Annotated in this window: 58 protein-coding genes, 1 tRNA gene and 1 riboswitch (1 of these 60 only partly in view); of the genes, 24 read left to right on the top strand and 35 right to left on the bottom strand. The window is 68.2% G+C overall.

All coding sequences use genetic code 11. From position 1 onward, the window contains the following. Nucleotides 1-282, top strand: partial view of an Rv0361 family membrane protein gene (locus AWC30_RS04605; protein WP_085109029.1) — the end only. Its footprint begins 483 nt before the window's first position; the window shows 282 of its 765 coding nt (coding positions 484-765); its start codon lies beyond the left edge, outside the window; it ends in the stop codon at nt 280-282. Between the two features lie 282 nt (nt 283-564). Here the strand turns inward: AWC30_RS04605 and fbaA are convergent, their stop codons facing one another. Further along, on the bottom strand, nt 565-1,599 hold the full coding sequence (gene fbaA, locus AWC30_RS04600; RefSeq protein ID WP_085109028.1) for a class II fructose-bisphosphate aldolase: 1,035 nt from the start codon (nt 1,597-1,599) through the stop codon (nt 565-567). Nucleotides 1,600-1,721: 122 nt separating this feature from the next. Between fbaA and AWC30_RS04595 the strand changes: the two genes are divergently transcribed. Beyond that, complete coding sequence (locus tag AWC30_RS04595) at nt 1,722-2,420, top strand: DedA family protein (protein WP_085109027.1); 699 nt, start codon at nt 1,722-1,724, stop codon at nt 2,418-2,420. 4 nt (nt 2,421-2,424) lie between these two features. Here AWC30_RS04595 and AWC30_RS04590 read toward each other — a convergent pair whose 3' ends face one another. The 10 genes from AWC30_RS04590 to AWC30_RS04545 form a co-directional block, all read right to left on the bottom strand. Beyond that, complete coding sequence (locus tag AWC30_RS04590; RefSeq protein ID WP_085109026.1) at nt 2,425-3,546, bottom strand: glycoside hydrolase family 76 protein; 1,122 nt, start codon at nt 3,544-3,546, stop codon at nt 2,425-2,427. A 16-nt stretch (nt 3,547-3,562) separates the two neighbouring features. Further along, complete coding sequence (locus AWC30_RS04585) at nt 3,563-4,207, bottom strand: TrmH family RNA methyltransferase (RefSeq protein WP_085109025.1); 645 nt, start codon at nt 4,205-4,207, stop codon at nt 3,563-3,565. Further along, nucleotides 4,200-5,093 (bottom strand): hypothetical protein, encoded by an 894-nt coding sequence (locus tag AWC30_RS04580; protein ID WP_085109024.1) that lies wholly within the window; start codon nt 5,091-5,093, stop codon nt 4,200-4,202. The genes AWC30_RS04585 and AWC30_RS04580 overlap by 8 nt, the downstream gene beginning before the upstream one ends. A gap of 20 nt (nt 5,094-5,113) precedes the next feature. Next, a complete protein-coding gene (gene pyrE, locus AWC30_RS04575) occupies nt 5,114-5,668 on the bottom strand; it encodes an orotate phosphoribosyltransferase (RefSeq protein WP_085109023.1) in 555 nt (184 codons plus the stop codon). Then, nucleotides 5,655-6,425 (bottom strand): SDR family NAD(P)-dependent oxidoreductase, encoded by a 771-nt coding sequence (locus AWC30_RS04570; protein WP_085109022.1) that lies wholly within the window; start codon nt 6,423-6,425, stop codon nt 5,655-5,657. Before AWC30_RS04570 ends, pyrE begins: the two co-directional genes overlap by 14 nt. Then, nucleotides 6,425-7,231: a trehalose monomycolate transport factor TtfA gene (ttfA, locus tag AWC30_RS04565; RefSeq protein WP_085109021.1), complete on the bottom strand. Its 807-nt coding sequence runs from the start codon at nt 7,229-7,231 to the stop codon at nt 6,425-6,427. Before ttfA ends, AWC30_RS04570 begins: the two co-directional genes overlap by 1 nt. Nucleotides 7,232-7,383: 152 nt before the next feature. Continuing rightward, nucleotides 7,384-9,930: an ATP-dependent chaperone ClpB gene (gene clpB / locus AWC30_RS04560; protein WP_085109020.1), complete on the bottom strand. Its 2,547-nt coding sequence runs from the start codon at nt 9,928-9,930 to the stop codon at nt 7,384-7,386. A 190-nt stretch (nt 9,931-10,120) separates the two neighbouring features. After that, a complete protein-coding gene (locus AWC30_RS04555) occupies nt 10,121-10,957 on the bottom strand; it encodes a short-chain dehydrogenase/reductase (protein WP_085109019.1) in 837 nt (278 codons plus the stop codon). Beyond that, complete coding sequence (locus AWC30_RS04550; RefSeq protein ID WP_085109018.1) at nt 10,954-12,456, bottom strand: flavin-containing monooxygenase; 1,503 nt, start codon at nt 12,454-12,456, stop codon at nt 10,954-10,956. Before AWC30_RS04550 ends, AWC30_RS04555 begins: the two co-directional genes overlap by 4 nt. Beyond that, nucleotides 12,453-13,199 (bottom strand): nuclear transport factor 2 family protein, encoded by a 747-nt coding sequence (locus tag AWC30_RS04545; protein WP_085109017.1) that lies wholly within the window; start codon nt 13,197-13,199, stop codon nt 12,453-12,455. The genes AWC30_RS04550 and AWC30_RS04545 overlap by 4 nt, the downstream gene beginning before the upstream one ends. A 118-nt stretch (nt 13,200-13,317) precedes the next feature. Here AWC30_RS04545 and AWC30_RS04540 point away from each other — a divergent pair, with 118 nt between their 5' ends. The 3 genes from AWC30_RS04540 to AWC30_RS04530 all read left to right on the top strand — a co-directional run bounded on the left by AWC30_RS04540 (nt 13,318) and on the right by AWC30_RS04530 (nt 16,230). Further along, nucleotides 13,318-13,956 (top strand): TetR/AcrR family transcriptional regulator, encoded by a 639-nt coding sequence (locus AWC30_RS04540; RefSeq protein WP_085109016.1) that lies wholly within the window; start codon nt 13,318-13,320, stop codon nt 13,954-13,956. Between the two features lie 131 nt (nt 13,957-14,087). After that, the gene (locus AWC30_RS04535; protein WP_085109015.1) at nt 14,088-15,251 is read left to right on the top strand and encodes an FAD-binding oxidoreductase; all 1,164 of its coding nucleotides are present in this window, start codon (nt 14,088-14,090) and stop codon (nt 15,249-15,251) included. A 58-nt stretch (nt 15,252-15,309) separates the two neighbouring features. Continuing rightward, a complete protein-coding gene (locus AWC30_RS04530) occupies nt 15,310-16,230 on the top strand; it encodes an aldose 1-epimerase (RefSeq protein ID WP_085109014.1) in 921 nt (306 codons plus the stop codon). A 102-nt stretch (nt 16,231-16,332) separates the two neighbouring features. On the opposite strand, the gene AWC30_RS04525 is transcribed toward AWC30_RS04530, so the two are convergent. From AWC30_RS04525 to dnaK, 4 genes are read right to left on the bottom strand one after another with little or no spacing between them, the layout of a single operon-like run. Next, on the bottom strand, nt 16,333-16,722 hold the full coding sequence (locus AWC30_RS04525) for a heat shock protein transcriptional repressor HspR (protein ID WP_085109013.1): 390 nt from the start codon (nt 16,720-16,722) through the stop codon (nt 16,333-16,335). After that, nucleotides 16,701-17,885 (bottom strand): molecular chaperone DnaJ, encoded by a 1,185-nt coding sequence (gene dnaJ / locus AWC30_RS04520; protein WP_085109012.1) that lies wholly within the window; start codon nt 17,883-17,885, stop codon nt 16,701-16,703. Before dnaJ ends, AWC30_RS04525 begins: the two co-directional genes overlap by 22 nt. A 43-nt stretch (nt 17,886-17,928) precedes the next feature. Beyond that, a complete protein-coding gene (grpE, locus tag AWC30_RS04515) occupies nt 17,929-18,540 on the bottom strand; it encodes a nucleotide exchange factor GrpE (RefSeq protein WP_085109011.1) in 612 nt (203 codons plus the stop codon). Then, a complete protein-coding gene (dnaK, locus tag AWC30_RS04510) occupies nt 18,537-20,396 on the bottom strand; it encodes a molecular chaperone DnaK (protein WP_085109010.1) in 1,860 nt (619 codons plus the stop codon). The genes grpE and dnaK overlap by 4 nt, the downstream gene beginning before the upstream one ends. Before the next feature lie 335 nt (nt 20,397-20,731). Further along, nucleotides 20,732-20,902: riboswitch (M-box (ykoK) riboswitch) on the top strand. 284 nt (nt 20,903-21,186) lie between these two features. Here dnaK and AWC30_RS04505 point away from each other — a divergent pair. Then, nucleotides 21,187-22,362, top strand: a complete 1,176-nt coding sequence (locus AWC30_RS04505) for a PPE family protein (protein WP_109561924.1) — start codon at nt 21,187-21,189, stop codon at nt 22,360-22,362. A 300-nt stretch (nt 22,363-22,662) separates the two neighbouring features. Continuing rightward, entirely contained in the window at nt 22,663-22,863 is a 201-nt protein-coding gene (locus AWC30_RS17990; protein ID WP_234807938.1) for a PNPOx family protein, read from the top strand. A gap of 35 nt (nt 22,864-22,898) precedes the next feature. On the opposite strand, the gene AWC30_RS04495 is transcribed toward AWC30_RS17990, so the two are convergent. From AWC30_RS04495 to AWC30_RS04470, 6 genes are all read right to left on the bottom strand, one after another. Then, nucleotides 22,899-23,351: a DUF1942 domain-containing protein gene (locus tag AWC30_RS04495; RefSeq protein WP_085109009.1), complete on the bottom strand. Its 453-nt coding sequence runs from the start codon at nt 23,349-23,351 to the stop codon at nt 22,899-22,901. A 350-nt stretch (nt 23,352-23,701) separates the two neighbouring features. Next, nucleotides 23,702-23,992, bottom strand: coding sequence for a hypothetical protein (locus AWC30_RS04490; RefSeq protein WP_234807937.1), 291 nt, complete (start codon nt 23,990-23,992; stop codon nt 23,702-23,704). A gap of 95 nt (nt 23,993-24,087) precedes the next feature. Continuing rightward, nucleotides 24,088-24,501: a DUF4345 domain-containing protein gene (locus tag AWC30_RS04485; protein ID WP_085109008.1), complete on the bottom strand. Its 414-nt coding sequence runs from the start codon at nt 24,499-24,501 to the stop codon at nt 24,088-24,090. A gap of 170 nt (nt 24,502-24,671) precedes the next feature. Further along, on the bottom strand, nt 24,672-25,115 hold the full coding sequence (locus tag AWC30_RS04480; RefSeq protein ID WP_085109007.1) for a nitroreductase/quinone reductase family protein: 444 nt from the start codon (nt 25,113-25,115) through the stop codon (nt 24,672-24,674). A 10-nt stretch (nt 25,116-25,125) separates the two neighbouring features. Beyond that, entirely contained in the window at nt 25,126-26,142 is a 1,017-nt protein-coding gene (locus AWC30_RS04475; protein ID WP_085109006.1) for a beta-ketoacyl-ACP synthase III, read from the bottom strand. A 59-nt stretch (nt 26,143-26,201) separates the two neighbouring features. Beyond that, a complete protein-coding gene (locus AWC30_RS04470; RefSeq protein ID WP_085109005.1) occupies nt 26,202-26,894 on the bottom strand; it encodes a cupin domain-containing protein in 693 nt (230 codons plus the stop codon). 161 nt (nt 26,895-27,055) lie between these two features. Here AWC30_RS04470 and AWC30_RS04465 point away from each other — a divergent pair, with 161 nt between their 5' ends. From AWC30_RS04465 to AWC30_RS04425, 9 genes are all read left to right on the top strand, one after another. Next, nucleotides 27,056-28,501 carry an amino acid permease gene (locus tag AWC30_RS04465; RefSeq protein ID WP_234807936.1) on the top strand — a complete coding sequence of 482 codons (1,446 nt, stop codon included), beginning with the start codon at nt 27,056-27,058 and terminating at the stop codon, nt 28,499-28,501. Then, entirely contained in the window at nt 28,498-28,689 is a 192-nt protein-coding gene (locus AWC30_RS04460; RefSeq protein WP_085109004.1) for a hypothetical protein, read from the top strand. The genes AWC30_RS04465 and AWC30_RS04460 overlap by 4 nt, the downstream gene beginning before the upstream one ends. Before the next feature lie 113 nt (nt 28,690-28,802). After that, nucleotides 28,803-29,336 carry a hypothetical protein gene (locus AWC30_RS04455; RefSeq protein ID WP_085109160.1) on the top strand — a complete coding sequence of 178 codons (534 nt, stop codon included), beginning with the start codon at nt 28,803-28,805 and terminating at the stop codon, nt 29,334-29,336. A 36-nt stretch (nt 29,337-29,372) separates the two neighbouring features. Continuing rightward, nucleotides 29,373-30,302 (top strand): LLM class F420-dependent oxidoreductase, encoded by a 930-nt coding sequence (locus AWC30_RS04450; protein ID WP_085109003.1) that lies wholly within the window; start codon nt 29,373-29,375, stop codon nt 30,300-30,302. Nucleotides 30,303-30,362: 60 nt separating this feature from the next. Then, the gene (locus tag AWC30_RS17720) at nt 30,363-30,860 is read left to right on the top strand and encodes an oligopeptide transporter substrate-binding protein (protein ID WP_165756425.1); all 498 of its coding nucleotides are present in this window, start codon (nt 30,363-30,365) and stop codon (nt 30,858-30,860) included. 44 nt (nt 30,861-30,904) lie between these two features. Next, nucleotides 30,905-31,345, top strand: coding sequence for a hypothetical protein (locus AWC30_RS04440; protein WP_085109002.1), 441 nt, complete (start codon nt 30,905-30,907; stop codon nt 31,343-31,345). A gap of 90 nt (nt 31,346-31,435) precedes the next feature. Beyond that, a complete protein-coding gene (locus AWC30_RS04435) occupies nt 31,436-33,259 on the top strand; it encodes an Hsp70 family protein (protein WP_109561922.1) in 1,824 nt (607 codons plus the stop codon). A gap of 309 nt (nt 33,260-33,568) precedes the next feature. Further along, nucleotides 33,569-36,571, top strand: coding sequence for a (Fe-S)-binding protein (locus AWC30_RS04430; protein ID WP_275993426.1), 3,003 nt, complete (start codon nt 33,569-33,571; stop codon nt 36,569-36,571). A 65-nt stretch (nt 36,572-36,636) separates the two neighbouring features. Further along, a complete protein-coding gene (locus tag AWC30_RS04425; protein WP_085109000.1) occupies nt 36,637-37,926 on the top strand; it encodes a pyridoxal phosphate-dependent aminotransferase in 1,290 nt (429 codons plus the stop codon). Here AWC30_RS04425 and AWC30_RS04420 read toward each other — a convergent pair. After that, the gene (locus AWC30_RS04420; RefSeq protein ID WP_085108999.1) at nt 37,914-38,363 is read right to left on the bottom strand and encodes a DUF1707 SHOCT-like domain-containing protein; all 450 of its coding nucleotides are present in this window, start codon (nt 38,361-38,363) and stop codon (nt 37,914-37,916) included. The two genes, AWC30_RS04425 and AWC30_RS04420, sit on opposite strands and share 13 nt — an antisense overlap. Before the next feature lie 45 nt (nt 38,364-38,408). Beyond that, on the bottom strand, nt 38,409-39,851 hold the full coding sequence (locus tag AWC30_RS04415) for a carotenoid oxygenase family protein (protein ID WP_085108998.1): 1,443 nt from the start codon (nt 39,849-39,851) through the stop codon (nt 38,409-38,411). 69 nt (nt 39,852-39,920) lie between these two features. On the opposite strand from AWC30_RS04415, the gene AWC30_RS04410 reads away from it, so the two are divergent. Beyond that, nucleotides 39,921-40,580 (top strand): TetR/AcrR family transcriptional regulator, encoded by a 660-nt coding sequence (locus AWC30_RS04410; protein WP_234807935.1) that lies wholly within the window; start codon nt 39,921-39,923, stop codon nt 40,578-40,580. On the opposite strand, the gene rfbA is transcribed toward AWC30_RS04410, so the two are convergent. The 5 genes from rfbA to dcd form a co-directional block, all read right to left on the bottom strand. Further along, on the bottom strand, nt 40,564-41,451 hold the full coding sequence (gene rfbA, locus AWC30_RS04405) for a glucose-1-phosphate thymidylyltransferase RfbA (protein WP_085108996.1): 888 nt from the start codon (nt 41,449-41,451) through the stop codon (nt 40,564-40,566). The two genes, AWC30_RS04410 and rfbA, sit on opposite strands and share 17 nt — an antisense overlap. A gap of 18 nt (nt 41,452-41,469) precedes the next feature. After that, the gene (locus tag AWC30_RS04400; RefSeq protein WP_085108995.1) at nt 41,470-41,832 is read right to left on the bottom strand and encodes a hypothetical protein; all 363 of its coding nucleotides are present in this window, start codon (nt 41,830-41,832) and stop codon (nt 41,470-41,472) included. 26 nt (nt 41,833-41,858) lie between these two features. Next, entirely contained in the window at nt 41,859-42,620 is a 762-nt protein-coding gene (locus AWC30_RS04395) for a maleylpyruvate isomerase family mycothiol-dependent enzyme (protein ID WP_085108994.1), read from the bottom strand. Between the two features lie 27 nt (nt 42,621-42,647). After that, nucleotides 42,648-44,132 (bottom strand): DUF7159 family protein, encoded by a 1,485-nt coding sequence (locus AWC30_RS17715; RefSeq protein ID WP_085108993.1) that lies wholly within the window; start codon nt 44,130-44,132, stop codon nt 42,648-42,650. Between the two features lie 336 nt (nt 44,133-44,468). Next, on the bottom strand, nt 44,469-45,065 hold the full coding sequence (gene dcd / locus AWC30_RS04385; protein WP_085108992.1) for a dCTP deaminase: 597 nt from the start codon (nt 45,063-45,065) through the stop codon (nt 44,469-44,471). A gap of 89 nt (nt 45,066-45,154) precedes the next feature. Here dcd and AWC30_RS04380 point away from each other — a divergent pair. The 3 genes from AWC30_RS04380 (at nt 45,155) to AWC30_RS04370 (ending at nt 46,206) form a co-directional block, all read left to right on the top strand. Beyond that, nucleotides 45,155-45,228: transfer RNA gene (locus AWC30_RS04380), tRNA-Gly, on the top strand. A 71-nt stretch (nt 45,229-45,299) separates the two neighbouring features. Further along, nucleotides 45,300-45,776, top strand: a complete 477-nt coding sequence (locus AWC30_RS04375) for a DUF3887 domain-containing protein (protein WP_085108991.1) — start codon at nt 45,300-45,302, stop codon at nt 45,774-45,776. A gap of 31 nt (nt 45,777-45,807) precedes the next feature. Continuing rightward, nucleotides 45,808-46,206, top strand: coding sequence for a DUF2628 domain-containing protein (locus AWC30_RS04370; RefSeq protein ID WP_085108990.1), 399 nt, complete (start codon nt 45,808-45,810; stop codon nt 46,204-46,206). 3 nt (nt 46,207-46,209) lie between these two features. Here the strand turns inward: AWC30_RS04370 and AWC30_RS04365 are convergent, their stop codons facing one another. The 3 genes from AWC30_RS04365 to AWC30_RS04355 form a co-directional block, all read right to left on the bottom strand. After that, nucleotides 46,210-46,902 carry a VldE C-terminal domain-containing protein gene (locus AWC30_RS04365; protein ID WP_165756426.1) on the bottom strand — a complete coding sequence of 231 codons (693 nt, stop codon included), beginning with the start codon at nt 46,900-46,902 and terminating at the stop codon, nt 46,210-46,212. Between the two features lie 150 nt (nt 46,903-47,052). After that, nucleotides 47,053-48,990 carry an Hsp70 family protein gene (locus AWC30_RS04360; protein WP_085108988.1) on the bottom strand — a complete coding sequence of 646 codons (1,938 nt, stop codon included), beginning with the start codon at nt 48,988-48,990 and terminating at the stop codon, nt 47,053-47,055. A 124-nt stretch (nt 48,991-49,114) separates the two neighbouring features. Beyond that, entirely contained in the window at nt 49,115-50,344 is a 1,230-nt protein-coding gene (locus AWC30_RS04355; RefSeq protein WP_109561920.1) for a hypothetical protein, read from the bottom strand. Between the two features lie 39 nt (nt 50,345-50,383). Here AWC30_RS04355 and AWC30_RS04350 point away from each other — a divergent pair, with 39 nt between their 5' ends. Continuing rightward, nucleotides 50,384-51,007: a TetR/AcrR family transcriptional regulator gene (locus AWC30_RS04350; RefSeq protein ID WP_085109158.1), complete on the top strand. Its 624-nt coding sequence runs from the start codon at nt 50,384-50,386 to the stop codon at nt 51,005-51,007. 20 nt (nt 51,008-51,027) lie between these two features. After that, nucleotides 51,028-51,495: a nuclear transport factor 2 family protein gene (locus tag AWC30_RS04345; RefSeq protein ID WP_085108986.1), complete on the top strand. Its 468-nt coding sequence runs from the start codon at nt 51,028-51,030 to the stop codon at nt 51,493-51,495. Here AWC30_RS04345 and AWC30_RS04340 read toward each other — a convergent pair. The 4 genes from AWC30_RS04340 to AWC30_RS04330 all read right to left on the bottom strand — a co-directional run bounded on the left by AWC30_RS04340 (nt 51,492) and on the right by AWC30_RS04330 (nt 54,781). Then, nucleotides 51,492-51,977 (bottom strand): hypothetical protein, encoded by a 486-nt coding sequence (locus tag AWC30_RS04340; protein ID WP_085108985.1) that lies wholly within the window; start codon nt 51,975-51,977, stop codon nt 51,492-51,494. The two genes, AWC30_RS04345 and AWC30_RS04340, sit on opposite strands and share 4 nt — an antisense overlap. A gap of 113 nt (nt 51,978-52,090) precedes the next feature. Then, entirely contained in the window at nt 52,091-53,725 is a 1,635-nt protein-coding gene (locus AWC30_RS04335) for an alpha/beta hydrolase (RefSeq protein WP_085108984.1), read from the bottom strand. After that, a complete protein-coding gene (locus AWC30_RS17535; RefSeq protein ID WP_133053651.1) occupies nt 53,719-54,027 on the bottom strand; it encodes a hypothetical protein in 309 nt (102 codons plus the stop codon). Before AWC30_RS17535 ends, AWC30_RS04335 begins: the two co-directional genes overlap by 7 nt. A 94-nt stretch (nt 54,028-54,121) precedes the next feature. After that, nucleotides 54,122-54,781 (bottom strand): L,D-transpeptidase family protein, encoded by a 660-nt coding sequence (locus tag AWC30_RS04330; protein WP_085108983.1) that lies wholly within the window; start codon nt 54,779-54,781, stop codon nt 54,122-54,124. Nucleotides 54,782-54,911: 130 nt separating this feature from the next. Here AWC30_RS04330 and AWC30_RS17530 point away from each other — a divergent pair, with 130 nt between their 5' ends. Beyond that, the gene (locus AWC30_RS17530) at nt 54,912-55,472 is read left to right on the top strand and encodes a hypothetical protein (RefSeq protein WP_133053650.1); all 561 of its coding nucleotides are present in this window, start codon (nt 54,912-54,914) and stop codon (nt 55,470-55,472) included. Then, nucleotides 55,469-56,337 (top strand): hypothetical protein (locus tag AWC30_RS17525; RefSeq protein ID WP_133053649.1); only part of this gene is annotated, 869 nt, incomplete at its 3' end. The genes AWC30_RS17530 and AWC30_RS17525, both read left to right, overlap by 4 nt.

The raw sequence follows: 56,337 nt of genomic DNA, 5'->3' as shown, positions 1-56,337 counted from the left end.
AAGGGCGATCTGACCACGCTGCGCAGCATCACCTGCGGCACCACCCGCGACACCTACGTCAACTACGACGACGCCAAATGGGCGACTCTGCACGACAAGGTGAAGCGGGCACACCGCTACCCGATGGTCGGCAGCATCGACGAGGTGGTGATCAACGGCGAGCACGCCGAAGCCAACGTCACCGCCTACATGGCCTACGCGCCGACGGAACGCTCCACCCGCAGCTTCGACCTGCAGTTCCGTGACGACAAGTGGAAGATCTGCCAAGCCCCGGTGGGCTGAGTCGGCGCCCCACTTCCCCGCGCGTCGCCTCACCCCTCGCGAGCCCCGCCCGCGCCGCCCCGCCTCGCATCGCCCCGCCTCGCCTCGCCCGCGCCGCCTCGCCCCGCGAGACTGAAGCTATGCAGCGGAAGTGCGAGTGGACCCCTGCACGATTTCACTCTCGCGCATGGCGCGTCGCAGAGGTCTTGAAGAGGTCGTGGAGAACGCCACCCCACGAACACGCCGCGGCCCGCCGGCCGGATCGCCGACGGGCCGCGGGGTCGTTGCCGAGTGACCGACCGTTTACGCCGTCAGCGACTTACCCGCACAGTGCAGGTCGTTGCAGGCCTCGATGACCCGCTCGGTCATCGACGCCTCGGACTTCTTCAGGTAGCTGCGCGGGTCGTAGACCTTCTTGTTACCCACGTCGCCGTCGACCTTGAGCACGCCGTCGTAGTTGGTGAACATGTGCGTCGCGATCGGCCGGGTGAACGCGTACTGGGTGTCGGTGTCGACGTTCATCTTCACCACGCCGTAGCGCAGCGCGTCCTCGATCTCCGACTTCAGCGACCCCGACCCACCGTGGAAGACGTAGTTGAACGGCTTCGAGCCCTCGGGCAGGCCGAGCTTGGCGGCGGCCACCTTCTGCCCCTCGTCGAGGATCTCCGGGCGCAGCTTGACGTTGCCCGGTTTGTACACCCCGTGCACGTTGCCGAACGTCGCCGCGAGCAGGTACGGGCCGTGCTCGCCGACGCCGAGGGCGTCGACGGTCTTCTCGAAGTCCTCCGGGGAGGTGTAGAGCTTCTCGTTGATCTCGTGCGCGACGCCGTCTTCTTCACCGCCGACCACGCCGATCTCGATCTCCAGGATGATCTTGGCCGCGGCCGCGTCGTTGAGCAGGCCCGTCGCGATCTGCAGGTTCTCGTCGATCGGCACCGCCGAGCCGTCCCACATGTGCGACTGGAACAGCGGGTTGCGACCGGCCTTCACCCGCTCCAGGGACAGGGCGAGCAGCGGCTTGACGAAACCGTCCAACTTGTCCTTGGGGCAGTGGTCGGTGTGCAACGCCACGGTGATCGGGTACTTCTCGGCGATCACGTGGGCGAACTCGGCGAGCGCCACCGCCCCGGTCACCATGTCCTTGACCCCGAGGCCGGACCCGAACTCAGCCCCACCGGTCGAGAACTGGATGATGCCGTCGCTGCCGGCGTCGGCGAATCCCTTGATCGCGGCGTTGATGGTCTCCGACGAGGTGCAGTTGATGGCGGGGAACGCGTACGAGTTCTCCTTGGCCCGGGTCAGCATCTCGTTGTAGATCTCGGGAGTGGCGATGGGCATGAAAACGTCCTCCTGGGCGAATCGAACGGTCGTGCGGGTGCAGACTGTGTCCTCCCAGTATCCCCAAGTCCTCCCGGTATCCCCAACCCGCACTACCCGCAGGCACCGGTATGTTGTGCGTCATGAGCACCGTTGCGGTCGCGATGCCGCACATCTTGGACCCGATGTACTGGATCGGGGCGGGCGGAGTGTTCGAGCACGCGGTGCTTCCGGCGATGCTGATCATCGTCTTCATCGAGACCGGTCTGCTGTTCCCGCTGCTGCCCGGTGAGTCGCTGCTGGTCACCGGTGGCCTGCTCGCCGCAAGCCCGGACATGAACCTCGACATCCGGGTCATGGCGCCGGCCGTGGCCATCGTCGCGGTGCTCGGCGACCAGACCGGCTACTTCATCGGCCGCAAGATCGGCCCCGCGCTGTTCAGCCGGGAAGACTCCCGATTCTTCAAGAAGCACCACGTCACCGAATCGCACGCGTTCTTCGAGAAGTACGGCCCGGTGGCGATCATCCTGGCGCGGTTCGTGCCGTTCGCCCGGACGTTCGTCCCGGTGATCGCCGGGGTGTCCTACATGCGCTACCCGGTCTACCTGGGCTTCGACATCGTCGGCGGCATTCTCTGGGGCGCCGGGATGACCCTGACCGGCTACTTCCTGGGCACCCGCGTGCCCGGCATCACCGACCACCTCGAGTTGATCATCGTCGGCATCCTGTTCGTCTCACTGCTGCCCGCGATCTACTCGGTGACCCGCGCCTACCTGGCCCGCCGCCGCGCCGCAGCCGCCGGCACCGAGGCGGAGGTCACCGACCCCGCATCCACGCCCTGACGAGTCAGTCCCGCGCGGAGTGCCCCGCGGCGGTGACCGCGTAGGCCGCCTCCATCAACATCCAGCCGCCGAGCTGCACCGACAGGTCCCGCTCCGGGATCGTCGATTCGTTGACCGCGCCCTCGACCGATCGGGCGTCCTCCCCCTCGTCGCGCGGTAGGTCGGCGTTGCGGTCCCAAAACGGGCCGAAGATCGGCAGCCCGTCCGCCTGCTGGCGGTAATCCCACGCCGACTTCGCCGACGACAACACCAGCTTGGCCGCGGTGTCGCGGGCGGCGCGGTCGGCCTCGTCGTCGCCGGGCAGCGTCGTGGCCACCAGGGCCAGATAGCGGGCGGTGATCCCGCCGAACAGGCCGCCGTCGCCGCCGCCACCGCCCTTGAGGACGCCGCCGGGTGCCATCTCCGCTGCCACCGCGGCCACCAGCCGGTGCACGCGGGCGGCGTGGCGCGGCTCTCCGGTGCGCACGGCCAACTCGGTCTCCAACCCGAGGACCACGCCCTGGCAGTAGGTGTACTGCGCGCGCACCAGCGAGCCGGCCTTGATGCCGTCGAAAACCAGCCCGGTGTCCGGGTCGATCAGAGTCGCATCGATCCAATCGGCCATCTGCACCGCGCGACGCAGCCGGTCCCCGTAGCGGGCCAGGAAGATACCCGCCGGTCCGTTGGCCGGTGCGTTGAAGAACTGGTCCTGCTTGCGCCACGGGATGCCGCCGCCGTCCTCGGGAACCCACGAGTTGACGAACTGCCCGGTGAGCCGGTCCAGACTGCGGGGGTGACCGGTCCCGAGCACCCGGTCGGCCCGCTCGATGGCCAGCGCCAGCCAGGCCATGTCGTCGTAGTACTGGTTGACGACGCCGGGGTTGCGCAGCCGGTGGGCGCGGATGACGCCCTTGATCTGCACCTCGCGTTCGGGCTGCGGATCACGCAACTGCGCATCGACCAGGCAGTCCAGCAGGTGCGCCTGCCACCAGTAATGCCAAGTGTGCAGGAAGAAGCGCTGTTTGCGTGACGCCGGCCAGGCCACCACGCCCAGCCGGGTGCCCGGCAGACCCCAGAGTTTTCGCACGTTCCGTCGGATGATCGCGGTTTCGGCGCTGCCCGCGCGGTTGGCCCACTGCTGATCCATGGCCACTGATCCTGCCTTACCAGGCTCGGTCCATGTCAGCGTGCTGGGTGATCCAGGTGTGCATGGCGATCCCGGCGGCGACCGCGACGTTGATCGACCGCGTCGAGCCGAACTGGGCGATCGACACCGTCAGCGCTGCTCCGGCGGTGACCTCGGCGGACAGACCCGGGCCTTCCTGCCCGAAGACCAGCAGGGTGTTCCGCGGCAACGGCGTTCGCTCCAACCGGGCGGCCCCGGGAACGTTGTCGACGGCGACGACGGTGAGATCCGCATCGGCGGCGAACTCCAGCAGCTGCGCGGTGCTGTCGTGGTGGGCGAGCCGCTGGTAGCGGTCGGTGACCATGGCGCCACGCCGGTTCCAGCGGCGCCGACCGACGATGTGCACGGTGTGCACCGCGAAGGCGTTGGCGGCCCGCACCACACCGCCGATGTTGGCGTCCTGGCCGAAGTTCTCGATCGCGATGTGCAACGGGTGGCGACGGGTGTCGATGTCGGCGACGATCGCTTCCCGGCTCCAGTACCGGTAGGCGTCGACGACGTTGCGGGTGTCGCCGTCGCGCAGCAGTTCGGGATCGTAGCGCGGGTCAGCCGGCGGGATACCCGGCCACGGGCCGACACCGGTCGCCGGCGGCCCCCACTCGGTGGGCCCGGGTTCAGACACGATCCACCCACACCGCGGCGTGGGTGCCGATGACCGACACCGTGGCGTACAGCAGCGCCGCGGTCAGGTTGCCCTGGGTGCACAACGACACCGCGACCCGCGCCGCCCCCAGGGAGGCGTCGGGCAACACCAGCGCCGATTGGCCGTAGACGTCGCAGGCCGGGTTGGCCCATGGCCCCGGTGTCCACGGCCCGACCACCAGCATCAGCGGTCCACCGCGTTCCTGCGACTGCTGCCGGTAGCGATCGGCCGGCGCCTCGGCGACCAGCCCGAGCAGCATGTGGCCGTCGCCTTCGAATGCGGTGGGATCGCCCAGCGCGGGTGGGCCGATCGGAATGCCGTCGGCGCGCCACGCCTCCACGCTCGCGGTCGACACGTCCAGTCCGGTGTCGTCCGGTCCGGTCGGCGCCAGCCCGACCGGGAACGCCGCCGGGTAGGCGACCGTGGTCCCGGGCATCCGGTCGGCCGGCGAGTACACGTAGATCCCCCGCACCGCCGCGCGGTCCTTCATCGGCCCCAGACAGATGGTGCCGGACAGCAAGTCGCCCTGGGACTGCAGCGGCTGCGAGGTCGCGCCCACCGCTGAAGCGCAGCTACCGATCCCGTCGGCCTCCACCGGATGCGCCAGCGCACCGTAGAGCCCAAAGCGCAGATCCTCGGGGGCACCGCGGTTCTCGTCACCGTCGACCGGATGCGCCGTGACGTCGACGAGCACGTGATCGGCGCCCCATCGCAGGTCCGAAAGCGTCATGTCCCAGCCCAGCACAGTGAGTTCCTGCCCCATCCGAGCAGCCTCAGCACCGTACGGTGCTTGCACCCCATCGGTTTTCGAGCACCCGGACGCCACCATGACGACAGCGGTGAGCACCGCGATCACGGCGCGCATTCAGCCTCGCAGTTCGCTCGTCACGCCAGCCCCAGATCAGCCAGTCCCAGGACACTGCGGTACGGCACACCGTCGGCTTCGATCGCCTCGGCAGCCCCGGTGGCACGGTCGACCACCGTGACGACACCTGCCACGCGGGCACCCGCCTCACGGACCGCGCGCACCGCCGTCAACGCCGAGCCGCCCGTGGTCGAGGTGTCCTCGACCACGAGCACAGACTGCCCGTTGACGTCGGCGCCTTCGATCAGACGTTGCATGCCATGGGCTTTCACCGATTTGCGGACCACGAAGGCGTCGATGGGGCGCCCGGGTGCGTGCAGCACCGCGGTCGCGACGGGGTCGGCCCCCAGGGTCAGGCCGCCTACGGCGGCGTAGTCCCAGTCGGCGGTGAGTTCACGCACCAGCCGCCCGATCAGCGGAGCGGCGCGATGGTGCAGCGTGGCGCGGCGCAGGTCGACGTAATAGTCGGCCTCCTTGCCGGAGGACAGCGTCACCCGGCCGTGCACCACGGCCAGAGTGCGCACCAGCTCGGCCAACTCCGCCTTGTCCGCCGCGGTCAGTTCAGGTTCGGTCACGGCCCCGCCCGATCACATTGGTCAACGTCCGCACCAGTCCACGCGGCACCAGACGACCCGCGGTGGTCAGCACCTTGTACTGCAGGCCGGGCACCGAGATCACCTTGCCTGCGGCGACGTCGGCCAGGCTGGCGTCGACCACGTCGTCGACGGACAGCCACATCAAACCGGGAATCGACGCCATGTCGATGCCGGCCCGCGAGTGGAATTCGGTGCGTACGAAGCCCGGGCAGATCGCGTGCACCGAGACGCCGGTACCCGACAGCCCGCCGGCCAGCCCTTCCGAGAACGAGACGACCCACGCCTTGGACGCCGAGTAGGTCGAACCGCGTCCGGACAGCAGCCCGGCGACGCTCGCGATGTTGATCACGGTGCCGCGGCCGGCGGCGACCATCGCGGACAGCGCGGCGCGGGTCAACTGCATCACCGCGGTGACGTTGACATCGAGTTGGGCCTGGAGCAGCGCCGGGTCGGCGGTCCAGAACTCTCCCGAGGTGCCGAACCCGGCGTTGTTGACCAGCACCCGCACGCCGGCGGCGCAGCGCTCGGCGACCCGGGCGCGGTCGTCCGCTTCGGCGAGGTCGGCAGGCAGGATCTCCACCCCGGTGACCGGCCGCAGTTCGGCAGCCAGTGCCTCAAGGCGTTCGACGTCCCGGGCGACGAGCACCAGGTCGTGGCCGTCGGCCGCGAGGCGGCGCGCGTAGCCGGCTCCCAGCCCGGACGTCGGCCCGGTGATCAGGGCGACAGGGCGGCCCATCAACGCTGCAGGGGCGGGGCCTGACGGACGCTGCTGCGGTTGGAGCGGGCCGGTTCGCGATGCGACTCCGCCCGGTCCTGACGGCCCGCGACCGGCTCGCGGCGTGATTCCGCCCGGTCCTGACGACCCGTGGCCGGGGCCAACGGCCGGCTCGGTGCGGCGACGCGACGCTGGCCGGCCTGCGGCAGCGCCGCCTGGCTCTGCGGCGGCAACACCCGCAGCAGGTCGTTGAACTGCCGCACGGTGCGCAGGCCCTCGTCCCACTGGGCGCGGGTGGCCGACAGCGGCATGCTGATCAGGGTCCAGTTCGGCTCGTTCCACATGATCTCGACGCAGTCCGGCGCGGTGTGGGCGAAGGTCACCATCCGCCGGTCACAGGCCCGTCGCGCCGCGTCGAGGTTGGTGGAGTAGACCATCCGCGGCCCGATCGCACCGAGCAGCCAGGTGTCGGCCTCCCTCGGCTCCTTGAGCCCCTTGAGTCGCATGTCGATGACGACGTTGGTGCCCACCTTGCGGTGCAGTGCGATCACCGTGGCGACCTCGTCGAGGTCGAAGATGTAGACGGCTTCCCCGCGGATCTGGCCCAGCACCACGTTGCGTGCGGTGACGTCACCGACGGTCGACATGATGCCGCGCTTCCAGCGGTCGATGATGTCGGTGGCGACCGGTTCGTAGTCGAAGCCCTGCGAGCGCGCCCAGGACCTGCGGCGACGACCGCGACCGCGTTGCCGGTCGATGTCGGTGTACAGCAGCACCGCCGCACCCACGAAACAGAGCGCAGACAGCGTGAACCAAAGCGGGACCATCCCGACAATCTTACTTGCTCACCCGGGTGTTCACAGAATCCGAGCAGGTCACAACCGGGTATCGCGGCGGTGACGATGGTCACTCCGGGCACACCGAACCCGGGTGTTCGCCACTGAGACGTTCACCCGGGCCCGGTTGGTGGCCCGGCCGGTCAGCCCAGGACCAGCCCCTCCCCGTCGACCGCGACGTTGACCGGGACGGTGTCGCCGTCGTGGATCTGTCCGGCCAGCAGCATCTTGGCCAGCTCGTCGCCGATCGCGTGCTGGATGAGCCGGCGCAGCGGCCGGGCGCCGTAGACCGCGTCGAAACCGCGCTCGGCGAGCCACTGCTTGGCCGGCTGCGAGACCTCGAGGTGCAGGCGGCGCTGGGCGAGCCGCTTGCCCAGCTGGGCGAGCTGGATGTCGACGATGTGGACCAGTTCGTCGGGGTTGAGCGCCTCGAAGATCAGCACGTCGTCGAGCCGGTTGATGAACTCCGGCTTGAACGTGGCGCGCACCGCGGCCATCACCTGATCGTCGTCGCCGCCGGCCCCCAGGTTGGAGGTCAGGATCAGGATCGTGTTGCGGAAGTCGACGGTACGGCCCTGCCCATCGGTGAGACGGCCCTCGTCGAGCACCTGCAGCAGCACATCGAAGACGTCCGGGTGGGCCTTCTCCACCTCGTCGAAGAGCACCACCGTGTAGGGGCGACGGCGCACCGCCTCGGTGAGCTGGCCGCCCTGGTCGTAGCCGACGTAGCCGGGTGGCGCGCCGACCAGCCGGGCCACCGAGTGCTTCTCCCCGTACTCGCTCATGTCGATGCGGACCATGGCGCGCTCGTCATCGAAGAGGAAGTCGGCCAGCGCCTTGGCCAGCTCGGTCTTGCCGACACCGGTCGGCCCGAGGAACAGGAACGCCCCGGTGGGCCGGTTGGGGTCGGCGACCCCGGCCCGGGCACGACGCACCGCGTCGGAGACCGCGACCACCGGCTTCTTCTGGCCGACGACCCGTTTGGCCAGTTCGTCTTCCATCCGCAGCAACTTGGCGGTCTCCCCCTCCAGCAACCGGCCGGCCGGGATGCCGGTCCAGGCGCTGACCACGTCGGCGATGTCGTCGGGGCCGACCTCCTCCTTGAGCATCACGTTCTCCCGGGCCTGCGCGCTGGGCAGGGCGGCGTCGAGTTTCTTCTCCACCTCCGGGATGCGCCCGTAGCGAAGTTCAGCGGCCTTGGCCAGGTCGCCGTCACGTTCGGCGCGGTCGGATTCCCCGCGCAGCGAGTCCAGTTGCTCGGTGAGGTCGCGGACGATGTCGATGGCGTGCTTCTCGTTCTGCCATTTGGCGGTGAGCTCGGCCAGCTTCTCCTTGTGGTCGGCGAGTTCGGCGCGCAGCTTCTCCAACCGGTCCTTGGAGGCGTCGTCCTCCTCCTTGGCCAGCGCCATCTCCTCGATCTCCAGCCGGCGGACCAGCCGCTCCACCTCGTCGATCTCCACCGGGCGGGAGTCGATCTCCATCCGCAACCGCGACGCGGCTTCGTCGACGAGGTCGATGGCCTTGTCCGGGAGGAACCGGGAGGTGATGTAGCGGTCGGACAGGGTCGCGGCCGCCACCAGCGCCGAGTCGGTGATGCGGACCCCGTGGTGGACCTCATAACGGTCCTTGAGCCCGCGCAGGATCCCGATGGTGTCCTCGGCGGACGGCTCCCCGACGTACACCTGCTGGAACCGGCGTTCCAGCGCGGCATCTTTCTCGATGTACTTGCGGTACTCCTCGAGCGTGGTGGCGCCGACCAGTCGCAGCTCACCGCGGGCCAGCATCGGCTTGATCATGTTGCCCGCGTCCATCGCCCCCTCGCCGGTGGCGCCGGCACCGACGATCGTGTGCAACTCGTCGATGAACGTGATCACTTCGCCGGCGGAGTTCTTGATGTCGTCGAGCACCGCCTTGAGCCGCTCCTCGAACTCGCCGCGATACTTCGCGCCGGCCACCATCGATCCGAGGTCCAGGGCGATGACGGATTTGCCCCGCAGGCTCTCCGGGACGTCGCCGGCCACCACCCGCTGGGCCAGGCCCTCGACGATGGCGGTCTTGCCGACGCCGGGTTCACCGATGAGCACCGGGTTGTTCTTGGTGCGCCGGCTCAGCACCTGCACCACGCGGCGGATCTCGGTGTCGCGGCCGATGACCGGGTCGAGCTTGCCCTCCCGGGCGCGGGCGGTCAGGTCGGTGGAGTACTTCTCCAACGCCTGGTAGGTCGCTTCGGGGTCGGCGCTGGTGACCCGGGCGCTGCCGCGCACCTTCACGAACGCCTCACGCAGTGCGTCCGGGGTGGCGCCGCGACCGCTGAGCAGGGCGGCGATCTCGGAGTCGCCGGTGGCCAGCCCGACCATCAGGTGTTCGGTCGAGACGTACTCGTCGTCCATCTCGGTGGCCAGTTGCTGGGCGACGGTGATCGCGGCCAGCGCCTCACGGGACAGTTGTGGCTGCGCGCTGGCGCTGGTGACCTGGGGCGCCAGGTCGACGAGCCGCTGCGCTTCGGAACGGATCGGCGCCGGGTCGACGCCGACGGCCTCGAGCAGCGGCGCGGCGATGCCGTCGTTCTGGGTCAGCAGGGCCAGCAGCAGGTGCGCCGGCCGGATCTCGGGGTTTCCTGCGGTGGTCGCCGCCTGCAGCGCGGCGGTGAGCGCCGCCTGGGTTTTGGTGGTCGGGTTGAACGAGTCCACGGGTTCTCCTTCGGAGTCGAGTCGTTGAGCTGGGTAAAAGCAAAGTCACGTACTTCAACGCCGCCGAGGTTGAGTCTGTTCCGCTCAAGGCTGACAGATTTGTCGTCTGCGGGGTGGGCTACCCCAAATCTGCCCGATAACGACGGCCACGACAGCCGAACCGGGGCAATCGACCGTGCGCCGGCTCGACTCAGCTGCCGTCGAGTTGCCGGATCAGCCGGTGGATCCGCGCGCTGCGCACCAGCAGCGGGTCGGCCACCACCCCGAGGACGCCGCGGAGCACCGCAACGCCAGCCCAGGCCCGCGGACGAAACGTGTGCGAACTGCGGTTTTGCACCGCGTCGGCGACCGCCCTCGCGGCCTGCGCCGGGCTGATGCGCCGATTCAACGGCCACGGCAGCAGTGCGCCCACCTGCGCGCCCAGCGGGTGGTCGTCCAGCGTGGTGCGGGTCATCGCGGTGTGCACGATGCCGAAATAGGTGGTGCCGACGCTGACCCGGTACGGCGCGCACTCCAACCGCAGCGCGCGGGCCAGCTGCTCGACCCCGGCCTTGCTGATCATGTAGGCCGCCCCGCCGGGGCCCGGCAGGAACGCCGCTCCCGAGCTGATCACCTCGATGTGCCCGCCGACGGCGGTCACCGGTTCGAGGCCGGCCCGCACCGTGTTGTAGACGCCGCGCAGATTGACGTCGAGCACCCGGTTGAATGCCGCGTCGTCGCCGCCGCGCACCGTGGCCGGCGCCGGGGCGATGCCGGCGTTGGCGACCAGATAGTCCAGCCGGCCGAACGTGCCGACGGTCTCGGCGACGGCGTGGCGCAGTGCCGCCGGGTCGGTCACGTCGGCGACGACGGCCAGCGCCTGCGACCGGGGCAGGTCGGCCACCGCCGCACGCAGCCGGTCCTCGGCGCGGTCGAGCAGCGCCACCGACACCCCCCGCCGGCACAGTTCGGCGGCGACGGCCTGCCCGATCCCCTGGCCTGCGCCGGTGACCAGGGCGACCTTCCCGCGCATGTCGTGTGCGCTCATACTCCGACCTCCGAGCCGGCCGCGACGCGGGCGACGAAATCGTCGGCCCCTAGCCGGGCCATGCGCGCCTTGAAGCTTCGCACGAACCCGGGCCAGAAGGTGAAATTGCGCCCGTCGGGCCCCAGGTAATAGCTGGCACAGCCGCCGGTGTTCCACACCGAGCCGGCCAGCACCGAGTCGACGTCGGCGACGAAGCGCCGCTGGACATCGCTGCGGACCTCCACGCTGGCCAGGCCACGGCGGGCCATCAGGTCGAGGGCCGCCAGCAGGTAGTCGACCTGGGCTTCGATCGTGACGACCTGGGAGGTGTAGACCACCGAGTTGGGGCCGAGGATGAAAAAGAAGTTGGGGAACCCGGCGACCGTGGTCCCCAGGTGCGCGGTCATCCCCTCGCGGGTCCAGGTGTCGGCCAGGCTGCGGCCGGTGCGCCCGTGGATGCGGGCGGCACCCTCGTTGTCGACCAGGTCGAATCCGGTGGCCAGCACGATCGCGTCCAGGTCGTGGTGGCGTCCGTCGGCGATCGCGATTCCCGAGGCGGTGACACGTCGGATCGGCGTGGTTTCGACGACGGTGTTGGCAGCGGCCAACGCCGGGAAATAGGTGTTGGAGAAGGTGGGCCGTTTGCAGCCGAACGCATACCGTGGGGTCAGCTTCGCCCGCAGGGCGGGGTCGGCCACCTGCCGGCGAAGCTGCCAGCGCCCCACCGCCGCGGCGGGTTTGAGCAGCGCCGGTGCGTACACCAGGCCCGGCACCAGCGCCTCCTGGGCCAGCCCGGTCAGCTCGCGCAGCGCGCGCAGCAGGATCGGCCAGCGGGCGAACCGCTGTTGCATGCGGGCACCGACCGGGCGGTCGGGGTGCGGCATGATCCAGGTCGGGGTGCGCTGGAAAACCACCAATCGCCGCACGTCGGGTTGCAGCTGCGGGATGATCTGCACCCCCGAGGCGCCGGTGCCGATCACCGCCACCCGCCGGCCGGCCAGCTCGACGCCGTGGTCCCACCGCGCCGAATGCAGCACCGGCCCGGCGAAGTCGTCCAAGCCGTCGATGTCGGGGGTGTGCGGCTGGCTGAACGGGCCCATCGCCGCCACCAGGATCGACACCGTGTATCGCTGACCGGCGGTGGTGCGGAGCTGCCAGCGCTGATCGGTGTCACACCAGCTGGCCTCGGCGATATCGTGGCCGAACCGCAGGTGCGCGGCGATCCCGAACCGGCGCACGCAGTCCTGCAGGTAGGTCTTGATCTCGGCCTGGCGTGGATACAACCGCGACCAGCGCGGGTTGGGCGCGAACGAGAACGAGTACAGCGCCGAGGGGATGTCGCACTGCGCCCCCGGGTAGGTGTTGACGTGCCAGGTGCCGCCGACGTCGGCAAGGCGCTCGAAGACGACGAAGTCGGTGTCGCCGCGCTGTTTGAGCCGGATCGCCGCTCCCAGCCCGCCGAACCCGGCGCCGATGATGCCGACCCGGAAGTGCGGGACGGCGGCGTCGTCCCGGCTCATCCCAGCCGCAGCGCGCTGCGCACGTTGTGGACCAGCCGCGGAACGCGGGAGGCCCCCATCAGCAGCTTGAACACCAGACTGTCGTCGCCGGGCAGCACCCCGGACGACTGGGTGGCGTCGAGCAGGTCGAACAGCGTCTCCCCGAAGTACATCAACCCGTCTTTGTTGAAGTGGTAACGGTCCACCGCGGTGCACTGCACGAAGGTGCCGACCCCGTGCATGGTCGGCGCGGACTCGTCGTAGGGGTAGAAGCGCAGCGACCCGCTGAAGTGGCCGCTGCCGATGTAGCGGACGACGACACGGGCCTCCCCCTCGGGGGTCATGTCGAAGTAGATCTGCCCGGGCAGCGGGTCGTAGCGCCAGTCCGGGATGGCGTTGAGGAAGGCGAAGTTGTACCGCTCGAACTCCTCGAGCCCGACGATGATCCGTCCGAACGTGGTCGGGTCCTTGTAGCGCAGGTCGGGAGTGTAGAGCTCGTGGTTGAGCGACATGTCCCGCATCAGCCAGCTCCACCAGTATTTCTTGCCCCACTCCTCGAAGAAGGCGACGTCGATGCCGTGCTCGGCGTAGAAGGCGATCTTCTTTTCCAGGTCGACGAACCATTGTTCGGTCATCGCGTTGAGTTCGGGTTCGGTGAGCACCTTCACCTGACCGCCGGCGCGGTTACCTGGCAGGTATTCCGGCAGCGGCTGACGCAGTCGCGGCTGAACGATGGCTTCCCGGAACTTGGCTTCGTCGAACATCCCACTCCTCCACTCGCCGACCCCTATCGGAATCAGCTGATTCCCGATTCCTTTGTGATCGTGGCATGGTCGCGAACTAGAATCAAGTGATTCCTTGATTGCGGCGGGAGGGTTGCGGATGGATGCGACGACGGCGGGCCCGCCCCGCCGATGGCGCGGTCAGACCCACGGCGACCGAGCCGAGCAGCGCAGGCGCCGGCTCATGGCGGCCGGCTACGAATTGCTCGGCGACGAGGGCGCCGCCGGTGTCGCCATGCGCGCGGTGTGCCGGCGCGCCGGGCTGAGTCCGCGCTATTTCTACGAGAGCTTCCCCGACACCGACGCGCTGACGATCGCCGTCTACGACGCCTGCAACGCCGATCTCGCCACCGCGATCGCTGACGCCGCAACTGGCCGCCCCGGTACGGATACGGCGGTGGCCGCCGCGGTCGATGCCGCGGCCACCTACTTCCAGACCGATCCCCGCCGGGTCCGCATCCTGCTGCGCGAACCGTTGTCCAACCCGGTGCTGGGCGCGCACCGCGCCGACATCCTGCCCGGTCTGCTGAGCCGCCTGGTCGCGCAGGCCGGTCTTGGCGGCGCGCGGGAGCCGTCGACCGTGGCGGCCCTCGACGCGACCGCGCTGTCGGGTGCGCTGGCCGCGCTCGTGTTGGATTGGACCGACGGACGCCTCGCCGTCGGCCGCGACGAACTGGTGGGCTACGCGACCAGCCTGGTGCTCTCCGGCCTGACCCACCGTCCCGCCCCGGGCGGATGACAGTCCGTCGCCTCCGTCCGACTCCAGCGCGCAGACGCGGGCGCGGGTCGCCCGGTCCGCGCCTCATCGACCGGTTGCCGTCCCCGCTCACCGGGCCCGGGATCTGAGCCACGCAATTAGACTCGGACTCCGTGGGCTTCGATGACCGGGATGCGTTGCAGCTGCTGCGCGATGCCTTCGCCGAATCCGGCACCGACGCCCCCGTCCACCAGTTCTTCATCCGCTGGTTCGCCACCGATCCGCCGGTCCGCGACATGTTCCCACCCGAGATGGCCGGTCAGCGCGCCCTGTTCGCCCGGGCACTGCACTGGGTGTTCGGCGAACTCATCGCCCGCCGGTCCCGCGAGCCGGTGGCATTCCTGGCTCAGCTCGGCCGGGACCACCGCAAATACGGGGTGACCTCCGCTCACTACGACACGATGCGCGATGCACTGCACCACGCTCTGCGCAGCCACTACTCCGCCGGCTGGACCCCGGTTCTGGAGGCCACGACGGCACAGTCGCTCAAGCTGATCACCGGCGTGATGCGTGGGGCCGCCGAGGCCGACACGGGTCCGGCGCGATGGGAAGGCTCAGTCGTCGAGGTGCACCGCGTCTCCCGCGACCTGGTGGTGGTGCGGTTACGACTGGACCGCCCGATGTACTACCACCCGGGCCAATACGTGAAGGTCGAAGTGCCCCAGTGCCCGCGCCGGTGGCGCTACCTGTCCCCCGCGATCCCTGCCGACGACTCCGGCGGCATCGAGTTCCACATCCGTGCCGTACCGGGCGGATTGGTCAGCACCGCCGTCGTCGAGGAGACCCGCCCCGGCGACCGGTGGCGCATCTCCAGCCCGCACGGCGGCCTGCATGTCGACCGCGACGGCGGCGACGTGTTGATGGTTGCCGGCAGCACCGGGCTGGCACCGCTGCGCGCGTTGATCATGGACCTGGCCCGCTGGGCGGAGAACCCGCGGGTCCATCTGTTCTTCGGGGCGCGCTATCCCTGCGAACTCTACGACCTGCCGACGCTGTGGCAGATCGCCGCGCACAACCCGTGGCTGTCGGTCTCCCCGGTCAGCGAATACAACAGCAATCCGCCGTGGGCCTCCGACTTCCCCGACCCGACCCCGCCGCGCGGGCTGCACGTACGGCAGGCCGGGCGGCTGCCCGAGGTCGTCAGCCGTTACGGCGGGTGGGGCGACCGACAGATCCTGGTCTGCGGCGGCCCGCAGATGGTCCGCACCGCGGTCGCCGCTCTGGTCGCCAAGGGCGCACCGGCACAACGCATTCAACACGATCCACTGTCAAGCTGACCTCCCGGCCCGGTCCGAGTTCGGCGTGTCGCCGCGCGACCTGTGCCAGAATCCGACGATGGCGGCACCTTCATTTCCGGGCGACATCGAGACGGTCACGTTGCACGACCCGTCCTCGGCGCTGACGGCGACGTTCGCGCCGGGCGCGGGAATGGTGGGCGTCTCACTGGCCGATGACGGCGTGGAGTTGCTCGGACAACGCCGCGGCCTGGCCGCCTATGTCTCGCACGGTAAGACGATGGGGATTCCGATCCTGTATCCGTGGGCGAATCGCCTGGGCGGCAACAGCTACGGCGTCGACGGCGCGATCGTCAAGCTCACCCCCGGCGCGGGCGGCGTCCGCACCGACGAGCACGGCGTGCCGATCCATGGCGTCCTCGCCGCCTACCCCGGCTGGCGGGTACGCAGCCAGACCGAAACCCAACTCGCGGCGGAGGTCGACTTCGGCGCCCAGCCACGATTGCTGGCCAGCTTCCCCTACCCGCATCTGCTGACGATGGAGGTACGCCTCGCCGATCGTGCACTGACGATCACCACGACCGTCGAGGCCACCACCGCGGCGGCGGTGCCGCTCTGTTACGGCTTCCACCCCTACCTGCGACTGCCCGACGCCGCACGGGCGACATGGCGGATCGAGACCCCGCCGATGACGCGCCGGCCGGTCGACGCCTGGGGCATCCCGACCGGCGCCTCGGCCGAGCACGCCGGCGGCCCGCAGACCCTGGGCGAGCAGTTCCTCGACGACGGATTCGTGGACGTACCGGCCGGTGCGGTGTTCGCGGTCTCGGGTGGCGGGCGGCGCATAGAGGTGGTGTTCGACCAGGGCTACCCGGCGGCGCAGGTCTTCGCCCCCGGCGGCGACGACGTGATCTGCTTCGAGCCGATGGCCGCACCCACCGACGCGCTGCGGCGCGGCGGCTATCGGTCGGCCCGGCCCGGCGAACCGGACACCGCGCGATTCACCATCCGGGTGCTCTGATCGGCGCATCGGCCCCCTCGAGTGCAGAACGTGGGCGAGATCCGGGTCCGCTGAGCACCGTGGGGCTTCCTTCGCGTGACCGTTTCGGTGGTCGGCGCGCAATCAGCGGCGCGGGCGCCACACGACGACGGCGGTGCTCTTCGGGGTGAGCATCACCTCGCGACGCGGGCCGGCGCGAGCGGTCTCCAGCTCCTCGCTGAGTTCCTTGATCCGCGCCTGTAGCGCCTCGACCTGGTTGGTCAATTCGATGATGCGTTTGATCCCGGCGAGGTTGACCCCCTCGTCGTGGGAGAGCCGCTGCACCTCCCGCAACTGCTCGACATCCCGCTGCGAATACCGCCGTCCCCCACCGGAGCTACGCCGGGGAGTGACCAGGCCGAGCCGGTCGTAGGTGCGCAGCGTCTGGGCGTGCATCCCGGCGAGTTCGGCGGCCACCGAGATCAGAAACGTGTGGGCGTCCTTCCCCTTGCTCATGGCAGGTTCCCCGCCCATCCGGCACGCGGATCGAACCCGCTGGCCTTCTCTGCGGCGGCATAGGCCTCCAGCGCCTCCTTGGCCGAGCCCTCCAAGTTCGGCGGCACCGCCACCTTCACCGTGACCAGCAGATCGCCGTTGCCGCCGCCGCGCTTGGGCACGCCGCGACCACGGACCCGCAGGATCCGCCCGTCGGTGGTGCCCTGCGGCACCCGGACGTTGACGGTGCCCTCCAAGGTCGGGACCGTCAGGGTGGTGCCCAGCGCCAGTTCCGCGAAGCTGACAGGCATGGTGACGGTCAGGTCGTTGCCGTCGCGGCCGAAGACCTTGTCACTGCGCACATGCACCGTGACATACAGGTCCCCCGACGGGGCGCCACGCAGCCCGGCCTCGCCTTGGCCGGCCAACCGGATCCGCTGGCCGTCCTCAACTCCGGCCGGAATCCGCACGTTGATGGTGCGGGTGCGGGTGGCCACCCCGGTGCCCTTACAGTCCTGGCACGGGTGCTCGATGATCGAGCCGCTGCCGCGGCACTCAGTGCACGGCTCGGAGAATCCGAACGCCCCCTGGTTGCGGCTGACCGCTCCGGATCCGTTACAGGTCCGGCAGACTTTCGGACTGGTGCCCGGCCGGGCGCCGCTGCCGTGACAGGTCGTGCAGGGCGCCGGACTGGTCAGCCGCAGCGGCGTCTGCACCCCCTGGGCGGCTTCCCGGAAATCGAGCTGGATCTCGGTCTCCATGTCGTTGCCCCGGCGGGGTCGGCTGGCCCGCGGCGGCGCCGCACCCCGGCCGAACAGGCCTCCGAAGAGGTCGCCGATATTGGCCCCGCCGCTCTCACCGGCGGCGTCGAACAGGTCGTTGAGGTTGAACTCGACACCGTCGGTTCCCGCACCGCCGAAGCCGCCGAAGTTGCCACCGCCGCCGAACCGGCGCCGTCCACCCCCGGCGAAGAGCCGACGGGTCTCGTCGTACTCGCGACGCTTCTCCTTGTCGGTCAACACGTCCCGGGCTTCGCCCACGGCCTTGTACTTCTCGTCGGCCTGGGCGTTGCCCGGGTTGCGGTCGGGGTGGTTGTCGGCGAGCAGTTTGCGCGCAACCCGCTTGATCTCGTCTTCACTGGCGTCGGGTGAGACGCCGAGGACTTTGTAGAAGTCCTTCTCGACCCACTCACGTTGGACCATGTCGTCTCACCTCCCTAACCGGTCGTACGGGTCATCGTGCGCGCTACGAATCCGTTTCGTCCTCGGCCGCATCGTCCGTCTCGGCGTCCGCGTGGGCTTCCTCTCCCTTGACGGTGTCCACCACGGCGACCATCGCGTGACGCAGCACCTGTTCGCCGAGCCTGTAGCCCTTGCGCAGCACGCCGCCGATGACCGGATGATCGCCGTCGCCTTCATGTTGCACCGCTTCGTGCATCGACGGGTCGAAATCGTCGCCCTCGGCGCCGAAGTCGGCCAACCCCAGCGTGGTGAGGGTGTCGACCAGCTTGTCGGCGAACGCCTTGAGCGGTCCGGTCTCCAGATCGCCGTGGCTGCGGGCACGGTCGAGATCATCGAGGATGCCCAACAGGTCGCTGACCACCGCGCCCTTGGCCCGGTCAGCTGCCGCCTGCTGTTCGCGCAACGCCCGCTTGCGGTAGTTGGCGAAGTCGGCTTGGACGCGTTTGAGGTCGTCGGTCAGTTCGGCGACCTTCGCCGCGTCGTCGGACTGCGGCGCTTCCGGCTCCGGCCCACTGGGGGCCGGGCCGGAAGCACCCTCGCGTACCTGTCCGGTCTCGGGGTCGATCCGACGCTTGTCGGTGACGACGACCGGTTCCTCCGGGTTACCTTCGGTCACTTGGTCTCTCCGTCGTCGTCGACAACCTCGGCGTCGACCACGTCATCGGCGCCGCCGGCCGCACCGGCGTCCGCGCCACCGCCTGCGGCCTGTTCGGCCTGGGTGGCCTCGTAGATCGCCTGGCCGAGCCCCTGGGACTCCTCGCCGAGCTTCTCCATCGCCGACTTGATCGCTCCGATGTCGGTGCCCTCCAACGCCTTCTTGGCATCGGCGATGGCGCCGTCCACCTTGTTGAGGGTGTCTTCGGGAACCTTGGACCCGCCTTCGGCCTCGCGCTGTTCCTTGACGAATTTCTCCGTCTGGTAGACCAGCGATTCGGCCTGGTTGCGGACGTCGGCTTCCTCGCGGCGCTGACGGTCCTCCTCGGCGTGCGCCTCGGCGTCCTTGATCATCCGGTCGATCTCGTCCTGGGAGAGGCCGGAGCCCTCCTGGATCTTGATCGTGTTCTCCTTGCCGGTGCCCTTGTCCTTGGCGGTCACGTGAACGATGCCGTTGGCGTCGATGTCGAAGGTGACCTCGATCTGGGGCACGCCGCGCGGAGCCGGTGGGATCCCGGTGAGCTCGAACGAGCCGAGCAGCTTGTTGTGCGCGGCGATTTCGCGTTCACCCTGATAGACCTGGATCTGCACCGACGGCTGGTTGTCGTCGGCGGTGGTGAAGGTCTCGCTGCGCTTGGTCGGGATCGTGGTGTTGCGCTCGATGAGCTTGGTCATCACGCCGCCCTTGGTTTCGATCCCCAGCGACAGCGGGGTGACGTCCAGCAGCAGAACGTCTTTCACCTCGCCCTTGAGCACACCGGCCTGCAGCGCGGCGCCCACGGCGACGACCTCGTCGGGGTTGACTCCCTTGTTGGGTTCCTGACCACCGGTCATCTCCTTGACCAACTCGGTCACCGCCGGCATCCGGGTCGAGCCACCGACGAGTACGACGTGGTGAATGTCGCCGACCGCGATGCCTGCGTCCTTGATGACCTGCTGGAACGGCTTACGGGCCCGGTCGAGCAGGTCCTGGGTGATCTTCTGGAATTCGGCGCGGGTCAGCTGCTCGTCGAGGAACAGCGGGTTCTTCTCCGCGTCGACGGTGATGTAGGGCAGGTTGATCGAGGTGCTCTGTGACGAGCTGAGCTCGATCTTGGCCTTCTCCGCGGCCTCACGCAGCCGCTGCATCGCCATCTTGTCCTTGGTGAGGTCGATGCCGCTGGTGCTCTTGAACTTGTCGACGAGCCACTCGACGATCCGGTCGTCCCAGTCGTCGCCACCGAGGTGGTTGTCACCGGAGGTGGCCCGCACCTCGACGACCCCGCCGCCGATCTCCAGCAGCGACACGTCGAAGGTACCGCCGCCGAGGTCGAACACCAGGATGGTCTGTTCGCTGTCGCCCTTGTCCAAGCCGTAGGCGAGCGCCGCCGCGGTCGGCTCGTTGACGATCCGCAGCACGTTCATGCCCGCGATCTGACCGGCTTCCTTGGTGGCCTGACGCTGCGCGTCGTTGAAGTAGGCCGGGACGGTGATCACCGCGTCGGTGATGTCTTCGCCGAGGTAGGACTCCGCGTCGCGCTTGAGCTTCTGCAGCACCCGCGCGCTGATCTCCTGGGCGGTGTATTTCTTGTCGTCGATCTCCACCGACCAGTCGGTGCCCATGTGACGCTTCACCGACCGGATCGTCCGGTCGACGTTGGTCACCGCCTGGTTCTTGGCGGGCTGACCGACGAGTACCTCGCCGTTGCGCGCGAACGCGACGACCGAGGGCGTGGTCCGGGATCCCTCAGAGTTGGCGACGACCACCGGGTCGCCCCCCTCGAGGACCGAGACAACGGAGTTGGTGGTCCCGAGGTCGATTCCGACCGCACGAGCCATAGTGCTTCCTCCTGATAGACGTTCTCTTTTTCAACGTTTGCGTGGTCTGAGTGAACCACACTCAAGATTGCTACCGACGGGCCATGCCTGTCAAGTCGTTGTTGAGTCTAGTTCACTCAAGATTTCAGTCGTGTCAACGGCGGGGTACCCGGGTTTGTTCCCGACACACACCCCCGGCGCCGCAACCGGCAGCTCTTGGGCGCGAAACACCCGGCCCGACCCGCGACGCCGACCCGACGCGGCTCGGCGTGCCCGCCCGCACCACGCCGTGGTCGGCGTGCCCGAAGTTGCCGAACCGCCGACTCGATGCCACGATGGCACCGGCAGTTGTTGGCCATGCACCTCGCTAGGTGAGGCTTCTGTACGGACATAGGACACTGACCCTCAACGTCGAGAGACGCCCCGGGTCAGGACAGCTCTTCTCGGCTTAAGGGTTGAGCCCAAGTGGCTTCTGGTCGCACCAGATACGCCGTACAGTGCCAAAACTTTGACGAGAGGGGTGCGGTTCTCGGGCGTCGGCCCGTACCTCCCCGCGTGCGCAGACGATGACACCCCCGTGTGTCCCGGCCGTGAGGAGGTGAGGGCGAACGTGAGTCGCAACGGCAGTCATTATCCGACTTCGCTGATCAGTCCGCCCCGTTCCGGGCCGGGACATCCTCGTTCGTCCTGACGCGCGCACCCGCCGTCGCGAAAACCGACGGTGTGCGCCGTCGTGGCGCGATCACCCGCGGCCGTCACCCGAGGAAACCCGGCAACGGAATGGGACCCGCCATCCGTCAGGAGAGACGTCATGTTCCCCATTCCGATGCGCCTCGACTTCGGCGCACGCCCTCCGGAGATCAACGCCGCACTGGTCTACGGCGGTGACGGATCGGCGACCATGCAAGCCGCCGCTGCCGCCTGGGACGGATTGTCGGTCGGCCTACAGTCGGGCGCGACCGCCTACACCGCCGTGCTCAACCGGCTGACCACCGAGGAATGGTTGGGTCCGTCGTCCGCGGCGATGGCCACCAAGGTCGCATCGCACACCGCATGGCTGACCACTGCCGCAGCACAAGCCGAACACACCGCGGCGCAGGCCCGCTCCGCTGCCGCGGCGTTCGACGCCGCCATGGCGGTGACCACACCGCCCCCGGTGATCGCCGCGAACCGTGCCCGACTGCGCGCACTGCTTGCCAGCAATGCTCTCGGGCTGAACACGGCGGCGATCATGGCCACCGAGGCCGAGTACCTCGAGATGTGGGCCCAGTGCGCGGCGGCGCTGCACGGCTACGCGGCCGCGGCGTCAGCGGCCACCCATCTCGAACCGGTCGCCCAGCCGACCCGTAACGCCGACTCGGCCACCACGCCCGACGGCTCCGAACCGGCCGCGAAGGCGCCGGTTGCAGCGACCGCCACCGAGGGCCTGCTCGACTCGTCGACCGACACCGGCTGGCTCGGCGACCCCGGCGGCGCGGGCATCGGGCCCAACGCGAACCTGTGGAACACGTTGGCCTCCACCGACATGCTCAACCCCGCAATGGTCACCTCGATCCTGGCCAATCTGGCCACGGTCCAGGAGTTCAACGAGGCCGCACCCGGGGCGTTCGCGCCCGGCAGCTACGCGCCGGCCGCCCCGACACTCGGCACCCAGGCCTTGGTGAGCACCACCGCGCAGACCGCGGGCGGCCCCGTCGCGGCGGCCTCGACCGGCTCATCCCCGGTCACGGCCGGGATGGGCCGTGCGACGCCGGTCGGAACCCTGTCCGTGCCGGCGACTTGGACCGGCGCGGCTCCCGCCGCAACGACGAGCGCGGTGCTGCCCGGCCACAGTCCGGCCGCCAACCCCGCCGGTGGCCACGGCGCGCCCGGGGTCCCGTTGGCCGGAGCCGCCCGCACCGGCGACGCCGCAGGTCCTCGCTATGGGGTTCGGCCCACCGTGATGGCGCGTCCGCCGGCGGCCGGGTACGGCCCGGAGGTGCTGTGAGGCCCACAAATGTAGACGCGTCCGTTGAGTCTGCGTCCATAATGGCTTCAACGACCGCGTCGACGGCGTGGCCAGACGTGATCCCACGGAATGGAACAGCACAAGGTCGTCGCCGCTGGCCCGTATCGCCACCGTCGGCGACGACGACCAACCCGACGTGGTGGCCGGTCGGATTCGAATACGACGGCACCCACATCAAGATCGGCGGATATCGGCCGGCCAACACGCGCCGTCACCGCAACGTTCTCGCCGGGCACGCCAAGGTCGCGATGGTCGTCGACGATTCGTTTCGACACGGCCGTGGATTCCGCGCTACTGCGCGTCTACGGCACCGCCGAGGTGATCGAGGGCCCCGGCGAGCCCTACCTGCGGATCACACCGAAAATCTCGTGGAGTTGGAACGTCAACGGCGGGACCGGCCCGCTGAGCATGGACTCCCACGCCGCACCGGACCGAGCACGGCTGACCCGCGACGCGAGGCCGATGACCCGAGGCCGATAAGGCGCTCGAGTCATCAACCCTCGTCTTGTCGGCTGCTACCGCTGCTTCCACACGACCTGATCGGCGCCGCCCGCGTCGCGGTAGACGACGCTATCGGGGGCGGTGCCGCCCTTCACGTCGAAGTACAGCTTGCCGGTGGACTCGTTGTTCAGCGTGATCGGCCCGTTCGGAAGGCCGTCCGCCTCATCGCCCTTCATCACCGCGTACGTCGAGCTGTTGACCGCCCGCGCGTTGAAGTCGGCGATGTTGGGTGTCGGTGTGCCGCTCACCGCCTTGGCGGTCACGTCGGAGTACCACACTCCGTCGTTGTGGCCGCTGGGCTGCAAGTTGCTCACCGTGTAATCGATGGTGCCGCCGGGGCTTTGGATCTCTGCAGACTGGCCGAACGACAACACCTCGGCTTCGGCGAACGCCGGTGCCGGCGCGAGCAGTCCGGCCGCTGCCAGACCCGCCGCGGCAACCGTCGCCTTCAATGCTGGGAACATCATGTCAACTCCTTCCGCCGCGTTCCTCGGTCAGGAACGCGTAACCGGTTTGACCGGCCGTTCCCACGGCGTATCCAGATTCGCGGCGCTCAAACCTGTGGATCGTCGCGGTCGGACTTCTCCAGGTCGTCTTTGACCGTTCGGCCCGCGTAACTGGGTCCAGATATCCCGGACTTTGGCCACCTATTCCGTCTGTTCGTCGTCGCTGAGAGCCATCAGCCATCCTTTCGTCGTCGTGATCCCGCACGCCTACGCCAGCTGTTCCGGAGTCATTCCGTTCGCGACGTTCGTGTCGCACCGACCAAACGGTGGACAGCCCTGCGGCAGCGCCGGACTGTATCCACCGCCATCGGTTACTGGTGGGCGATCTGTCCCGGTAAGCGCGGGTTGCTGCCGTAGCCGGCGCCGATCATGGCGCACACCGTGTCGGTGTTGGCCAGCCAGTTCGGCCGTACGTAGGTGTAGACGATGCCGAACGTCAACCGTCCGTTGGTGAGCGCTGCGCGCATCCAGGCGTAGTTGCGGGCGAAGTTGTGGTCGCGGTAGGTGCCATCGCTGACCCGGATCGACAGCACTCGGTATGGGGACGAGTTATCCACCGGTGCTTGAAATTCCGAGATGTCCGCGAAGATCGTGTCGGTCAACGGCCCCTTCCCCTCAGGTCGATCGTGCCCGCACGTTGACGACATTGCACCTCTGAATCAGCTGCTGACTCGCTGCCGGTGGCGCACGCGGAGTGTCACAGGCCGCCGAGGCGGTCACCACCGTTCGAGGACTGCTGCTCTCCGCCCAGAACCGAATACCAGTACGTCAGAACGGCGGCCAGCAGCTCCACCGCGGTGAACGCAACGAAAACCCCGTGCGGTAGGCCGGCGACGAGCATCGAGATGATCCGCGCCACCACCAGAAGGGCCATGGTCAGGGCCAAGATCCGCAGCGCCGCCACGGGTATCCGCGGCCTGCGAGCCGACCAGACGTAGGCGATGCCGACGCTGATCAGCAACGCGCCGGCCGCCCGGGTCTCGCTGTCGACGGTCGGATTGGCAAGCCCACCACCCGGGATCGTGTCCATCGAGAACGCCATCCGGCCGACACCCAGTACGATCAGCGTCACCCCTGCCGCCCAACATAACAGCCGTAGCGCCCTCACCATCGCGTCATGTTCTCGACATCTCTGCGACCGGACCCCTTCCCAGGAAGGCGGACTCGCGGTTCACGCGTCTACCCTACGGCGCAGCGCGCTCTGACAACACCACCGAGCCGGCTCGTGATCGGTGGCGGCCAGAACGCATAGCGGATCCAGGCGGAAAACCACGCGATCGGTCAATAACGGCTGAGCGCGAAGACCGGAAAGGACGGCGCGGCGGCCGCCAGCTCACTGTCGCCGGATTCCGGGGTCAACCCGAGCACGACTCCCTTGACCTGCCAATGCCAGCGCGCCAGGTAGCGGCGCAACAACTGCGGCTTGGCTTCGTCGGCGATCTCGGTGACGGCCATCCGACGCCGGGCCCACCGGGGTCCGAGTTCCACTTCCCCGGCTGCGCGGGCATTGCGGACCCACTGGGTCTGGCCGCGCGGAGATACGAGGTAGTCCACCCCCTCGCTACTCAACACATTGACCACCACGTGTCGGGGGAGCCCGCTGCGGCGACCGCGCACCGTCAGCGCGCGGCTCCCCGCGATACTGACGCCGACCTCGGCAAGCCACCGGATCACCGTGTTGCCCACCCGGGCGACGCGACCGGGCTCCTCATAGCGATCGGGCACCGGCAATCCCCTATTCGAACGGCACCGGCGGCAGCTTGACGACCTGCGCGGCGTAACTGAGGCCGGCGCCGTACCCGAGCAGCAGCGCCAGACCACCCGGCTCGGCGGCGCCGGTGGACAACAGTTCCTCCATGGCCAACGGGACCGAAGCGGCCGAGGTGTTGCCGGTGTGGACGATGTCGTTGGCCACCACGACGCCATCGGGTAACTGCAAGCTCTTGGCGAGCAGTTCGTTGATCCGGCTGTTGGCTTGGTGCGGAACGAAGGCGTTGAGGTCTTCGGGACCGACCTTGGCCGCCTCGAGCGCTCGGACAGCCGCCTTGCTCATCTCGAACGCCGCCCACCGGAAGACCGCGGTGCCCTCCATTCGCAGAAACGGCCGGTCCCCGGTGGGATTCTCGGTGTAATCGATCCAGTCGATGTCCTGGCGCACCGCGGCGCTCTGCTCACCGTCGCTGCCCCACACGGTGGGACCGATACCGAGATCGGGGGTCTCACCGACGACGACCGCCCCCGCGCCGTCGGCGAAGATGAAGCAGTTGCCGCGATCGTGCATGTCCAGGGTCGGTGACAGCTTTTCCGAACCGATGACCAATACGGTGCGTGCACTGCCTGCGCGCACCATGTCCGCGGCCACCCCCAGGGCGTAGCCGAATCCGGCGCAGCCCACGCTGATGTCGAATCCGGGCACCCCGTGCGCTCCGACGGCCGATGCGACCATCGGGGCCGATGACGGCGTCTGCACGAAATGGGTGTTGGTCGCCACGATCACGGCGTCGATGTCGGCGCCGTTCAGCAGCGCATTGGCGATCGCGCGTCGACCGGCCTCGATCGCCATCGACGTGACCGACTCGTCGCGAGCGGCGAACCTGCGGGTCTTGATCCCGGTGCGGGTGTAGATCCACTCATCAGAGGAATCGATGTTCTCGCAGATCTCGTCGTTGGTGACCACCCGGGCGGGCCGGTACGCCCCGATGCTGAGCAGTCCGACGTTGCCGGTGCCGCTGACCGCCGCAATCCCGTTCATGGCGGGCCATCCTATGCGCTAGATAGCTAGTAAGTCTAAGAGGACGGTTGTCGAGATGGTCAGTTTCCCCCTCGTCGAGTGATCGTGATGGAGTGGTCGATCTTGCGGAACGCGGCGAACGTCTCGGCCGGCACACCGAACACCGCGGCGAGCACCTCCGGCGGCAGTTTGCTGATCGAGGCGCCGATCCCGATGTCGTCGCGGCCCTCCTCGGTGCTGGCGTTGAAGATGATCAGCGCCTTCAGGTCCGTCGAGCCCTTGTTCTCGAAGTAGTGCAGCGAGCCCTGCGGTGCGAACACCACGTCGCCGGGGCCGGCGTCGAAGCTTTCCGCGTTTCCGAGCGGGTCGAGCAGGGTCCAACTCGCGGTGCCGTCGGTGATGACGCTGATCTCCCACGCGCTGGGATGCCAGTGCGGTTCGCGGATGCCGCCCGGTTCCAGCGTCACCATCACGACACTGGCCTCCTGGCCGGTCAGGATGGGGAAGTTGCCGCGGTGTGCCTGCCGCAAGCGGCCGCCGTCGAATTCGGTGGGCGCCAACGCCGCCAGGTGGAACAGATGCGAATGGGTGTAGCCGAGTTCGGCCGGAATCCTCGGATCGCCGAACCGGGCGGCGTCATCGGCCGTGGCCGGCGGCTCGGGCCGGTCGGCCGGCCCGATCTCGGCGATGCCGCGGTCGGCGGCCACCCCGCCGAGTGCGCCGGCGCCCACCAGCCCGGCGCCACCGAGCACCCTGCGTCGACTCAGCGGCATCGCATCAGCGTAGTGAGTGGCCACCGCCCAGCGGAGGCTTTTGGACCGACCGCGCCGCGACGGGTGCCGCCTGCGGACCCTGGTGGCCTTAGGATCTAGCCGGTGCCCACGGCCCGGTCACCGCGCATGCCACCGGCCACACCCCGACATCAAGGACTGCCTTGCCCCAGCCCTCACCCGGTCCCGCCGCGGGCCGGCTCACCCGCGAGGATGCCGGCTACCACAAGGGCCTCAAGCCACGCCAACTGCAGATGATCGCGATCGGCGGGGCCATCGGCACCGGCTTGTTCCTCGGCGCCGGCGGCCGGCTCGCGTCGGCCGGGCCGAGCCTGTTTCTGATCTACGGGATCTGCGGCGCGTTCGTCTTTCTGATCCTGCGCGCGCTGGGTGAACTGGTACTGCACCGGCCGTCGTCGGGTTCGTTCGTGTCCTACGCCCGCGAGTTCTTCGGCGAGAAAGTCGCGTTCGTGGCCGGCTGGATGTATTTCCTGAACTGGGCGATGACCAGCATCGTCGACATCACCGCGATCGCCACCTACTTCCACTACTGGGGCCTGTTCCAGGTGATCCCGCAGTGGCTGCTGGCGCTGGCGGCCCTGGTCAGCGTGGTCGCGATGAATCTGATCTCGGTGAAACTCTTCGGCGAACTGGAGTTCTGGGCGGCGCTGATCAAGGTGGTGGCCCTGCTGACCTTCCTGGTGGTCGGCACCGTGTTCCTGGCCGGTCGCTACGAGATCGAGGGCCATGACACCGGGCTGGCACTGTGGCACGAGAGCGGCGGCTTCTTCCCCACCGGGTTGGTCCCCCTGGTGCTGGTGACCTCCGGGGTGGTGTTCGCCTACGCCGCGGTGGAGTTGGTCGGCACCGCCGCCGGTGAAACCGAGGAACCGGAGAAGGTGATGCCCCGTGCGATCAACTCGGTGATCGCACGCATCGCGATCTTCTACGTCGGCTCGGTGGTGCTGCTGGCGCTGCTGCTGCCCTACACCGCCTACCGAGCACACGAGAGCCCGTTCGTCACCTTCTTCTCCAAGATCGGCTTCGAGGGCGCCGGCGGGCTGATGAACCTGGTGGTGCTCACCGCCGCACTGTCCAGCCTCAACGCGGGGCTGTATTCCACCGGACGCATCCTGCGGTCGATGGCCGTCAACGGCAGCGGACCGCGGTTCACCGCGGTGATGTCGAAAAGCGGCGTCCCCTACGGCGGGATCCTGCTCACCAGCGGGATCGGGCTGTTCGGGGTGGCACTGAACGCGGTGGTGCCCGAACACGCCTTCGAGATCGTCTTGAACATCGCCGCGCTCGGGGTGCTCGCGGCCTGGGCCACGATCGTCTCCTGCCAGCTGCGCTTCCACGCCCTGACCCGCGCCGGGGTGCTGGAACGCCCGACCTTCCGGATGCCACTGGCTCCGTACAGCGGCTACGCCACCTTGGTCTTCCTGGCCGGGGTCGTGGTGCTGATGCTGTTCGACCCCGAGTACGGCGTGTGGATCCGCACCGCAGCGCTGGTCGGCATTCCGACGTTGGTCGGCGGCTGGTACCTGGTGCGCAACCGCGTCCAGGCCACCGCCGCCGAGTACGAGACCACCACGGAGACATCGGCATGAGCGACCCGAAACCCAACCGGTACGCCTACCGCCCACCGCTGTACGGCATGACGCTGGTCTTTGTGGCCCTGGCGCTGGTCGCCGTCACCAAATATCTCGACGTCGGCTGGTGGTCGGCGCTGGGCTATGCCACCGCGGCTGTCGTGTTCGTCGCCGGGTTCGCACTCGCCTTCCGCGACTTCTCCTGACGGCCCGCGCGTCACGGGCCGGCACGCGTCAGCCGCTGCGTAGTCTGGAGCCGATTCGCGGGGGATCGGAGAACAAGATCGTGACCACTACTGTGCGGCTGGTCGGCGCGGCGATGGCCATGACCGGGCTGGCACTGGCCGCCGCGTGCACCAACACCGTCGACGGCCGCCCGGTCGCCGGGCCGGGAGCCGGCCCTCCCGAACCGACGTTCCCGAAGACGACCCGCCCGACCCCGCCGCCGCGCCCCACCACCACGTCGACACCCACGCCGTCGACGAGCGCCACCACCTCCGCACCGGCCGGGGTCACCGAACTGCCCGCCGACGACAGCGGTCTGGTCTTCATCGCCACCAAGTCGGGAAAGACGCGCTGCCAGATCTCCCTGGCCAGCGTCGGATGCGAGGCCCCGTTCACCGATTCGCCGATGCGCGACGGCGGCCGCGCCAACGGTGTCCGCATCACCGCCGACGGTCAGGTGGAGTGGGTGCTGGGAAACCTGGGGGCGATACCGACGGTCACCCTCGATTACCGCCGCTACCGGGCGCAGGGCTGGGACATCGACGCGACCTTCGACGGAACCCGCTTCACCAACGCCGGCACCGGCCACGGCATGTTCGTCAGCATCGAGCGCGTCGACACCTTTTGAGCACCACCGCCACATCCAGCCCCTAGTCTGGCGCTCATGGACTTCCGGGTATTCGTCGAGCCGCAGCAGGGCGCCAGCTACACCGACCAACTGGCGGTCGCCCGAGCCGCCGAGGAGTTGAACTTCTCCGCCTTCTTCCGGTCCGATCACTACGTCGCGATGAGCGGCGAGGGGCTGCCCGGCCCCACCGACTCGTGGGTGACGTTGGGTGCATTGGCTCGCGAGACCACCACGATCCGGCTCGGCACGCTGGTCACCTCGGCGACCTTCCGTCACCCGGGCCCGCTGGCGATCTCGGTCGCCCAGGTCGACGCGATGAGCGGCGGGCGCGTCGAGTTCGGAATCGGTGCCGGCTGGTTCGAGGACGAGCACCGCGCCTATGCGATCCCGTTCCCACCGCTCGGTGAACGCTTCGCCCGTCTCACCGAGCAACTGGAGATCATCACCGGCTTGTGGACCGCCCCGGACGGCGAACTGTTCGACTACGCCGGCGGGCACTACGCGATCGCCGGTTCGCCGGCGTTGCCCAAGCCGGTGCAGCAGCCCCACCCGCCGATCATCGTCGGCGGGCTGGGTGCGCGGCGCACGCCCTTGCTGGCCGCCACCTTCGCCGACGAATTCAACGTGCCGTTCGCCTCGATCGAAACCATCGAAACCCAATACCGTCGGGTGGGTGAGGCGGTCTCCTCGATCGGCCGGGACCCGGGATCGATGACCTACTCTGCGGCGTTCGTGGTCTGCGCCGGTCGCGACGACGCCGAAGTGGCCCGCCGCGCTGCCGCCATCGGCCGCGACCTCGACGAATTGCAGTCCAACACTCCACTGGTCGGCACACCCGACCAGATCGTCGACCAGCTCGGCGCCGCGGTCGAAGTCGGCGTCCAGCGGGTGTATCTGCAGGTGCTCGACCTCGCCGACCTCGACCACCTCGAACTGTTCGCTCACGAGGTCGCGCGCCAGTTCTGAGCGGCCCGCATCCGGCAAGTCGGCCCCACGACGCGCCGGGACGACTTACTATCTGGTTCCGTGGCGCGTAACCAGACACCCGACGACCCGGGCAACGAACCGACCGAGTACTTCGGCAGCTACTCCGAGGACCCCAACGCGGAGCGGCCCACCCCCTGGTACCTCAAGCCGGCAGCGCTGATCGGGTGGGGCGTGTTGATCGCCGCCCTGATCGGGGTCATCGTGTACGGGCTCATCGTGTTGCTCCACAACGAGAGCGGCACCGCACCGGCGCCCACCACCACGACGACGACCACGACCGCGCCCCCGGTCGCGCCGCCGCCGACCACGACCGTTCCGACGACCACCACGACAACGACCACAACCACGACCACCGAACCGACCACGACCGAGACCACCACCACCGAGCCGACCACGACCGAGACCACCGAGACGACCGAGACCACCGAGACGACTCCCCCGGTGACCACCACGACCACCACGACGCCGACCGGGCCGCTGCTTCCCGCCGAACAGAATCCGCCGCCGGTCGAGGATTACCCGGACATTCCCGGCTGATTCATGCCGCCGCGGCCTGACCGGAGCCGTTAAACTCACTTCCCGTGGCAGGTTATGACGACCAGACCGTCTCCTTCGGCGATGACGCGAACCCGCGGCCGACCCCGTGGTACCGCAAACCGCCGCTGCTGGTCGGCTGGCTCATCCTGGTTCTGCTCCTCATCGCGTTGATCACCTGGGGAGTGATCACGCTGTTCAGCGGCAACACCGGACCGACGTTCCCGCAGGCCCCGTCATCGACCACCAGCGTGTCCTCGACGACCACGACGAGCAGCACCTCGCCGACCACCACGACCGCCACCACGCCGACCACCACCAGCCGGTCCGCGGAGGAGCAGACCCCGCAGGAGACCGCGGAGACCCAGGCGCCGGAAACCACCAGCACGACCCACCGGCGGCCGCACATCCCGTCGACGATCACGCTGCCCGAGATCCCGCAGTTGCCGGACCTGCCCACCGAAATCACGCTGCCCGACCTGCCCTGAACCGGGTGTTGCGCGACGCGGTGATCACCGCCGTAACGGTTATCGTTGAGGCTTCGTCGGCCAACTAGCGATATACGAGGTGCCCGCAGAATGAGCGACTCGCTGGGTCTGTCGATCGGGATGACCAACCTGGCAGCCACCCGGAGCGGGCAGTCGCCGCTGATCCGCCGCTGTGTGCTCACCTTCTTCGACCACCGGCCCCCCGAGGTCGGCGTGCCCGCCGAGAACCCGAACCTCACCGAGCCCGGCACCGTGCTGCGCGGGTTCGTACAGCGGATCGGCGACCCGGTGCCACTGGTGGCCGCCGACGGCTCCAGCCACCGTGGCGAGGTGTTGGCCGCCGAAGCACTCGACGCGCTCGCGCGCACCGCCGGATACGGCGCGCCGGTGGCGATCGCGGTACCGGCGCACTGGGACCCGCACGTCTTCGACGCGCTGCGCACCGCACTGGCGGGCACGCGGCTGGGGGCGGGCGGCGCGACGCCGACCCTGATCCCCGATGCCGCGGCCGCCCTGGCGGCGCTGGCCGACGAGCCCGGCATGCCGCGCACGGGCATCGTGTTGCTCGCCGACTTCGGCGGTACCGGGACCAGCGTCACCGTCGCCGACGCGGCCACCGGGTTCACCCCGATCGGCCGCACGGTCCGCTACGGAGGTTTCTCCGGCGACCTGGTCGACGAGGCGGTGCTCAACCATGTGCTGTCCCGGCTGCCGGACACCGGCGACTCCGCCACCGCGGCGACCAGTTCACTGGCGCGACTGCGCGAGGAATGCCGCGCCGCCAAGGAACGCCTGGCGGAGTCTGCGACGGCGACCGTGACGGCCGGCGCTCGCGGGCCCGGCGAGTCGGTCGAGGTGACCCGGGCCGGCCTGCAGAACCTCATCGCCGAACCGGCCACCGCATTCGCCGACGCTCTCGCCGAGACGCTGGCCAACAGTGGGACCGCGCCGGAGCGGCTCACCGCGATCGCCGCCGTCGGCGGCGGCGCGAACCTGCCGATGCTCGCCGACCTGCTCGGCCAGCGACTGCGGGTGCCGGTGATCACCCCCGCGCACCCCGCCGCGACCGCGGCGGCCGGCGCCCGGCTTCTCGCCGAGCGCGGCACGACGCCGGCCACCTCCACGATGCGGTCACCGGTCCCGCCCCCGGTAGGCGCAGCGCCGACCGGAGCCTGGCCGCCACCGGCCGACGCCACCACGGCGGCGCCGGTCCCGCCGGCCGACGCGACCCGCGCCGCGCCGGCGGCCCGCGACACCGGGGAAACGATGTTCACCTCGGCGCCGACGTCCGACGTCCCGGAACCGGAACTGGCGTGGTCGCAGGACGACACCGGTCCCGGCGAACCGGTTCCCTATGTCGGCGGCGAACCGGACCTCGGCTATTATCCCGACACCGGCTACTCCGCACCCCCACCCACCGCATTCGACGAGCCCTACTCCGCGCCGCTGCCGTGGTACCGCCGCCCGCCGGTTCTGTTCGCGTTGGCGGCGCTGCTGGCCGTGGTAGCCGGCGCGGGCCTGCTCTACAGCCTCACCGGTTCGGACGGCTCCGAGACCGACAAACCAGGCGTCAGCAGCCCGGTCGAGGCGCCCCCGCCGGTGACCGTGACCGTCACCGGCCCGGACGGGCAGCCGTCACTGTCGACGATCCCGCCGCCGGAGACCACCACCGAGGCCCCGACGGAGTCGACCAGCGCCGAGACCACCTCCGAGACGACCACCACCGCGCCGACCACGACCACCGAGGCGCCGACGACCACGACCACTCAGGCGACGACCACCCAACCCACCACCACACAGCCCACCACCGAGGCACCGACCACCACGCAAGCCCCGACGACCACGCAGGCACCACCAGCCACCAGTGAGGCCGCACCGACGCAGGGCGGAACCGACACCGGCGACGAAGGCTGAGCCCGCGGGCCGGGCTTCTCCCCTGAAATCGACGTCCAGACGGGGTTATAGGCCGAAAAATCGCGGTGCGGCGCCGCTGGAGTGTCGTTTTCAGGGGCGACCGCCGCCGGTCCGGCGTTTGGCGTCCCTTCCGAGACGGCCTGCGGATCGTTCGGCCAAATCCCGGGTTAGGGCAACCTGTGTGGCGATGCCATAGGACAATGATGTCACTATTGAGCAGGCAGCAAACACAAGTTACCGGCTGGTAACAACGGTTGGGTTACCGATGGGTAACTTATAGCTCTGGGAGGGCACCCGGTGGAGACGCAGATGCTGATCAGACTGGTCGTGGGCCTGGGCATGACCGCGGTGGTCGGGTTCTTCTCGGCCCGCCGCATCCTGTGGTTGTACCGACTCGTCATGGCGGGCAAGAAAACCAGCGGCCGCGACACTCAGATCCCGTCCCGGCTCTGGGCGCAGATCAGCGAGGTGGCCGGGCAGGCCAAGCTGCTGAAATGGTCGATCCCCGGCGCGGCGCACTTCTTCACCATGTGGGCGTTCTTCGTGCTGCTCACCGTCTACATCGAGGCCTACGGCCTGCTGTTCAAAGACGGCTTCGCCATCCCGATCATCGGGCACTGGGACGCGCTGGGCTTCCTGCAGGACTTCTTCATCACCGCGGTCACCATCTCGATCGTGGTGTTCATGATCATCCGCATCGTCCGCAACCCCGCGGAGCACGGCCGCTCGTCGCGCTTCTACGGCTCGCACAACGGCGGCGCGTGGCTGATCCTGTTCATGATCGGGCTGGTCGTCCTGACCTTCCTGCCGCTGCGCGGCGCGGCCGCCAACAACGGCACTCTGCCTTACGGCAACGGCGCGTTCCTGTCGCAGCTGATGGGCAAGCTGATGTCGGGGCTGAGCCACTCCGCCAACGAATGGATCGAGACGGGATCGCTGCTGGCCCACATCGCGGTGATGCTGGCCTTCCTGATCATCGTGCTGCACTCCAAGCACCTGCACATCTTCCTGGCGCCGATCAACGTCACCTTCAAGCGCCTGCCGGACGGGCTGGGCGAACTGCTCCCGATCGAGTACGACGGCAAGCCGGTCGACTTCGAGGACCCGCCGGAGGACGCGGTGTTCGGCCGCGGCAAGATCGAGGACTTCACCTGGAAGGGCATGCTCGACTTCGCCACCTGTACCGAGTGCGGCCGCTGCCAGTCGCAGTGCCCGGCCTGGAACACCGGCAAACCGCTGTCGCCGAAGCTGCTCATCATGGACCTGCGGGACCACTGGATGGCCAAGGCGCCGTACCTGTTGGGCGACAAGCCGATGCCGACCGAGCCGTTCGACCCGAACGCGCCACACGAGCAGGACCGGCACATCCCCGAGGCCGGCTTCGGTCGCGTGCTCGGTCACGGTGACGACCAGGCCACCCGCCCGCTGGTCGGCACCGAGGAGGAGTTCGGCGTCATCGACCCGGACGTGCTGTGGTCGTGCACCAACTGCGGTGCCTGCGTCGAGCAGTGCCCCGTCGACATCGAGCACATCGACCACATCCTGGACATGCGCCGCTACCAGGTGCTGATGGAGTCGGAGTTCCCCTCCGAGCTCGCGGTGCTGTTCAAGAACCTGGAGACCAAGGGCAACCCCTGGGGTCAAAACGCCAGCGAGCGCACGAGCTGGATCGACGAGGTCGAGTTCGACGTGCCGGTTTACGGCCAGGACGTCGACAGCTTCGACGGCTTCGAGTACCTGTTCTGGGTGGGTTGCGCAGGCGCCTACGAGGACCGTGCCAAGAAGACCACCAAGGCCGTTGCCGAACTGCTGGCCGCCGCGGGCGTCAAATTCCTGGTCCTGGGTACCGGGGAGACCTGCACCGGGGACCCGGCGCGGCGCTCTGGCAACGAGTTCTTGTTCCAGCAGTTGGCGACGCAGAACGTCGAAACCCTCAATGACCTGTTCGAGGGTGTCGAGACCGTCGACCGCAAGATCATCGCGAGCTGCCCGCACTGCTTCAACACGATCGGACGCGAGTACCCGCAGCTGGGTAGCAACTACACCGTGCTGCACCACAGTCAGATCCTCAACCGGCTGGTCCGGGACAAGAAGCTGGTTCCGGTCAAGCCGATCAACCAGAAGATCACCTACCACGACCCGTGTTTCCTGGGCCGGCACAACAAGGTCTACGAGCCGCCTCGCGAGGTGGTCACCTCCTCCGGTGCGGACCTGATCGAGATGCCGCGGTCGCGGGACCGGGCACTGTGCTGCGGTGCGGGTGGTGCGCGGATGTGGATGGAAGAGCACATCGGTAAGCGCGTCAACCACGAGCGGGTCGACGAGGCGATGGCCACCGGGGCCGACACGATCGCCACCGCCTGCCCGTTCTGCCGGGTGATGATCACCGACGGTGTCGATGACCGGCAGGAGGCCGCCGGCCGCGAGGGCGTGCAGGTGCGCGACATCGCTCAGCTGCTGCTCGGCTCGCTGGACCGCGACGGCCTCACCCTGCCGACCAAGGGGGCCGCCGCGGAGGCGGCCGCCGCCCGCGCCGAGGAAGCACCCAAGGCCACCGCGACGATCACCGCCGAGAAGCCGGCTGCCGAAGCCCCGGCGGCGGAGACGGCGCCGGCCGAGGCGCCTGCGGAGGCTCCGAAGGAGGCCGCTGCTCCGGTCAAGGGCCTCGGCATCGCCGGCGGCGCCAAGCGCCCGGGCGCCAAGAAGCCGGGCGCGAAGGCCGGCGCGGCGAAGGCGGAGGCGGCGCCGGCCGAGGCGGAGGCCAAAGCCGACACCGACACCGCCAAGGCCGCTCCGGTCAAGGGTCTGGGCATCGCCGGCGGCGCCAAGCGCCCCGGGGCCAAGAAGTCGGCGGCCAAGGCCGCTCCGGCGAAGGCGGAGTCAAAGCCCGAGGAGTCCAAGCCCGAGGAAGCCACTCCCGGCGAGGCAGCGGCCACCGAAGCCGAGGCCGCCAAGCCGGCCAAGCAGGCTCAGGCCGCTCCGGTCAAGGGTCTGGGGATCGCTGCCGGCGCCAAGCGTCCGGGGGCGAAGAAGGCCGCGCCGAAGGCGGAAGCGAAGCCGCAGGCCGACGACGAGAAGAAGGCCGAGTCCAAGCCGGAAGGCAAGGTCGAATCCGAGTCCGCCACGGCGGAGGCCAAGGACCAGACCGCTGGCGAGGTCAAGGGCAAGTCCGGGATCGACGAGAAGGCCGACGACAAGGCCGCCGAGAAGACCCCGGACAAGTCCGACGAGGCCGGCAAGCCGGCGGCGTCCCAGCCGGAGGCCAAGGGCCTGGGAATCGCCCGTGGCGCCCGCCCGCCGGGCAAACGCTGAACGGAAGCCCGGGGCCGTGATTGCTGAGCTTTCACGGCCCCGGCTTCTTTTCGGGCAAATTTCAAGTGGACAATCGTGGCACCATGGTTGACGTGACGACACACCAGTGGCCGGGCCAGACCGGCGTCCCCCAGCGCCCGCGCATGCTCGCGCAGTCGGCGAAGCTGCAGGACGTCCTCTACGAGATCCGCGGGCCGGTGCACGATCACGCCGCCCGCTTGGAGGCGGAGGGCCACCGGATCCTCAAGCTCAACATCGGCAACCCGGCCCCGTTCGGGTTCGAGGCGCCCGACGTGATCATGCGCGACATGATCCAGGCGCTGCCCTACTCGCAGGGCTACTCCGACTCGCAGGGCATCCTGTCGGCGCGGCGCGCCGTGGTCACCCGCTACGAACTCGTCGAGGACTTCCCGCCGTTCGACGTCGACGACGTCTACCTGGGCAACGGCGTCTCCGAACTGATCACGATGACCCTGCAGGCCCTGTTGAACAACGGCGACCAGGTACTGATCCCGGCGCCGGACTACCCGCTGTGGACCGCGTCGACCTCACTGGCGGGCGGGACCCCGGTGCACTACCTCTGCGACGAGACCCAAGGTTGGCAGCCCGACCTGGCCGACCTGGAGTCACGGATCACCGAGCGCACCAAGGCGCTGGTGGTGATCAACCCCAACAACCCCACCGGCGCGGTCTACACGCGCGAGATCCTCACCCAGATGGTCGAACTGGCGCGCAAGCACCAACTGCTGCTGCTCGCCGACGAGATCTACGACAAGATCCTCTACGACGACGCCGAGCACATCAACGTCGCGGCCCTCGCGCCGGACCTGCTCTGCCTGACCTTCAACGGGCTCTCCAAGGCCTACCGGGTCGCCGGCTACCGCGCCGGGTGGCTGACGATCACCGGCCCGAAGGAGAACGCCGCGAGCTTCCTCGAGGGCATCCACCTGCTCGCGAACATGCGGCTGTGCCCCAACGTGCCCGCGCAGCACGCGATCCAGGTGGCGCTCGGCGGCTACCAGAGCATCGACGACCTGGTGCTGCCCGGCGGTCGCCTGCTCGAGCAGCGCGACGTCGCCTGGACCCAACTGAACAAGATCCCCGGGGTCTCCTGCGTCAAACCCGCCGGCGCGCTGTACGCGTTCCCGCGACTCGACCCTGACGTCCACGACATCGCCGACGACGAGCAACTGGTACTCGATCTTCTCCTGCAGGAGAAGATCCTGGTGACCCAGGGCACCGGATTCAATTGGCCCGCACCGGATCATCTGCGGATCGTCACCCTGCCGTGGAGCCGTGATCTCATCCGGGCCATCGATCGGCTCGGCAACTTCCTGGCCAGCTACCGCCAGTAGGGCCCTCTCCGTGCCGGTCTGGGGTGCGCCGTGCACGCGGACACCGAGACTGCGTGGGAGACAACGCCGACGCCCCAACCGACGACCGGCCACACCGGCCAGAAGTAGCCCCCGCCGGTCGCCAGCCAGATGACGACCATCAGCACCGAGGCGGCCAGATAGGCGGTCAGGTGGATCCGAAACCCCGAGCGTGCGGCGCTACGACGGGCACCGCGACGGCGCGGGTCATTGCGCCGGATCCGCTCGACCGGCAGGTCGGCGACCAGCCCGTCCAGCGCAGCGACGGTCCGAGCGGCGTACACCTCCCCCATCCGGGCGTCGTACTCTGCGATAGCGAGGTACCCCTGCTCCAGCGCCTGCCCGAGGCGAGCCGCGGTGCGTTCCCGTTGCCGGTCGCCGACCCGCATCACGCCCGCGGTGACCATATCGGTGCTCATCTCAACTCCTTTCGTCGTCTGCGGACGGCGTGTCCGGGCAGGACGTCACTGCCCGGACGGCACCCAGTTTCCGTGGAAACCGGCCGGAACCCGGTGCGGTAACTGCACGGCGGCGACACTTTCCAAGGTTTCGGCGTCCAGGATCGCCAGTTCGCTGCGATCGCTGGGTGCGTCGTAGACGTAGCCCATCAGCACTCCGTCATCTTCCGCGGCGTCGGGCGCCGATGGATGGAAGACGAACTCGCCCAATTGCTTTCCTGGGCCGAATGAACGCGTTGCGTCCGCTTCCCCGAGAAGGTCATGTTTGAACAACACTGCCTCCGGGTCGCCGTCGCGGACGCCGACGGAGTAGCCGAATCGGTGTCGTTTGCCCACCAGCCGCTCGTCGACCCGGGGGAACTCCTGAGGGCGGTCATCCAAGCGTGTCTCGCGGACCTTGCCGTCCGCCAGGTCGACCGTCCAGCGCTCGAGGGCCGGCGGCCCCTCCCCCGGACCGCGCAGGTCGGTGTCGAACATCTTCGGGTGACGCACGACGTCGAGGACCACGGTGTCACCGTCGTCGTAGGCGTTGAGCGGGTGGAACACGTAGCAGGGTTCGACGTCGAACCACCGGACGTCGGAATTGTCGCCGTCGCGCGGCATCACCCCGACACGCGCCGGGTAGTTCGGGTTCCATCGGTAGGGCAATCGGCGGTCGCTGCCCTTGGGCATCGGCAGCCGCGCGGTGATCGGGTCCGGGACGCGCACCCGGCCGATCAATGCGGACAGAATCAGCCGGGCCGGCAGGCGCAGCGGCCGCGGCACGGTGCCGTCGACCACCTGCTGTGCGTCGAAGGTGACCGGCAGGTCGTAGAACACGACATGCTTTTCGGTCAAGGAGAAGTCGTGCATCATTGGCGAACCGCCCACCTCGACGTCGACTGTTCGCCGCGCGCGCCCATCGATGCCGATCACCGAGTACTGCACGGTGTTGCCGCGGTTGAAGGCGTATGAGACCGCGTGCAGTTCCCCGGTGGCGGGATCGCGTTTGGGGTGGGCGGTATAGCCACCGGGCAGGGTGCCGTCGAAGTCACAGGGCCCGACGGTGTCGAGTTCGTCGGTGAGCTCGTAGCAGGAGATGCCGCCCTCGATCAGCGCCAGGGTGCGACCGGCATGTCCGATCACGTTGGTGTTCGCCCCGATCGCCGAAGCGCCAAGATGCCGACCTCGCGGCGCCGGCTCGCCGAGCGCCGCAGCGGCCAGCGGTCCGCGTACGTAGCGGTTGCGATACCACTCGGCTTTGCCGTCGCGCAGCCGGATGCCGTGCACCATGCCGTCGCCGATGAACCAGTGATACAGCGCCGGGTCGATCTCGCCGATCGGGTTGGGACCGTTGCGCAGGTAGCGGCCGTCCAAGTAGTCCGGGATCGTCCCGCTCACGGCGAGGTCGGTCAAGGTGTATTCGCGCTCGATCGGAGCGTAGCCGCCCTGCAGGTATCGGTTGTCCATGATGACCTCCCACGGTCAAATAACGATGTTATTGGTCAGGTATAACACCGTTATGGCAGGATGGCAAGGGTGAGTTCACCCCAGCTAGCCGATTCGCCACGCGACCGCCTGATCGCGGCCGGCGTACGACTGCTGCGCAGCGACGGCCCCGGCGCGCTGCAAGCCCGGCGGGTCTGCGCCGAAGTCGGGGTGTCGACGATGGCGGTTTACACCCATTTCGGCGGGATGACCGGCCTACTCGAAGCGATCGTGGCCGAATCGTTCGCCCGGTTCGGCGAAGCACTGGCCGCGGTGCCGGCCACCGACGACCCGATGGCCGATTTCTTCGTGATGGGCTACGCCTACCGCCGATTCGCACTCGATGATCCGCACCGCTACCGATTGATGTTCCGGTTGGATCTTCCGCAAACGTGTGCCGACCAGGAAGCCGGGTTACCGGTCGCGGCAGCGACCTTCAATCAACTGGTCACCGCGCTCCAGCGGATCATCGACACCGGGCGCATCCGCGCCGACGACCCGGTGGACCTCGCCGGGCGGATGTGGAGCATGGTGCACGGCATCGCCCTGTTGGAGATCGTCGGCAACTTCGAATCCGACGGCAGCACCGTGACCCGCATCATGGGGCCGATGACTCAGGACATCTTCGTCGGGATGGGCGACGACCGGGCGCGGGTCGATGAATCCATGCACCGGGCCCGCGCCGCGATCGCACTCAACGCCGCACGGTGAAGTCGTCGCCGCGTTCCAACAGATCGAGCAGATAGGCGCCGTATCCGGAGTTCAACAGGGTATGCGCGCGGGCGGCCAACTGATCGTCGTCGATGAAGCCCATCCGCCACGCCACCTCTTCGGGCACGCTGATCTTCAATCCCTGCCGGCGTTCCAGGGTGCGGACGTAGTCGCTGGCGTCCAGCAGGGAGTCGAACGTTCCGGTGTCCAACCAAGCCGTGCCGCGTGCCAGCACCTCCACGCTGAGTCGGCCTTGCTCGAGGTACGCCTGGTTGATCTCGGTGATCTCGTACTCGCCGCGCGCCGACGGCTGCAGTCCACGCGCGATCTCGATGACGTCGTTGTCGTAGAAGTACATCCCCGGGACCGCGTAGTGCGACTTCGGGTCGTCGGGTTTCTCCTCGATCGAGATCGGTGCGCCGTCGGAGCCGAACTCCACCACGCCGTAGGCCGACGGGTTCGCGACGCGGTACGCGAAAATCGAACCGCCCTCGACGTTTTGGAACCTGCTGAGGCTGGTGCCGAGCTCCGGGCCGTAGAAGATGTTGTCGCCCAACACCAACGCGACCGAATCGGTTCCGATGTGTTGAGACCCGATCACGAACGCCTGGGCCAGCCCGTTGGGCTGATCCTGCACCGCGTAACTGATGTTGATCCCGAAGGCGTCGCCATCGCCGAGTAACCGCTGGAATGCCGGTGCGTCATGTCTGGTGGTGATCACCTGGATGTCACGCAACCCCGCCATGATCAACGTGGAGAGCGGGTAGTAGATCAGCGGCTTGTCGTAGACCGGCAGCAACTGCTTACTCACCCCTTGGGTGATCGGATACAGACGCGTGCCCGAACCGCCTGCCAGGATGATCCCGCGCATGCCGTGAGCTTAAACGGTCTAGTCGACGCGGTCGGCTTCACCGAGCCCGGTGGCGCTCAGCGCGGTCTGCAGGTCGGGGTGACGGAACACCGACGTGACCCGGTCGTGGGCTACCTGGAAGGCCGCCGCTTCCGGTTGCCCGGACTCGTCGGCCGGGACCAGCTCGGCCACCACCACGCCGTCGTGGACGTACATCCGGCCGACCTTGGTGCGAAACGTGCCGGCCCTCGCCCATTCCCGCAGTGCCTGGTAACCCTGGCCGCCGCCGTGCGCGTCGCCGACGTCGATGCCCTCGCCCGACAGCGACTCGAGCGTCGTCAGTTCGGTGGCGGTGAGGGCGTCGTGCCACGCCAGCACGGTGGCGATCTCCGATGTCGTCATGTCCTGCAAACTACCTTGTGACCCGCTCAGAACGGTGTGTGGTCCAGCCAGTAGCGCCAGACGTCGGCGTCGCCGAACACGGCGATCTCAGTGTCCTCGACCTGGACGCGGCGCAGGATCGCCAGCAACAGGTCGACGGCTCGCCCGCGCAGTGCGACGCTGCCTTTGCCATGCTCGTGCGACCAGGTCAGGCCGTCCGGCCCGGTCCGCAGTGTCCACTCCCCCGCCGGTCCCAGGTCACCGTCGGTGGCGTGCAGATGGATACTCTGCCCCTCCGGCAGCGGCGGCGTCTCGGCGCGACCGGACATCGGAACGGCCAACTCCAGCCACTCGGTCACGGCGTCGGCCGCCAGCAGCGGCGGCAGGTCATCGAGCCCGGGTGCACCGTTGACCGCCAATGCGGCGTCGGCGCGGTGCACGATCACTTCGTGGGCGCGACGGCGGATCCACCAGTCCGCCGGCCGCGGACCGAGGAACGTCCAGACCGGGGTGTCGGCTCCGGTGGCGTCGACGGCGTCGAGAAGTAGCTGTGCCCCGTCGTGCAGCCACGTGATGGCGCCGTCCGGGTCGGCGGGCGGCTTGCCGCCGGGCACCGATCGGGGATCCACCGGTTGGTCAGCCCGGTCGGCGACGATCTGCGCCGACCACAGGTTGCCCCGGCCGACATGACGGAACAGCTGGGTGAGGTTCCACTCCGGGCAGGTCGGCACCGGGGTGTCGGGGTCGGCGTTGCGGATCAGTTCGCCGAAAGCCCGGTTGTGTTGCAGGAGAACGCTGGAGAAGTCCACGTCCGCCAGGCTACGTTCACCGGCGGGTCAGAACCCGGGAATGCCCGGGATCTTCAGCTTTCCGTGACCGTGGTCGTCCCCACCGACGAACGGCAACTTGGGACTCCAGTCGTGGTCATCGTCGTCATGACCGTGTCCGCGGTCGGAACCGCGCGGCGGTGACCACGGGTTCTTGTCGCGGCCCTTGGGGCCTCCGGGCCCACCGATATCGGGCGCGCCGGGAATCGGAATCGGGACGAACACCGGCAGCTGCGGCGGCGGGGGCGGTGCCGGCGGAGCGGCTGGCGCCGGTGGCGGCGCCTGCACCGCGGGAGCCTGCGGGGCCGGGGCCGGGGCCTGCGGCGCCGGTGCGGGAGCCTGGGGTGCGGGAGCTTCCGGCGCGGGCGCTTCGGGGGCTTGCGGGGGCGCCTCGGGTTTCGGCGACGGCGGCGCCTCCGGTTTCGGGGGTGCCGCCTCCTGGCTGGGCACCGCGTGGGCGCCGGTGCGCGGCGGCGGTGTCTTCGACGATCCGTCCCCGGCCACCACCGAGACGACCAGTGCCGCGATCGCGATCATCGCCACGGCCGCCGCGCCACTGACCGCCAGGACGATCGGGTTGCGCGACTCCTGAACCTCGGAGTGGAAATCCAGTTGAGCCGAGTCGAGTCGCTCGGCCGCGCCATCGGGAACAGGCGTTTCGGGGTAGTCGCTGTCCGGCAGCGCGCTGTAGGCCAACCCGGCGTTGTCGCTGGTTGCGCCGTAGTCGGCCCCGACCATCGGGCTCGCCACCGCGGCCGCTCGCAGCGCCTCCAGGTCCACCGACCCGGTGCCGAAGTCCTGCGCCCACGCCATCGCCTGGGTCGACGAGGCGAACAACGGAGCGTGCGCGCTGGCCAGAGCGGCACCCCGCGCCAGCGCCAACTCCGGTTGGTCGGGGAAGTCGACCCGCAACGAGGTCGCCGCTGTCAGGTGCTCGGCGACGTCGGCGAGCGACACCCCCGATCCCACGACGAGGACTCCGGTCGGAGGTGCCGGGACGTCGTCAACACACGCGACCAACTCGGCGAGTTCGTCGCCGAGGTCGTCCTCACCCAGGCGGTGCCGGTGCACGTCGGCGATCGCACCGTCGGTCGCGCTGACCGTGGCCACCGTCGCCGTCGTGGGTGTCACGTACAGCAGCGCGGTGTGGGTGTCGCCGGCGGCGCTGCCCGCCGACTGTGCCAGGGCCACCGCGGCGAGGAAGGCCGAGACGACCATGACGTCGTCGACCCGGTGGCGGGTGAGTGCGTCGCGCAGCAGGTCGCCTTCGATCGCATCGCTGAATGCCACGCCGACCGACGAGAGCCGATGGCCGGCTGCCGCGGCTCCGTGCCGCGCCTGCCGGATCGCGGTGACCACGTGATCCGAAACCACTTCACCGCTGGGGACGTCGAAGATCTCCTGCTCGATGATCGGGCCGGCGGCGTTCTCACCCTCGGTCAGGACCATGCGCACCGTGGGCGATGCGGTCGACACGCCTAATGCGATGTCCACGCCCACTCCAATTCCGTCGCTGACTGGTTCTTTCGATTTGTGGCCACTGCGATGGGTAGCCGTTTGCCGTCGCAGCTACACCAGGGCCTCTCCCGAGACTACGCCGCGCGGCCACATCGACGGAACCCGTCATCCCGCCTCGATGCAGGTCAGAAGCTTTCGGAATCGCTCACCCGGCAGGTCAGCGGGTCGTGAAATCGCTCACAATCCCATGACCGCCGTGACGCACGGGGCGCGCGTGGCCTCGGCCGTCGCGAGTGAAGCTCCAGGGCGGGAATTTCGCCGTTTCGCCACCGTCAGGCTTCACTCGAGGATCCTTTGGTCGCCAGGATCACGTCACTCGCGCGGCGCGTCCTGCCGCGGCTGCGCGCTGACGAAGTTCTGGTAGGAGCGTGACGGGGTCGGGCCGCGCTGACCTTGGTATTTCGAGCCGACCCGTGCGCTGCCGTACGGGTGCTCGGCGGGGCTGGTGAGGCGCAGCAGGCAGAGTTGGCCGATCTTCATGCCCGGCCAGAGCGTGATCGGCAAGTTGGCCACGTTGGAGAGTTCCAGGGTGATGTGCCCACTGAAGCCCGGGTCGATGAACCCCGCGGTGGAGTGCGTCAGCAGGCCGAGCCGGCCGAGTGAGGATTTGCCCTCCAGGCGGCCGGCGAGGTCGTCGGGAAGGCTCACCAACTCCAAGGTCGAGCCCAGGACGAATTCGCCGGGGTGCAAGACGAACGGTTCGCCGTCGACGGTTTCGACCAGGCTGGTCAGGTCATCCTGCTGGCGGGCGGGGTCGATGTGGGTGTAGCGGGTGTTGTTGAACACCCGGAACAGACTGTCGAGCCGGACGTCGATACTGGACGGCTGCACCAGGGTGTCGTCGAGCGGGTCGATGCCCAGGCGTCCGGCGGCGATTTCGGCGCGCAGATCGCGATCGGAGAGCAGCACGTGATGAGCGTAGCGGCAGCGGAATGTCGAGGCCGGGGGCGTCGTGTGCTGCGCCGTTGCGGGTGATGCTAGCCTTCCCAGTGACCAGCGCCGATGTAGTTCAATGGTAGAACATCAGCTTCCCAAGCTGAATACGCGGGTTCGATTCCCGTCATCGGCTCCACAGCGATTCTGCTCCGCCGCGGCCCGTGTTTCCGCGGGGCCGAGCCCCCATCCGGCCGTACAGTGAAATCCATGACCGGCACCATGGCTCGTCGCGCGGCGGCGCTCACCGCCGTCGCGGTGGCCGCGGCGACGCTCGCGGCGTGCAGCCCGCCCGAACCGCGGGAGAAGCCGGACCCACCGACGAGTGTGACCACGACGCCGACCGACACCAGCGCGAGCGCGCAGCACCGCGACGACCAACTCGCCACCGAGATCCTGGAGAACATCGTCAACCAGGAGTTCGACACCGCCACCGCACGGTTCGACGACGACATGAAGGAGAAACTCTCGCCGGCGGACCTCTCCTCGGCGTGGACGAGCTATCAGCAGCAACTCGGCGCCTATGAATCCCACGGCGGACCGGAGACCGTGCCGCGCGGGGAGCTCACCGTCGTCAACATCCCGTTGAGCATGGCCGAGGCACCCGGCCAGTTCCGGGTGACCTTCCGCGACAACGGGACCGTCGCCGGGCTGTACTTCCTGGCCGCCGGGGTGCCGGTGCCCTGACGAGCTACGGCGAACCGCTATCGTTCCCCGCGTGAACCCCGGTTATGACGTCCCCGAAGCATGGCGCTCACGGTTCGAGTTCTTCGACCGCTACGGCCACCAGGCCTCAACCCCCGAGGCACGCGCTGCCTACAAGGAACTGTCGTTCGGCGGGCGGTTGCGCATCAGCGCCAACATCCTGGCGTTCCTGTTCGGCCCGATCTACTTCTTCGTCAAGGGCATGTGGCGCAAGGGTCTGTCGCTGTTGCTCGCGGCCGCCGTGGTCAGCCTCGCGCTGTCGCAGGTGGAGCTCTCCGACGGGCTGAACACCGGCATCGGCACCGCGTTCGCGTTGGCCGCGATGATCACCGCGAACTACGCCTATTACCTGCACGTCACCAAGGCCAGCACCTCGTGGAATCCGTTCGAGGGAACCGGCAAGCAGCGTTAGGGATCAGCGGAAGTAAACCTCGCCACCGGTCGGGTAGCCGCCCCCGGTCGTGGTGATGTGCACGTGGTCGAAGTGGCCATAGCCACCCGACTGCGCGCCGCCGGGCGTGTAGTAGACGCCTCGCCAGATGACGTCCTGAAGGCCGAACCGCTCGGCGTTCTGCAGCGCGTACGCCGCGACCTGGTTGCCCAACGCGATGCCTTCCGCACTGCCCGGGTTGGGGATCATCACGTCGAGGGCCAGCCCGTCGGGATGCCAGCGCAGGGCATCGGCGCGCACCCCGCCGATCTCGTGGATCTCCGGGAATACGACGCTGATGTTCCGTGCGACCAGGATCGTCTTGACCTGCAAGCCGTGCTCGGGCGCGATCCCGGCGGGTAGGGCCTGCGGAATGTCCTCGGCGCGCACCACTCGCCAACGCGAGGCGGGCATCGCCTCCGGAAGCGCGACCGAGGTGTCCGCGTGGCCGACGAACGCCGCCGCGAACGTCGACGGCTTCGGCGTCACCACCTGCAGGCAGCAGTCCGGGTCGACAGGTGCTTCCGCGGGTTGGTCGGCGGCGCGCGCGTCGGCTGTTTGCGCGGCGTGCGGGCACCCACTGCCGGCGGCGGCAAAGGACACCACCGACGCGGCCATGGCTGTAGCCACGGCCGCAGTCCGCTTTCGTCGCTTGCTGGCTAAGCTGCGCTCGACCACAGGCACACCATACGAGCTTTCCGGCAAATAATCACAATTTCATAACCAACTCGGTGAGACCGGCCCGTCGCGTCGCCCACAGCGAAGCCGACCGGGTATAGGCGGCACGCACGACAGTGCGGGGTATTTCCTCAGGTCAGTGCGGTTCTCCTAGAAGCCCGGGTAGCCCGGATTCGCCGGGTAGCCGGGGTTGCCGGGGTTGCCCGGATTGAGGAACGGGTTCTTCGGTGCGCCCGGCTGGGACGCCTGACCCTCAGGCACCTGGACCGGGATCGGCACCGGCACGAACGGCACGGTCAGCCACTCGGTGGTCATCGGAGTGGTCGTCGGGGCTTGCGAGGTGGTGGTCGGCGGGCGGCTGGTCGTCGTGGTCGGCGGCGGTGTCGTGGTGGTGGTCGTCGTAGTCGGTGGCGGTGTCGTGGTGGTGGTCGTGGTGGTCGGCGGCGTGGTGGTGGGTTCTTCGGTGGTGGGCGGCGGGGCCTGCGTCGTTTGAGGTGGCGGCGCGACCGGCGCCGGGGGCGGCGGCGCCGGTTCCTGCGGAGGGGGCGGCGGAGGCGGCGGCGGAGCGGGCTCCTCGGGCGGCTTGGGCAAGACGTTGCTCGGCGGCGGAGGCACCGTCGCACTGGGCGGCGGCGCTGGTTCGTCGTGATGCTGCGTGGCGTTGGTGAGTGTGTAGGCCACCCCACCGATCGCGATCACCGCGACCAGGGTGCCCAGGCCGAGCAGCAGGGCGGGCATCTGGAACCAGCGTCGCCCCGGGCCGTCGAACTCGTCGTCGGCGTAGTCGTACCTGCGCGGCGCCGGATCGACGGAGTCGGCGGCGTAGTCGGCGTAGCCGTCGTCGGGCACCGCACCGCTGAACGGCACCGGTTCGTCGGATTCATCCGCTTTCGACCACGCCAACGCTTGCGACGGTTCGGAACCGTCGTGACCGAAGGGCGCAGGCGGCATACCGGCGGTGGCGCCGTCGGGGGCGGACGCCATGGCCGTCTCGGTACCGGCGGCCTCGATGAGCGGCCCCGCTGCAGTCGGTGGAGCGACACCGGGTGCCATCGCGGTGTCGGTGGCCGGGCTCTCGCCGGATTGCGCGGCCAGCAGGGTGGCGCCCACAGCCGCGTTGATTCCGGGTTGCGAAGTGCGGATCACCGGCACCTGCAGCCACTCAGAGATCCGACGGGCGATCAACGGGATGGCAGCGCCACCGCCGACGATCGCGATCGCCCGCAGATTCCGGCCGCCGACCCGGTTGCGTTGCAGCACACCTTTGAAGGCGTCCAGTGCATCGGACAGCGGTTCGGCGATCAGGTTCTCCAACTCCGCGCGGGTGAGCGTGAGGTGCGCCTGCTCGGTGGGCAGAGCGACCGTCAACTCGGTGGCCGCCAACTCCGAAAGCGACTCCTTGGCCCGCCGGCACTCGTCGCGCAGCCGCGACAAGGACGCGACGGCGGTGGTCCCGGCCGGATTGCGGTCGTCGGCCTGCCCGACACGCTCCAGGACGTGTTCGAGCAGCACTTCATCGACCCGGTCACCCGAGAACTGTGGGTAGCGCACCGGGTGGTCGAGGAGTTCGAGGCCGGCGCCGGCATCGGCCAACGAGAAGGTGGTGCCGCCACCGCCGAAGTCGCACAGGGCCACCACACCGGCCGGCGGCAGCCCCGGATCGGTGTTGAGCGCGGCGAGTGCTGCCGAGGCGTCCGACACCAGGGCGGGTGCCGCTCCGGCCAGCGGCCCGGCCAGCAATGCATCGCGCAGAGTGCGGGCCTGCCCTGCCCCCCAGTAGGCGGGGATCGCAATCGTCAGCGCGGCGGCGTGGGGTGGCAACCCCAACGCGGCGATCATCGCTCCGATCGCTTCCACCAACAGCTGATCTGGAGTATGGGAGGTGCCGGCCAGCGGCGTCGGGTCGCCGATTCGGTCGACGAAACCGGTCACCGCCGTTCCCGGGTCCGCGCCCGGTGGCAGGTCGCCGATCTGTGCCGGCTGTTGCGGATGGAGATGCACGACGGTGCGGCGCGTGACCGGCGGGTAGCCGACGCGCGCCGCCACCAGATTGGTCGTCCCGACCGATAACCCGAGTGGGTCGTTCATCAATCGCACACCTTGCATCGACGTTCGGGTGGGCAGCCACCCACGATAACGGCTGTAGGTGTCGTCAGCCGTTCGTCGTTATCGAATGGGACCGTCCGGTTATCGACCGGTTACCCAACGAAATTCACGCCACCGTCAACGGCAAGGACCGCCGGGGGCGGAACTGGAAGGTCGCACCGCCGCTGACCTTCGCCACCGAGACCTCCGGCAGCTCGGCGATCGGCTCCTCGGTGTGCACCAGTTCGGCGGTCCAGTCGGTGTCGGTGCCGGTGACCTCGACGCGCAGATGGGGGTCGACCGCCGTGGCGATGGCTTGGAGCGGTTGCACCGACCCGGGGTGACACAGCGCGACCCAGGCGCCGTCCTCGTGGGCCGGCGACGGGCGGAGGTGGATACGTCCGTCGGCGAATTCCGCCTCGACGTACCCGGCCGGGTTGAACAGTGGGTGCAGTTCGAACAACCGGAGGGCGCCTTCGACCCCGCCCGGCAGGTCCAACGCGCGGTGCAATCGTCCGGCGCCCAGGCCCGCCAGCCCGATGAGTTGGCGGGTGCCCACCGAGACGGCAAGGTCATCGTCATGCTCGGCGCGGGCTCGCACCGCGATCGCGAAAGACAGATACAGCAGGTGCATCTGCAGGCAGACCTCGTCGGCGAGGCGCACCAGAGCCGAGTGCGAGAAGACACCGAAGTCGACGTCGGAGAGCAGTGGCCCGGTGTATTCGGCCAAACCCTCGTCGTCGGGGTCGATACGGGGCAGTTCCCAGTTGGCGGCGCGGGACCGGCCGACGATTTCCAACGCCGGAATCCCTTGCGCCTCAGGGTAGGACTCGTCAATCTTGACCGTCCAGGCGCAGTGCGGGTATTCGTCGGCGGGTTGGCGCGGCGGCCGGTGGATCGGCCGCATCTGCGCCTTCGGGTTGGTGGCGACGGCGGTCGCGTCGAAGGTCGGGTCCTCGATCGTGTGGCACATGCCGTGGACGAAGTCCTCGCCGAGCGGTTCGACGTCGAGCAGGGCGCCGCAGCTGTTGAGGTAGAACTCGCCGTCCCAGCGGTTGTGGATGATGAACCGGAAATCCATGAACTGCGGTGGCGAACCGATGTCGAATTGCAGTCCCTTGAAGATCGTCGGGACGTCGTTGCCCTCGAAGTTCAGGGCCCGCTGCATCCGTTTGGTGTAGATCGGGCTCGCGCCGGCCCATTCCTCGATGGCGATCTGTTCCATCTGTTCGCGGCCGAACGCCTGGATGCACCAAGCCATCCCGGAGCGGTCGATCATGTGGCCGATCAGCAGCAGTTCCGGCAGCAGTGTGGTCAGTTCGTCGCGGGTGAGCGAGGCATAGCGAGATTTCGTCACATCAGAAAACATAGTTGCCTCTATGTTATAAAGTCAATGATGTCGATGACCGCTGGCCCGAAGGCCAACCGCAGGGGTGCCCCCACCCGCCGGACCAGCGCGCCACGCAGGCGCGGGGACGAGACGCGGGCGCGCATCATCGACGAGACCGTGCGCTGCGTGGTCGAGGAGGGTTTCGCCGCGGCCACCGCCAAGCACGTCGCCGAACGTGCCGGCGTGACCTGGGGGGTCATCCAATACCACTTCGGCGACCGCAACGGGTTGTTGATGGCCGTTGTCGACGACGGGGTGGCCAAACTCCTGGATAGCTTGAACGCGATCGAAGTAGGGGCGCTTCCACCGCGAGAGCGCATCGAGGTCGTCGTCGACACGGCGTGGCACTGCTACAGCAGTCCGACCTCGTTGGCCGCCTTCGAGATTCTGCGCGCCACTCGCGGCAGTCTCGGCGACAAGTCGCGTCGACATCTGTTGGAAATGAACTCCGCGATCGGCCAACTCGGCCGACTCATCTCCGACGGACCGGCCAACGCCGGTGTGGCCGAGGTGGTCTGGGCGGCGTTACGGGGTGTGATCTTCGCGCAGATGCTGATCGGCACACCGGTGGACTGGGAGCGGGAGCGCCGGACATTGATCGACATGGTGACGCACTATCTTCAGCGCTGACCGGTGTGTTGCAATGGGCCATGGCCGAGACCGATGACATCGCAGCGATCAAGCAAGTCAAGTACCGCTACCTGCGAGCGTTGGACACCAAGCACTGGGACGACTTCGCCGCGACCCTGACCGACGACGTCATCGCCGACTACGGCGCTTCCCAGGGTGAGTCGCTGCACTTCACCAACCGCTCCGACTTGGTGAGCTACATGAGTTCGACGCTCGGGTCGACGATCATCACCGAACACCGCGTCGATCATCCGGAGATCGCCGTGAGCGGTGACGAGGCGACCGGGGTGTGGTACCTCCAGGACCGCGTCATCGTCGCCGACTTCGATTTCATGCTCATCGGCGCCGCGTTCTACCGTGATCGCTACCGCCGCACCGATGCCGGCTGGCGGATCGCCGCAACCGGATACGACCGGACCTACGAGGCGACGATGTCCTTGGCCAGTATCGGGTTTTCGGTGAAACCGGGTGCCGCGCTGGCAGATTAATCCACGGTCAAAACGGGGGGCACCGGGATGTCCCAGCGGGCCAGTTCGCCGGGGAAACACGGTGCGCTTCCGATGATCGTCGGTGGATACCCCGGCGGGTTGGAGGCGACGATCTGCAGCGAGTAGCCGTCCGGCCCGTAGCCGAACCGGTTGGGTTTGCGGAATTCGCCGCGCTCCACGACGTGCCAACCCCATCCCGTCCAGATCTCTTCGATCTGCACCATCATCGTCGGTAGATCCGTATCCGGCGGGAACAACACCTGCCGCATGTCGTAGAACTGGTTCTCCGGTACGTCGAACGTGTCATCGCTACACGGCACGTTGCTCGAGCCCGGGTACGGCGTGCCGTCGAACGCAGTGCCCGGCGGCAGTTCCCACAACGTCTTCTTCAGATACCCCAGCACGGTGTCCTGCGCCTGCTGCTGGCTGGCGGGGATCTCCGGCCGGATCTCCCATCCGGGTGGCGGCGGAACGGCGGTCATCGGTGGTCCTCCCTGATCGGCGGAGTGCTGACCGCTGCAGGCGCCGACCAACGCTGCGACGATCGCGACCGCCACCAGCGAGCGGCCCCTCGTGCTCGGCGCGGGTGAGCGGGTCATCGGTGCTCGATCCGTGGCGGTTCAACTCCGGCGATGACCGCACCCAGGTTGGCCAGCGCGATATTCCCAGGGTTCCAGTAGCTGCTGTGCGCGTCAACGGAGGGGAAGATTCCGGCGACGGTGGGTCCCGGGTCGGCAGCCAGGACGGTAGCCCCGAAAACCGGGTTGTCGGGCGGGTAGATCCCCAGCCCGAGCCCGCCGGCTGCCCAGCGGATGATGTCGTTCTGCGCGCGCATCGCGTACACCTTGCCGCCCGGATCGAGGTCGAGATCGCGAGCTCGGTCCACCAGCATGCCCGGCGCGCCGACGGCCACGACACGGTCTGCGGAAAGATGGTGGCCCTCCGCAGCTGAGGCGCCGAGTACGACCGCACCGTAGCTGTGGCCGATGACGGTATCGACCGCACGTGGGCCGGTGTGCGAGGCTCGCATCCCTTCTTCGAAACGTCCCAGCGGGTCCGCGCCGGAGCGGGCTCGGTCGGGTACGGCGGCCTCCAGCAGGTTCATCGGGCGGTCGTACCCCATCCAGGTGGTCACCGCGACGTCGGCCGGGGTCAGTCGGCGGTCCGCGTCATGTGCCGCCTTGAACATCGCCTTCGCCTTGTCCTCGCTGAAGCGCCAGCGGCTGAGGTCTTGCGCGGTACCCGGAACGAAGAGCGCGTTGCGCTTGGCATGATCGGGATCGCCGATGGACATCGCGGCATGACCCTGGTCATCGATCCATCCCAGAAGGTGAGGGACGCCGCCGTCGCTGTCCAATCCGTCGTGCACCGCCTGGTAACCGGCGAGATCGTGCTCCGCTTGGCGCCATTTCGCGTTCCACAGCAGCCAGTCCATGGGAAGCCTTCCGTCGCGCCGGCGCGGCGGTGGCGTGTCGACCCAGTCCGGATGCTCAGCCCCGAGGCGGTCTCGTTCGGTCCGGGCGGCATCGATCAGCTCGTCGAGGTGCCGGCGGTTGTAGTGGTCCTTGTCGACGAATTCCATTCCGGCGTGGTTGCCGATGTCGTGATACTGCTCGTACAGCCAGTCCTTTTCTTCGGCGGTCAGCGCTTGCCACAGCGCGTGGAACTGTTGGGGATCGGAAGGCGGGGGCGCCGCCAGCGCCGACTGGATGTCCGGGCGCTGATCATGCGGTCCCGGAGCGATCGGCCGGTCGCCGTCTGCCATGTCGATCGCGGCGGCCAACTCGGTGTTGACCGAATTCGCGCGTTCGAGGAGCCCGTTGAGTAGGACTTGAAGTTGCAGCCTGACGGTCGAGAGCGGCACCGCGATCCCGTGGCCGGCTGCCGGGACCACCAGGTCCGCGTACGGGTCGATCGCCAAGCGTCGAATCCGCGCTTGCGCTTCCAACGCGGTGAGCTCGCGCTGGATCTCCTCGATCCCGGTCGCAGCTCGGGCTGCCGCCCGGGCGACGGTGACCGCCTCGACACCGTGGGCGTCGAGATCTTGCCGTAGTACGGCGTTGGCGTGTCTAGCGGCATCTGCGGCTTCTCCACCCCAGGTTTGGAATACCTCAAGGGAACTGAGCTCCCGAGAGACCGTGCGCGTCACGTCCGCCCGCGCGGTGGCCGCATGAAACACCTCGCGCACCGCGTCGGCATCCCAACGCTGAATGTCCGCAACGGTCAGCATCGTGGTTCACCTGTGCACCGTGCGAACTCCTGCGCGCGAGCCACTTCCGTCGCCGCGACCAGGTCAGCAATGTTGTGCAGCCCCTGTGCATGGTCGGCGAGTCGAGTCAGCAAGGCGTCCGTCGTGCGGCGCCACGCATCGAGTTTGGCCGCTATCGCCGCTGCCGAACTATCGACCCATCGGATCTGTGCCGACTCGATTCTGCTGTCGGACAGCATGTGCGCGAAAGCCAGGTCGTCGCATTGGCCGCGAGTACGGTCAGCGGAGCAGATGGCGTCTTCCAGTCGGATCTCCACGGTCATCGCCGACCCCCTTCCACCGCGATGGATCAGGGATAACAGCGCGGTGGCCGGGGAGCCATTCACCCCGGAGGTGGTTGTGGAGAATCGCCAGGCGCTACTTGGCGATCGCGATCACCGCGCCGGGGCGCAGCCATTGGATGATCTTCACCAGGGTGTTGTCGTCGATCGCCACGCACCCCTCCGTCGGATTTCCGTCGGTGGTGTGGAAGAAGAACGCGGACCCGTCCCCGGGGGTGCGCGACTTGTTCACACCCATGACCACCGCATGTTTGTACTGCGGGATATCGAGGTTCTCACTCGCGGAGGTGTTGAACGGGCACTGCGCTTGCTGGCAGACCTGCATGGTGTTGAACGTCGAGGGACTGTTGTCGTCGCCACTCCACCAGTGGTTCGGTCCCACTTGGACGTAGCGCAGGTTGGTCCCCGGGTTGGGTGCGGTGCCGAAGGCGTAGTCGAGGGTGTAGACGCCCATAGGCGTGGCCGGGTAGCCGCTCTTGGCTTTCGGCGCCATTCCCGCCGACCCGACGAAGGTGGGGATCCCCGCGCCGATCGCCTGCCAACCAGTTCTTCCCCGCTGGTAGACATCCATCTTCGCGTTCGAGCCGCCTACCCCTACCACCGAGACCACCTGGGTGGCGTTGCCGACGGAGTTGGCGAACCACGGGTTGACGACTGCCGCACTGCCCGGCGCGACCAGGAGCGTTACCGCGACGGCACAGACGGCCGCGCACAGCAAGGCAAACAGTCGGCGCACACAGCCATCGTCGCCGCCCCGAAAGCTAAGGGTCAAGTCAAGGTTCAGCGACAATCGGGTCACGCGACCGTTGCGATCAACCGCCGCTCGAGTGAATACCGGATCGCCCGATCAGCGTTACGATCAACCAATGGCGGACACGCCCCCGCGGGGGCTTCCTCCAACTCCGGCGGCGCCGTTCTGGCCTCCGACACCGCCAAATCCTCCACGCTCGTCGCCGAGTTGGCTTGGCGGTGCCGCACTCACGGTCGCCACCGCTGCCCTCGCCGTCGGCATCCTCGGCTGGTTTCGGCCCGCTCCCCCACCGCCGGCGCAAGAACCGGTATTCACCGAACAGCAGGTCGAAGCAGCTAAAGAGCGGGCGTGTGCAGCGTTCGAGTTGGTTCAGCGCGGAGTCAGGCTCCAGACCGGCGGCGGAGAACAGGGAGGGATCAGCACCGAAGCGACGATGGCCGAAGCACAGGCAGCTAATGCTCGCCTATCAATAAACGCAGGTGGTTGGTATTTACGTTTTAGCCTGACTCCAGCTACTCCAACCGAACTGACAGAGGATATCGAGAGTCTATCGGCAATACTGCTTGACTTGGCAGCGAACTACCTAGCGGGCGGCAAGGACGAAAACCCCACCTTAGCGCACCTTCTAGACGAAGGTGAACTGGCATTCCAAAAAGTGGAAGATATCTGCGGATGACGAACCTGCCCGAAGGAGATTTCACCGAGTTATTGATCGGTGCTCATTGGCCGAGCGATATGGCGCTATCAACTATGCAGACAGCATCCGCGAGTCGCGCCAATATCGAATCCCTTTTCACACGATATAGCGACCAACTTCAACAAATCATGGTCGATCCACTAGCCAATCAGGCAGGGACTACGGCCGACAGTTTGAGAATGGAGTTCGCGCGAGGTATCCAAGCTGCACGAGACACGGCGGAGGCAAACGGAACCAAGAGAGCAGGTTACGATTCCGCCCATGCGTTAGCATCAAATCTACAAGAAGAGCTTGCTGCGATCGCAACGTCTGGAAACGAACAGATTCATAAAATACAATCATCAAAACTGCCATTTCCGGAAAAGGTAGTACAAATCTCAGATGTGGTCATGTATTCTCAAGCAGCGGCGGCCGTTAAAGCGGCTAGTTGCGCAGATGGAATCCTAGATGTAATTCAAACTATTTTTACTGGGCAAAATATGGAACTAACGGCTCGCCAATTTTCCAAACAACATGGCTTCGATCCGAGTTCGTTGTTCAATACCCTTGGCGTCGAGGAAGTGCGCCAGCGTATAACAAGTAAATTGACGAGCCCGATGCACCCAGAAAGCCCGCTGCCCACCGATCCAGACACTCGGTTCGGACCAGCAAGTCAAATCGATACCCCTGCCGTCGTTAGTTCACCACTTCTAGGAACCAGTCCATCAAGGACTTTGCAAGGCGCAAGCCAAATTCTTGAACCACAAACTGATATCACGCTTGTCACTAATGATCCGACGCTGCCGACGCTACAAGGTGCGAGTCAGAATCTTGCAACCCCGACACCCTCCCCCACCACAAGCCC

This window comes from Mycolicibacillus trivialis, assembly GCF_002102395.1.
Taxonomy (GTDB): domain Bacteria; phylum Actinomycetota; class Actinomycetes; order Mycobacteriales; family Mycobacteriaceae; genus Mycobacterium; species Mycobacterium triviale.
This window is presented reverse-complemented; position numbering and strand designations above follow the sequence as displayed.

Bases quoted from the DNA above. Each gene is read 5' to 3' on its own strand.
- fbaA (WP_085109028.1), bottom strand. From the start codon at position 1,599: ATGCCCATCGCCACTCCCGAGATCTACAACGAGATGCTGACCCGGGCC.
- AWC30_RS04595 (WP_085109027.1), top strand. From the start codon at position 1,722: ATGAGCACCGTTGCGGTCGCGATGCCGCACATCTTGGACCCGATGTAC.
- AWC30_RS04590 (WP_085109026.1), bottom strand. From the start codon at position 3,546: ATGGATCAGCAGTGGGCCAACCGCGCGGGCAGCGCCGAAACCGCGATC.
- AWC30_RS04580 (WP_085109024.1), bottom strand. From the start codon at position 5,093: ATGCGCGCCGTGATCGCGGTGCTCACCGCTGTCGTCATGGTGGCGTCC.
- AWC30_RS04570 (WP_085109022.1), bottom strand. From the start codon at position 6,425: ATGGGCCGCCCTGTCGCCCTGATCACCGGGCCGACGTCCGGGCTGGGA.
- ttfA (WP_085109021.1), bottom strand. From the start codon at position 7,231: ATGGTCCCGCTTTGGTTCACGCTGTCTGCGCTCTGTTTCGTGGGTGCG.
- AWC30_RS04555 (WP_085109019.1), bottom strand. From the start codon at position 10,957: ATGAGCGCACACGACATGCGCGGGAAGGTCGCCCTGGTCACCGGCGCA.
- AWC30_RS04550 (WP_085109018.1), bottom strand. From the start codon at position 12,456: ATGAGCCGGGACGACGCCGCCGTCCCGCACTTCCGGGTCGGCATCATC.
- AWC30_RS04545 (WP_085109017.1), bottom strand. From the start codon at position 13,199: ATGTTCGACGAAGCCAAGTTCCGGGAAGCCATCGTTCAGCCGCGACTG.
- AWC30_RS04540 (WP_085109016.1), top strand. From the start codon at position 13,318: ATGGATGCGACGACGGCGGGCCCGCCCCGCCGATGGCGCGGTCAGACC.
- AWC30_RS04530 (WP_085109014.1), top strand. From the start codon at position 15,310: ATGGCGGCACCTTCATTTCCGGGCGACATCGAGACGGTCACGTTGCAC.
- AWC30_RS04525 (WP_085109013.1), bottom strand. From the start codon at position 16,722: ATGGGCGGGGAACCTGCCATGAGCAAGGGGAAGGACGCCCACACGTTT.
- dnaJ (WP_085109012.1), bottom strand. From the start codon at position 17,885: ATGGTCCAACGTGAGTGGGTCGAGAAGGACTTCTACAAAGTCCTCGGC.
- dnaK (WP_085109010.1), bottom strand. From the start codon at position 20,396: ATGGCTCGTGCGGTCGGAATCGACCTCGGGACCACCAACTCCGTTGTC.
- AWC30_RS04505 (WP_109561924.1), top strand. From the start codon at position 21,187: ATGTTCCCCATTCCGATGCGCCTCGACTTCGGCGCACGCCCTCCGGAG.
- AWC30_RS04495 (WP_085109009.1), bottom strand. From the start codon at position 23,351: ATGATGTTCCCAGCATTGAAGGCGACGGTTGCCGCGGCGGGTCTGGCA.
- AWC30_RS04485 (WP_085109008.1), bottom strand. From the start codon at position 24,501: ATGGTGAGGGCGCTACGGCTGTTATGTTGGGCGGCAGGGGTGACGCTG.
- AWC30_RS04475 (WP_085109006.1), bottom strand. From the start codon at position 26,142: ATGAACGGGATTGCGGCGGTCAGCGGCACCGGCAACGTCGGACTGCTC.
- AWC30_RS04470 (WP_085109005.1), bottom strand. From the start codon at position 26,894: ATGCCGCTGAGTCGACGCAGGGTGCTCGGTGGCGCCGGGCTGGTGGGC.
- AWC30_RS04460 (WP_085109004.1), top strand. From the start codon at position 28,498: ATGAGCGACCCGAAACCCAACCGGTACGCCTACCGCCCACCGCTGTAC.
- AWC30_RS04455 (WP_085109160.1), top strand. From the start codon at position 28,803: ATGGCCATGACCGGGCTGGCACTGGCCGCCGCGTGCACCAACACCGTC.
- AWC30_RS04450 (WP_085109003.1), top strand. From the start codon at position 29,373: ATGGACTTCCGGGTATTCGTCGAGCCGCAGCAGGGCGCCAGCTACACC.
- AWC30_RS04435 (WP_109561922.1), top strand. From the start codon at position 31,436: ATGAGCGACTCGCTGGGTCTGTCGATCGGGATGACCAACCTGGCAGCC.
- AWC30_RS04430 (WP_275993426.1), top strand. From the start codon at position 33,569: ATGCTGATCAGACTGGTCGTGGGCCTGGGCATGACCGCGGTGGTCGGG.
- AWC30_RS04420 (WP_085108999.1), bottom strand. From the start codon at position 38,363: ATGAGCACCGATATGGTCACCGCGGGCGTGATGCGGGTCGGCGACCGG.
- AWC30_RS04415 (WP_085108998.1), bottom strand. From the start codon at position 39,851: ATGGACAACCGATACCTGCAGGGCGGCTACGCTCCGATCGAGCGCGAA.
- rfbA (WP_085108996.1), bottom strand. From the start codon at position 41,451: ATGCGCGGGATCATCCTGGCAGGCGGTTCGGGCACGCGTCTGTATCCG.
- AWC30_RS04400 (WP_085108995.1), bottom strand. From the start codon at position 41,832: ATGACGACATCGGAGATCGCCACCGTGCTGGCGTGGCACGACGCCCTC.
- AWC30_RS04375 (WP_085108991.1), top strand. From the start codon at position 45,300: ATGACCGGCACCATGGCTCGTCGCGCGGCGGCGCTCACCGCCGTCGCG.
- AWC30_RS04360 (WP_085108988.1), bottom strand. From the start codon at position 48,990: ATGAACGACCCACTCGGGTTATCGGTCGGGACGACCAATCTGGTGGCG.
- AWC30_RS04350 (WP_085109158.1), top strand. From the start codon at position 50,384: ATGTCGATGACCGCTGGCCCGAAGGCCAACCGCAGGGGTGCCCCCACC.
- AWC30_RS04345 (WP_085108986.1), top strand. From the start codon at position 51,028: ATGGCCGAGACCGATGACATCGCAGCGATCAAGCAAGTCAAGTACCGC.
- AWC30_RS04340 (WP_085108985.1), bottom strand. From the start codon at position 51,977: ATGACCGCCGTTCCGCCGCCACCCGGATGGGAGATCCGGCCGGAGATC.
- AWC30_RS04335 (WP_085108984.1), bottom strand. From the start codon at position 53,725: ATGCTGACCGTTGCGGACATTCAGCGTTGGGATGCCGACGCGGTGCGC.
- AWC30_RS17535 (WP_133053651.1), bottom strand. From the start codon at position 54,027: ATGACCGTGGAGATCCGACTGGAAGACGCCATCTGCTCCGCTGACCGT.
- AWC30_RS17530 (WP_133053650.1), top strand. From the start codon at position 54,912: ATGGCGGACACGCCCCCGCGGGGGCTTCCTCCAACTCCGGCGGCGCCG.